Below are 57,671 nucleotides of genomic sequence, written 5' to 3'. Positions count from 1 at the left end.
AATTTCACAATCGGTCGCAAGTGGGAAATGAGATCGAACCATTTTGCCTAAACGCATGATCTGTTCAGCACTTAAATCAGTTGGTGTACCACCACCAACATATACCGCACGGAAAGGAGCTGCTTGAGTCCAAGGCATTGCTGCTTTAGTTTTAAGCTCAACCATTAAGGCTTCGAAATAATCTTCAATCAGCTTTTGGCTAGACGCGTATTGGAAAAAGTTGCAATACGTACAACGAACGCGGCAAAACGGAATATGAATATAAAGGCAACGACTTTTCGGGGCTTCAGGTATCTCCGACAAGGCATCTGTCGCTAATATCTGGCGCTGATCTTCAGCGACCATTGCACTCATTCCACCAGCATGTGCTGAGCGTTTGTTAGCAAATGCATAACGAAGCGGATCGGGAGTATGTTTACCAATCACATCTTCTGTCAGTATTTCAGGATTTATTGGTTGCTGTTCATTCATCTATAACTTTTGAGCTAGCCTGACTAGCTCCTCCTTAACAGGGCAATACCGATTTATTTTTTAGTGGGTATCGCAACTGCCAGTTTGTCTTCCACCAGGCTAAAAATCATTTGGCAACACGCCAATATACCCAAATCACTGGGTATTACCTGATGCCACGTTGAGCATACGTGCATGACTACTTTCTAATGGGCTTAGCCCTTGTTGTCGTGCTTCTTCAACCTCAGTTAAGAACTCCCGCCCATAAGAGAATGAGAAGCACTATTATTTGCGTTAAATCATAATCACCTGTAAATAATATTGCAAATGATAATTGATATTATTTCGATTACGTGGATAATGAGAACCATTCTTGATTACGGTTATTAATAACAAAGCACTTAATAACTATTAGTCATTCAATAACAAGAACGTGTAGCACTTTCGTGCATGATTAGGGGTTTCTCGTGAACACTAAGAGATATGTCATCGCTGGCGCAATTTCTGTCGCTTTACACAGTGTTTTGCTTTCTGCAATACCTAACCAAATGGTTATGGCTATGCCTATGGGTGTCGACTCCACCAAAGTGTCACTCAACTTAGTTTCAGCGCCTACTCCTCAGTCAGCACCAGCAGTAAGTGAGCCACCACCGATACCACAGTCGGCACCACAACCAGTAAAAGAAGAAACTGAAGTAAAAAAACTGGTGAAGAAAACACAGCCGGAGCAAAAGCCTGAACCGAAGAAAACTACCCAACCAATAACGAAGAAAATGCCACCTAAGCCTGTTGAAAAGGTGGAGAAGCAAATAGTTAAACAACCGATTGTCGAGAAAAAATCGCCAGCTTCAGAAAAAGAACCAGAAAAAAAGCAGCCTAAATCAGAAATAGCCTCAGGCGTAAACAACTCACCCAAGCTGGTGAGTAAACCGACTTTTGCGACAAGACCTAGCCCAGTTAAATACCCACGAATAGCTAAACGACGTGGGTTAGAAGGTCAGGTACTTGTCGAAGTTTGGATTGACGAGAAAGGTAAGCAAGTTAGACACAGCTTAGTCCATTCATCAGGCACAGTTGTATTAGACGAAGCAGCACTGAAAGCCATTCAAAGGTGGCGATTTTCATCACACGTAGTTGATGGTCAAGCCATTGCCCATCGCGTACAAATCCCTGTTCGATTTAAATTGGATTAAATATTAATTGGATTCTCTTATGGAAATGTTTCACTCCCTACAAAACCAATTTGGTTTAATGACAGTACCTTTACTACTGTGTTCAGCCCTAACCGTCATGATCCTTATTGAACGTTGTGTTCAAGTACTCCTCTGCACGGGTGTCGGTCGTAGTAAAATCAATGTGATTTTGACAACATATAACCGTAACGATGAAAGCAGTCTAGAAGCACTTGCTAGCGATCTTAAATCGAAGCGACCTTTACTATTTAAGGGCGTTTCAATGCTTATTTCTCACCGTCACTTTACCAAGGCACTTCGCGAAGATGCCGCTGGGATCTGGCTACAACAAAAGCGGACTCAATTACGTTCTGGCTTACGTCTATTGGGCTTAATTGGTGTGATCAGTCCATTACTTGGCTTACTTGGTACTGTTCTCGGCCTAATTGATATGTTTAAAGGCATTGCCATGAGCACAGGTGCTGTCACGCCTAACGACTTAGCTGACGGCCTTGGTCTTGCAATGCGGACAACCGCCGCTGGGCTATTAATTGCTTTACCAGCGATAACTGGCGCGCAATTGTTAGGTTTATGGGCCGATAACGTGACAGCCAAGCTCGAGCATAGCCTTAACCACTGTAACTTATGGCTAGAAGGCTTATCACTCGACCCTACCTGCGACCCAAAACAGCTAACGCCTCAGCAACATGCCATTAAGACTGAACAACCAGAGGTCGAGGTATGATCCGAACCCACCAAAGTGTTGCTGACAGCGATGAGTTAAAACCGGATTTAACTCCCTTGCTGGATATCATTTTCATCGTCATGGTATTTCTGCTTCTTACTGCAAGTGTGAAATTACAATCACTTGATGTCGAGTTACCGCAAACAGAAACTCAAGCATTACAAGAAACCGAATCTGATCCTATTACAGTCAACATTACCGCAGCCCCTCCTTATTGGGCACTTCAAGGCAATGAATTCGATAATTGGGATGCCTTTAATGCTGCTCTACTAAAAGAAGTTAAAGCTAGTCCTGACAAGCCTGTTGTCATTGGTGCAGACAAGGCTGGATCGGTAGAAAACATGCTCAAACTACTCGCTTTCTTGCAACAAAACGACATCAAAGCAACCCAGCTATTAATGGAAGAGGACAAATCATGAAGCGTTTCACTTTGGCAACTATATTGTTTTTTGCCGCTACATCTACCTTCGCAAGTGAGCGCATTATCAGTGCTGGTGCTGCGATTACAGAAATCATTAATGCCATGGATGCTCAAGAACAACTTGTTGCTGTCGACGTAACCAGTAAATCAATGGTCGATGACGATATGCCAGTTCTGGGCTACCACCGTCAGCTTTCTGCTGAAAGCCTTATCGCGCTCACCCCGACCCGCCTACTCGGTTCAAATGAAATGGGGCCGCAGACCACACTTGATTTGCTCAAGCAAGCGGGGATCATAGTAGATGTGCTTAACTCTGGTGAAACCGTTGAAGATTTAATGGTGCGTATAGATCAAGTCGGCGAACTAACAGATACCTCAAGCAAGGCAAAAGCATTAAAAAACGAGGTGAAGGGAAAAGTCACTGCCATTAATGCCAACCTAGCGACTCAAGATAACAAAAAGAAAGTACTTTTCCTGATGATCCACGAAGGTCGCCCAGCCAATGTTGCTGGCCGCAACACTACTGCAGACACCGTAATTCGCCTTGCAGGTGCAATCAACCCAGCAGCAGATGCCGTCGAGTCTTATAAGCCTATTTCACTGGAATCAATGGTGGAAATGCAGCCTGATATCATTCTCCTAAGTTCGCGTACCATGAGTAAAATCGGTTCAGCTGATGAGCTGCTTAAACAAATGCCTTTACTCGCCGCAACACCCGCAGGTCAAAACAAAGCCCTCGCCATGATCGATGGTACTGCCCTAATTGGCGGTTTGGGGCTGAAAAGTTTAAGCGAAGCTGAACGTTTAAACACCGTTTTCTATCCAAATTAATATAAGCATTTATTACTATGCAGTTATACCGTATTCCGACACGTATTATTTTTCCAACTGGCCTCGTACTGCTGTTGCTTGCCATTACATCATCAGTAGTCATCGGTCCGATGGCAATCACCTTCACTGATAGTTTCAAAGCCTTAATGCCTTGGCAATCGGATCTGCCCCAACATATACAAATTGTAATTAACCAAATTCGTTTACCGAGAACATTACTTGGAATGGCAATTGGTGCGATATTAGCGCTATGTGGTGCTGTTATGCAGGGGCTATTCCGTAACCCCCTCGCCGACCCAGGTATTATCGGCGTTTCAGGAGGAGCGAGCTTAGGCGCGGCATTAGCTATTGTGTTTTTTGCTCCGCTTGCCGCATCATTTCCTTTGTTGTTAACACTAGCCACCGTTCCCGTTTTTGCTTTTTTAGGCGGGGCTTTCAGTACCTTTTTTGTCTATTACTTAGGCACAGACAAAAACGGTACTTCTGTAACAGTGATGCTTCTGGCTGGTGTGGCTATCGGGGCACTATCAGGTGCTGCACTTGGCCTGATGAATTATTACGCTGACGACCAAGCCCTACGAGATTTATCACTGTGGAGCATGGGATCACTTGCAGGGGCAACTTGGCCTGGCATCACGCTTTCCTATATTACTCTTGGCGTACTGATGTTTATGTTTGATCGCAACGCCAATGCACTCAACGCCTTTTTGCTCGGAGAAGCAGAAGCAAAACATATGGGGGTTAATGTACAAACACTGAAAAGGTTACTGATTTTACTTTGCGCTGCAGGTGTTGGTATTGCTGTTTCACTCACCGGTGTGATTGGTTTTGTTGGCTTAATCGTCCCCCATCTTGGTCGAATGCTCGTAGGGCCTAATCATAAAGTGCTCTTACCATTATCTGCTCTGCTTGGCGCATTAATTCTTTTGGTTGCCGATATGCTTGCACGTATCGCAGTTGCACCGGCTGAACTGCCTGTTGGGATAATTACAGCCCTACTCGGCGCGCCCTTCTTTATCTTCCTGCTCGTAAAACAAAAAGGGAAAATGTCATGAACTTGATGACAAAAAATAGCGTTGAAACAGGATATGCTATTGATGCTTCAGGGCTTAACCTTAAATTGGGTGATAAAGTACTACTTGATGATTTAGCTATTCAGATCAAAAGTGGTGAACTTACCGCCTTGCTAGGTCCTAACGGTGCAGGTAAAAGCACCCTCTTGAAAGTATTATGTGGTGAACAAGAGTCTACAGGCCATGTTTCCTTTTTTGGTAAAAACCGTGCCGCTTGGCCACCAGCTGAACTCGCAAAACACCTTGGTGTGTTGCCTCAGCATAGTAACCTAACCTTCGCCTTTACCGCGCAAGAAGTTGTTGAGCTGGGTGGTCTCCCCTTAGCGCTGACCAATCGAGAAACGGTAAGTCTTGCTAAAGATAAAATGGCTCAAGTCGATGTCACAAATTTGAGTTGTCGCCTATACCCTACGCTCTCTGGAGGAGAAAAACAGCGCGTGCACTTTGCACGGGTACTGACTCAACTCAGTCGCGCTGGTGAGCAGTGTATTCTGATGCTTGATGAGCCAACATCAGCACTCGATTTAGCGCATCAACATAAAACCCTTCAAGTCGCAAAGTCGTTAGCGAAGTCTGGGGCTGCGGTGATCATAGTGATTCACGATTTAAATTTAGCAGCGCAATATGCAGACCGTTTAGTCATTCTTAATGAGGGAAGAATTCAAGCTGATGGTTGCCCGAAGGACGCTTTAACAGAGGAAACGATCGAACGCGTTTATGGTTGGCCTGTTTGCATTACACAGCACCCAATCGATAATTACCCTATTGTGCTCGCAACCTCCAGCCACGAAATTGAAGAGCCCAAATCAACATTAAAACTGGCTATTTAACGGCAAATTGTTGTTAAACAAACCAAAAATAGCTCTTTTTTCATTCTACTTCATTTGCCTTAAAGCCTTCTTAATCAAACTAAAAAGGCTTTATAAACTTACCGTTTCATCTTTAGCAGAACAATTCACCAGATTTATAACTGGTTATAAATAAACCAATTCGTTCTTATCCATAAATAATCCTGATTTATTAAGACAAGAAACATTGCACTCTTTGCTACACTGAGTAAAATGAGAGCGCAAGCGATTACACTATGCAACAATTGAAACCCTGTAATCGCGATAGAATATGAATACTATAAGAAACGAAGCCGCCCATTCGTGTCGCGGCCTTTTGTCGTTTCTGTTATCTGTACTCAACAGAACAGTGAACTGTTTTAGCAGTGCACTACTCTATTGAGTAAAGCTTAAAATTACCTAGGTCATTTGACCCTTATTATTAGAAGAATAAATATGGCAACGATTAAAGATGTTGCACGTATGGCTGGTGTCTCTACAACCACCGTCTCTCACGTGATTAACAAAACGCGATTTGTCGCAGAAGCAACGCAGAAAAAAGTACTGTCTGCAGTTGACGAGCTAAACTACGCTCCGAGTGCTGTGGCGCGTAGCTTAAAATGCAACACAACCCGTACTATTGGCATGTTGGTTACAAAATCGACCAACCCTTTCTTTGCTGAAGTCGTACACGGTGTTGAAGAGTACTGTTACGGTGCTGGTTACACGCTTATCTTATGCAACACAGAAGGTAACCTTGAGAAGCAACGTGATTATTTACGCATGCTGGCTGAAAAACGCGTTGATGGTTTGTTGGTCATGTGCTCAGACTTGGATGAAAACCTACTCGGTCTATTAGAGCGCCAAAAAGACTTGCCTATGGTTGTCATGGATTGGGGACCAGAAAGCCCTCATACAGATAAAATTCAAGATAATGCTGCGTTAGGCGGCTATGTTGCGACTAAGTTCTTCATTGAGCATGGGCATAAAGCTATCGGTTGCTTAACAGGTCACAGTGATAAAACAGCTTGTCGTGAACGCTTAAAAGGCTTTAAAAAAGCCATGTCAGAAGCCGAGCTGGAAGTCGAATCAGATTGGATTTTAGAAGGCGATTTTGAATGTGAATCTGCAGTTGAAGCCGCTAACAAGATCATTGCAATGGACAAACGTCCAACGGCGATCTTTTGCTTCAATGACATCATGGCGATGGGCATGATCAGTACATTTTCACAAGCTGGTATTCGTGTACCTGAAGATATTTCAATTATCGGCTACGATAATATTGATTTAGCACCGTACTTTTCTCCACCGCTAACCACTATTCACCAGCCTAAGCGCCGTCTTGGTAAAACAGCTATCGAAATTCTGTTGGAGCGAGTGAAAGATAAAGAGCATGAGCACCGTATATTTGAAATGATACCAGAGCTTGTGATTAGAAAGTCAGTGATAAACCGAAACACCAATTCGTAACAAGCCAATAATCACTCGAGATAGAAACGGAGGCTTTTCCTCCGTTTTTTTAGTCTTATCCCTATGCCTTATTAGAATAAACACTCAACTTTGGGTGTTTTTTATAATTAAATAAATACAAGATAAAATAATTTATGGGAGCAAGGTCACGCTATTAAAAGTGGGAGCAGGTTCAAATTTTGCTTCTGCGATATTCTTAAACAGTCACGAACAAGGCAAACCTTTCGAAAGATTGGGACGCAAAGCTTCCGGCCTAAGAGTCCATAGTTTTCAATAACTAGTTCGACTTAAGGTAGCGGGGTTGCCGATGGATATAGCAATAGTGATCAGGCGTCATATTTTACATGATTCTGACATTACTCTTTTGTTAATTTTGCTAATCTGAAATCCTCGCTCTGTTGTTAGGTGACCCTAGATTTTTTTCACCGAGAAGAAGCATGGACAAACCAGTACTTAAAAATTCATTACGACTGTTTAGTTGTTTCAACAACGTAAAATCACGCTCGATGTTTGGCGGATTTGGCATATTCGCAGGTGAAACAATGTTTGCACTCGTTGTTAACGACAAACTTCATCTTCGTGCCAATGCTGAAAACGAACAAGATTTTAAACAGGCAGGCTTAAAGCCATATATTTATAAGAAACGTGGATTTCCTGTTGTTACCAAGCATTTTGCAATTCCAGATGAATGGTGGGAAGACACAACTAAAATACTTAGCCAAGCTAAGCGCTCTCTTGAAGCGGCAAAAGAAGACAAAGAAACAAAAAGTAAGGCAGGACCTGAACGTATAAAGGATCTACCTAACTTACGGCTAGCAAACGAACGTATGCTTAAAAAAGCTGGGATTATCAGTGTCGACGCCCTATTTGAAGCCGGTTCTTTGAATGCTTTTAGAGCATTGCAAGATACCCATCAAGGTACGGTAAGCATTGATCTTTTATGGGCTTTAGAAGGTGCAATTAGTGGTAAGCATTGGTCAGTGATTCCACAAGACCGCCGCTCAGAACTTCTTTCAAAGCTTAGTTAACCCTGCTTAGTACCATTAACAAGAGGTGATGATACACCTCTTGTTAATGCATCGTTTGTGGTATTGCTGCTTTCTATTACTACTTCTCATTATTATAAACTCCATAGCATAGCTAGACGTTTAGATACGTTGACCGCACGTTCAGATTGCTTCGTACACCCCATGAATGACAATTAATTGTCAGTAAATCTGAAAGATTGAATTGCCTCACAAAGCTGTTTACAAAACACTCAACAAGCTTTCTTTACTTTATAAAGCTCGTAAAATAACAGCATCTATTTACGGAGGTTATTATGAACTGCACCAAGCCTTTTCCCGGACAAACGGATCAAATGTTCAAGGATAAGTTTGGTAAATGGCCTCGGCTAATGAAGCTATGCGTACTACTCAGTTTACTTCCCCCTGTCATTGTCCTCATTCTTATCCATAACAACATTGCCTCAATGCCAATGATGTACGATGTACTTGTTTACGTTTCAGGCTTTAACGCCCTTCTCCTTACATGGGGACTACTATTAAAAATACGTTCAAAAAAGTATTGGTATCGTAACTACCATATTGGTAAAACAATGCTACTTGCTGTTGTTCCGATTTTAGCCTGTGGCTATATTCTTTTTACGTCCCCACAACCCAATAAAATAGTCACCCAAGCTCAGCATGACCGTCCCGTTCAATTAATAATCAACTAAACGGCTAAATTCACTTTTTTCATCACTCAGTGAAATAATTCAGCTCTTAATTAGGTCTTTGTCTCATATCTATCTGATAATTTGAGTAATCATTGCTCATGGTCAGGTTATATACCCATTGTGGCATAAAAAGTATTCCTAATATTAAGAGGTGATCGTGCGCATTTCAGCCAAAAAAAACTATTCCATTACCATAAAGCCGCTACTTTGGCTTCAAAAGCGCCATTTCGGCAAAGTACTAAACCCAGCGCTCTTATGGGGGCGTAAGCCTACCCTTTTTTGGCTGGTTGCTAGTTTCTTTGGCTATCTTGATCGTCGCTCTTCTCCGTTATCACCCATCATGCGCTCATTAGTTTGCGTCAGGGTCTCTCAACTCAATGACTGCGCATTTTGTGTTGATGCTAATGGCATGAAGTTAGCTGAGCGTTGTGATTCAGAAGAAAAAATAAAAGCGCTCGCTAACTGGCAGCACAGTGAATTATTTGATGAGCAAGAACAAGCAGTATTACGCTACACAGAAACAATGACAATTACAGGTCAACGTGTCACAGCAGAGATACTCGAAACACTTAAACAGTGGTATGACGAAGACACCATTGTAGAGCTCACCGCCCTCATTTCTTTCCAGAACCTCTCCGCGAAGTTCAATACTGCGCTTGACGTGCCTGAGCAAGGATTTTGTTCGCTACCGATACAACCCGATACGGTAAAAGAGAAATCATCGTCGTTATCAAAGCAATAGATTAGGAGCGAATTACATGGATAGAAAAAAAATAGTTTTACTCGCTATCGTTGCGTCCCTACTCGGCGTATGGTTTGCCTTCGATTTAGGCCAGTACTTTACGTTAGAATACGCAAAAAACCAACAGCTAGCCCTACAAGATACGATAACCACCAGTCCGTTATTTTCGAGCTTGGTCTTTTTTAGCCTCTATGTATTGGTAACAGCGTTATCGCTTCCTGGCGCAGCCATCATGACGCTTCTTGGAGCCGCTTTATTTGGCTTTTGGTGGAGTTTACTGCTTATTTCATTCGCCAGTACTATCGGTGCGACACTGGCTTTTTTATTCAGCCGTTTTATTCTTCGAGATTGGGTCCAGAGTAAATTTGGTCACCGCTTGGCACCGATTAACGCAGGCATAAAAAAAGACGGACCGTTTTACCTCTTTACACTACGGTTAATCCCTATTTTTCCTTTCTTCTTAGTTAACTTGCTTATGGGTTTAACCCCTATCAGCACTAAGATGTTTTACCTTGTGAGTCAGGTTGGTATGTTAGCCGGAACGGCAGTCTATATTAATGCAGGTACCCAGCTCGGCCAGATAGACACACTAAGCGGTATTATCTCTGCCCCTGTTATTATCTCGCTCGCTTTACTGGGTGTTTTTCCGTTAATTGCCAAAGCCGTGATGAGTATTATTCAAAAACGCCGCGTTTACGCCCAATGGGAAAAGCCATCTTCATTTGACCAAAATATGGTTGTTATCGGCGCGGGAGCTGGCGGTCTTGTCAGCTCTTACATTGCTGCTGCTGTAAAGGCGGAAGTAACACTCATTGAGCGTCATAAAATGGGAGGAGACTGCTTAAATACGGGGTGTGTACCATCAAAAGCCATCATTCGTGCTGCGCATACTATGGCTGAAATCTCTCGATCTCATGAATTTGGCATTACCACCAGCGTGACTCAGGTTGACTTCAAACAAGTGATGGGACGAATTCATAATGTTATCGCTAAAATTGAACCTCACGACTCTGTTGAACGTTACTCTAAGCTTGGTGTGAATTGTATTAGCGGTGAAGCCACTATCTTGTCGCCTTGGGAGGTAGAGGTAAACGGTGAACGCATTACTACGCGTAATATTGTGATCGCCACAGGTGCGCGTCCATTAGTGCCAACAATTGAAGGGTTAGAATCAGTAAACTATCTGACTTCAGATACTATTTGGCAGCTGCAAGAGCAGCCTAAGCACATGGTAGTGCTTGGCGGCGGTCCAATTGGCTGTGAATTAGCGCAGAGCTTCCGTCGCCTTGGTAGTCAGGTCACACTCATTGAAATGGCGGAACAAGTCTTGATCCGAGAGGATTTCGATGCCGCCGAGCAAGTTAAGTTACAAATGGAGAAAGACGGTGTCACGATAATGACAGGCCACCGTGCATCTAGATTCGAAAAAGTAACAGACGAAAAAGGGATTGAAATTCAACGAGTCTACTTACAGGCAGCCAATGGTGATGAGCTGAGTGTTGAATTTGATGTCGTTCTGTTAGCACTGGGTCGCGTAGCCAATGTACAGGGCTTTGGCTTAGAAGAGCTCGGGATAACAACCTCAGAACGAGGTACTGTCGAAGTTAACGAATACCTACAAACCAAATACCCAAATATATTTGCCGTTGGCGATGTCTCTGGCCCATTCCAATTAACACATGCAGCAGCACATCAGGCATGGTATGCCGCAGTTAATGGCTTATTTGGCAATGTGAAAAAGTTCAAAGCTGATTACTCTGTCTTGCCTGCTGCAACTTATACCTCACCTGAAGTGGCACGAGTTGGAATTAATGAAAAAGAAGCCCAGCAGCAAGGTCTTCAGTTCGATGTGACAACTTACGGTATTGATGACTTAGATCGTGCCATTACTGATGGTGAAGATCATGGATTTATAAAAGTCATTACCCCCAAAGGTAAAGACAAAATTCTCGGCGTTACCATTGTTGGTCATAATGCTGGTGAAATGCTGGCTGAGTTTACTCTTGCGATGCGCCACGGTTTGGGGCTCAACAAAATATTAGGGACAATTCATCCTTACCCAACCATGAGTGAAGCAACAAAATATACAGCGGGAGTTTGGAAACAAGCCAATGCGCCCAAAGGCTTACTGGCTCTCGTTAAAAAGTACCATACTTGGATGCGAAACGAGAAACCAGCTATCCAAACTGATACCATGCAAACAAATGCAACAGTAAAACCAACCGAAGAAGCGCCGCTCAAGGATAAATAGGGACTATATGAAAAAAACTATTCTAGGGTTAGCGCTTGCGCTAACCACTAGCTTCTCAATTGCTGCCGATAAAACCACTGACGACACTCAATGGCAGCAGACATTGGCGGAAGCGGAAGGGCAAACGGTTTACTTTAATGCATGGGGCGGTAGCCAAGAGATTAATAACTATCTTCGCTGGGCAAGCCGTCAGCTAAAGACACAATATGGCATCAATTTAAAACACGTCAAAGTTGCAGATATTGCCGAAACGACTCAAAGACTGCTAGCTGAAAAAACCGCAGGTAAAAACCAAGCAGGTAGTGTTGACCTTGTATGGTTAAACGGTGAGAACTTCCGTTCGATGAAACATAATAACCTGCTACACGGACCATTTACGCAGCGTCTGCCCAATTGGCAGTTCGTTGATACCTCATTACCTATTGATGAAGACTTTACCGAGCCAACAAACGGCATGGAAGCACCGTGGGGGATTGGTCAGCTCGTCTTTATTCATGACAAACACACGCTGAATAACCCGCCTCAAAACTTTGCAGAGCTTCTGAGCCTTGCAAAAGCATTCCCTGGTAAGGTGAGTTACCCGCAGCCACCAGAATTTCATGGCAGTAGCTTTCTTAAAGCGGCACTGCTTGAGCTATCAAATAACAACTCAGCACTTTATGAGCCATTCGATAAAAGTAAATTCGTTGGCGTCACGGCACCATTGTGGTCGTACTTAGATCAGTTACACCCTGTTGCATGGCAACAAGGTCTGCGTTTCCCATCAGGTACGAGTGAAACAATTCAATTGCTTGATGACCAACAGCTATTACTAGCAATTACGTTTAACCCTAATGCCGCCAATGCTGCTATCGAAAATGGTAATCTTGTCGAAACAGCACAAACCTATGCCTTTCAGCAAGGTGCGTTATCGAATATCCATTTCTTAGCAATACCATGGAACGCTACGGCAAAAGCAGGATCACTTGTTACTATCAACTTCTTACTAAGCCCAGAAGCACAAGCTCGAAAAGCTGACGCCGCTATTTGGGGTGATCCATCAGTGTTAAAACCAAACGTCTTGAAAAAAAGTGGCGCTCAAGGATTTACCTTGTTTAAGTCTATCCCCGAGCCTCACCCAAGTTGGATAACCGCGATTGAGCTTGAGTGGCAAAAACGCTACGGCAGCTAAACATTGAAGAAAGCTGCTTAGGCAGCTTTCTAACTTAGGTTCAATATGATTCACGTTATCTTCGCCCTAACCTTAATCCTATTTATTACTCCGTTGCTACCCGGTGTATTAGGCCTCGTTTTACCTGCAGTATCTTGGCTGCCATCGTTAGGCTATGTAGAGCCTAACCTTTCAGCATTCATGACTGTGTCAAATTGGCCCGGTCTATGGCAGTCATTCATGCTAAGCCTGTTCACGGGAGTCTGCAGCACTCTACTTGCTTTATCAGCCTCTTTTTTTATATTACGTCGATACTGGAATACAACGCGTTGGCAAAAAATTGAACGCTTTCTCAGCCCAATGCTTGCCATGCCTCATGTTGCTTTTGCGATTGGTTTTGCTTTTTTACTTGCACCCTCTGGGTGGATATACCGTTTATTAGAAAGCACTGGTTTTAATACCGCCAACAGTTTCAACCTGATCCAAGACCGCTATGGACTAGGACTACTGTTGGGTTTAGCAATAAAAGAAATTCCATTTCTTTTATTGATGAGCATTTCAGTCTTACAGCAGTTACAAGTAAACAAACTACTCGCGGTTGCAAATGGGCTTGGATACTCTAATCGAGAGGCATGGCTTAAGGTTATCTTGCCGCAGTGGCTGCCAAAAATTAGGCTTCCACTATTTGCAGTAGCTGCTTATGGTATTTCTGTGGTTGATGTCGCGCTGATCATCGGCCCCAGCCGCCCTTCTACCCTATCCGTTATCGTGTGGCAGTGGTTTACGGACCCAGATCTCGCGATGTTGCCCAGAGCAGCAGTAGGCGCATGTCTACTCCTCTTTACGACAATGCTCGGGTTAGCACTCTTATCTGTTACTGAATGGCTATGCTTAAGAAAATACCGTCAATGGCAGTTCCATGGCGCCTCTCTATCATCAATACAAACCAAGGGGTTAAGCCTTACTCGGTTAATTGTGTGGCTTGTGCTCTTAATACCTCTTATCCTTACCCCATTACTCTTTACCTGGTCTATCGCTCAGCGCTGGCGTTTTCCTGATTTATCACCAAGCCGATACAGTCTCAGGTTTTGGGAACAAGAGTCTCAGGCGATCTTTGAGCTTGCATGTAATAGCATCATGTTGGCACTCATAAGCAGCGTTATCGCACTAATAATGACCGTTTGCTGCCTAGAATATCGAGATAAGTTCCAGAAAAGCATCCCAACTTGGTGTATTGCTATTCCATTAGTCACACCACAACTGTCACTGCTGTTTGGTATTCAAATCAGTACATACTGGATCGCGGGGCAACACTTTATTGTATGGGTGATATGGAGCCATATCTTCTTTGTTTTCCCATACATGTACCTTGCGCTTGATGGTCCTTGGCGTAGTTATGATAACCGCCTTGATCAATGCGCCAAGAGCTTGGGCCTAACCAGCTGGCAAACATGGTGGCGGGTTAAACGGCCGCTTATTATGCCCGCCATCTATATGGCAATGGCTGTAGGCATGAGTGTTAGCCTTGCCCAATACTTACCAACACAAATGTTGGGTGCTGGACGAATATCAACCGTGACCACTGAAGCGGTCGCACTCGCAAGTGGGCAGGATCGACGAGTCACCGCTATCTACGGATTACTTCAAGGCATCTTACCTTTGGTCTTCTTTACTATCGCATTATCAGCGAGCCATTTTTCTGGCCGTTTTTATCAACAAAAATCGCAACAACGGAGTAACAGCACGGATGACATTATCTGTGGAAAACCTCACTATAAGTAATCGCGAGCACGCGTTATTCTCACCAGTCAGTTTTACTATTAAGCCTGGTGAAGTCGTCGCTCTTATGGGGCCAAGTGGCTGCGGTAAATCAACACTGCTAAGTGTTATCGCTGGCCACCTCTCGAGTGTGTTTACATATAGCGGGCATGTTCAGCTGAATAAAACCAATGTATTAACCCTGAGTCCAGATAAACGAAAAATAGGCATCGTTTTCCAAGACGATCTACTTTTCCCACATTTAACCATTCGTGAAAATTTGATGTTTGGCATACCTGCAAACCTTCGTCACCCACAACGAGTGGCGCTTGCTGATAAGACGTTAATGACACTCGGCTTGGTTGCTCTAGCAGAAAAGATGCCAACAGAAATATCTGGCGGCCAACGGGCAAGGATCAGCTTAATGAGAATGCTGCTATCTGAGCCTCAGGCTGTTCTACTCGATGAACCATTTAGCAAGCTCGATAAAGCCCTAAGACAAGAGTTTCGTGATTTTGTCTTTGAACAAATAGCCATTCGACAAATACCCGCCTTGATGGTCACTCATGACGACGATGATATCCCTTACAACGGTCAAATTATTCAATGGCCTTGGGATGAAACAAATACAGAGGAAAGATCATGCTAGATCGTTATGCCATTAAAGTAATCAAGTGGCCACTAAACACCCTGTCTATACTGCCTGACAAAGCAGGCATTACCGCTAACCAAGTAACACTCTTTGGTTTTTTACTTGGTCTGCTCGCCCTACCAGCCTTGGCTTTTGAACAATATGGCTGGGCACTCGGGTTTATTATTATTAACCGTATTTTTGATGGGCTCGATGGTGCAATCGCACGCCGCCAAGGGATCACGGACTGCGGCGGTTTCCTCGATATTACACTCGATTTCCTTTTTTACTCTCTCATTCCGTTCGGGTTTGTTTTAGCTAACCCTGAAGCAAATGCGGTTGCTGGCGCCTTTCTGATCTTTTCATTCATTGGTACAGGCTCTAGTTTTCTTAGCTTTGCCATCATGGCGGGCAAGCGAAATATCAGCAGCCCGGTCTATAAACAGAAATCGTTGTATTACATCGGTGGGTTAACAGAGGGAACTGAGACCATTACCTGCTTTATCCTTTTCTGCCTATTTCCTCAGCATTTCGCACTCATTGCTTGGATTTTTGGTGCGCTATGCTGGGTAACGACAACAACCCGTATTTGGGCTGGCTACAACACGCTGAAAGCCGATCACACTGTATAAAAATATATAACCTCATCACGGCAAACGAATAAGTCTGCCGTGATTACTTCATTACTGATGCGTAATTGCAACCATCACCCTTTACGACAATTTACCACCATTGCGGCACTAACAAGTATCAAGCTAAGCACTGATACACCGAACCAACTGAAGTGATCAAATACTTTTACGCCGACCAATGATCCCACTGCACCTCCTAAATAATAGCCAAGCATGTAGATCCCATTAATCCGGCTTTGGGCTGATGGGTCAATCGAAAATACAGCGACTTGGTTAGAGACTTGGGCACTGAAAACGCCGAAATCAATCAGAATAATGCCAATAATCAGTCCCACTAAGCTATCACCGTAAAGTCCTGAAACTAAAAAGCCGATAGCAATTAAGCTCAACGCTATAGTGATCATCATACGTGAACCGACTTTTGACACCCACATGCCAGAGAATTTGGCACCGCTGACACCTGCCAACGCAACGATGCCAAACAGCCCCGCTTGCTGCGCATCAAAATTGAACGGGTCACCACTTACATGCAAAGCAAGTGTTGCCCACAACACATTGAATGCAGCAAACCATAAAGCGCCAGTAAGTGCCGACTTACGTAATAATCCATACTGCCTGATCAACCCGAACATGCTCAAAAGTAGTTGAGGATAAGGTATGCGATTTGTGGGCTGGTTAGTGGGTAAAAAGCGCATCAGTAGCGCAGCAAAAAGAATGGCGATACAAGCCGACATCATAAAGACCGCGCGCCAGCCAAAATGCTCGCCAATATAACCGCTGGCCGTCCTTGATAATAAGATACCAATTGTTAGGCCACTCATTAAGGTACCGATAACCCGTCCCTTCTGTTCTGGTGTACTTAATGATGCTGCAAAAGGGATCAACTGTTGGGTAATATTGGCGCTTAACCCAATGGTAAAACAAGCACCAATTAATACTAGAAAGTTATTGGCTGAAAATGCACAAATTGATGCCGTGATTAAAAAAAGTGAGAGGATACCAATAAGACGTTTACGCGCGATGCTATCGCCAAGTGGTGATATAAACAACAGTGCAGCTGCGTAACCAAATTGGCTGGCAGCTGGTATCGCACCTAATGCGTCCCCCCCAATACCCAGCTCTTTACCAATAAGCGGTAATATGGGTTGGTTGTAATACAAATTTGCAACTGTGGCGGACACAGCCGTAGCCATCAAAAACAGTAAACTATTGGTTATTTTGGGCTTCTCACTGAAGCTTACAGTGGCAATACTGGTCATCTCGTGTCTCTATTGTCATCTTTGGCTAGCTAACGTCTAACCGGGAGTTGCCATAGGTTACTGAACTCCTTGCTATGTAAAAAATGATATAATTTGATTGCAGCTATAGCAAAACCGTATAGCTAGCGCACTCTATGGGGCATCGGCGAAATGAACCAGTACGGTACTGTTCAACCAAGAGAGATGTAGGTAGGAAATGGAATTAAAAACGCTAAAGAGCTTTATTACTGTCGCAACATTAAAAAACTTTTCTGCTGCCGCTCGGGAATTGAATACGGTTCAACCAGCCATTAGCCGCCATATCACGGCACTAGAAGAGGAGTTAGGCGTGAAACTGTTCGTGAGGAACTCACGAGAAGTACATGTCACCGCCGCAGGGCAACAGCTACTGGTGGATGCAACAACATTGCTTAATCAAGCCCATTTGACTAAACAGCAGGCTCAGCGTACCGCAAGGGGCGAAATCGGTACATTGCGGATCGCTTACCTCGGCTCTGCGTGTTTGACGTTCATTGCGGATCTCGTGCGTAATTATAAATCCGAACACCCATATGTTGAAGTCAGCTTACTCGAAATGACGGCTTCTGAACAAATAAAGGCGTTTCAAGACAAACAAATAGATGTAGGCTTTTCTCGTCCCCTACCTTCTCCGATGAAAGAGCAATTTAACAGCATGCATGTTTACACTGACACTTGGGTCGTCATAGTGCCTAATTGCCATGCTTTAGCCAGTGGTCCATCTGTTAACCTAACAGAGCTGGAACATGAACCCATTGTATTATTTAACCGGAGTGAAGCCGTTGGCCTATTTGATGAAATTATCACACTTTGTCGCCAATCTGGGTTTTCACCCCAAATAGTAAACCAACCAACGCGTATGCAAACTGTTATTACGACTGTCGCAGCAGGGTTGGGGATCGCGATTGTGCCTAAATGCGTTACACAGCTACACAGTGTTGGCTGCCAAGTAATTCCAATAACCAACCTATCGCCCACAATTCAAACCTTACTCCATACGAATAAGCAGGAAGTCACACCGACTGCCCAGCATTTTAAAGACAAAGTGCAGGATCAACTTCCCTTCATCCAAAAGCTAATGGCTTGAAACTCGTCAGCACATGCTCAAGTGGACGATAAAAAACAGCTATCACAAGGGGGGAACAGTGATAGCTGCTTGACCTGCAATATTAAAAGCTATCTTTCGATAATAGGGATTCACAGCAAAGATAATCCACTACGATATAATACAATCCAAGCTATGAATTTAGTCCTTTTTCCTTCTCGGAACAAACCGCACCATAGCCTTTTATATATCCGAACTCCCAGCTTAAAGATATTCGGTCATTATAAAATCGATTGATATTATAGTTATCTGTATGTCTTCTTTCGTCAGTCATTGCAGACCAAAATTCATTAACATTTTGATCAAGATACACATCTAACCGTCCATACTCATCAAATAGCATTTGGTACTCTTCATCGGTTGCAAAATCACCATATAACTTACAAACATTATGTAGCTGTCCGCGCGATGGTGAATTGACGTTCAGTTGATCATTTGCATAGTAAAAGCGTGTTCCGTCTTCAGATGTATGAAACGGTTCAGCATAGGAAGACGGTACAGATACAGCAGCAATCCGCCTTTCATCCTCTGCTTTTAAGATCAACAGTGCATTGTTCTTCATCGTATTGCTTGTTCGAGACACAACAATAGGCTTATCGCTAGTAGAGGAAAGCGTGTATTGGTTACCTTGTTCTGGCGCTTTATTATTTACATCATGGTAATTAGTAATGCCTTCATCTTGCAAAAGCAACGTAGACATTTTCAGGTTATTCGCCTGCTTAGCATACAATTTAATTGATACGCCTTGCTCATCTTCGCTTGTCGCCACAGCTAGGAAACTACCATATTTCTCTGGTTGAAGCTCAAGCCTTTGAGTATGTTTTGCCGTCTGAAATACACCTGGCTTAGACTCATAAACAACATCTTCATACGGTACATCTGAGAAACGTTCCTTATAGTAGTCACTCATTACAGATGCATATTTATCTGACCAACCATAAGCCATGCCAGATGAATGGCTATAACCCATATTATGAAAAAGCTCATGCGAAAATACATTGCTTAACCAAGTACCGTTATCTCTTAAGGCATTTTCTTTAATTAATAAATCTTTACCATTTGCCATACCACCAGCACTTGATAGCTCTAGTAATATCATTGAAGTGGTAATCTCCTTTGTTGCTACTCTTTTCAAACGTTCAGAAAATAAGTTTAACCCTTCATTATATGAATCCCAATTTGGGCACGAGTTACTCGTATTGCACTGACTGAGGAAATATTGATATTTCCGCTCAAGAACATCAGATTGATTATATAAATGCTTCATAAAGCTCATTTGCGCTTCATAATTCAACCTTAACTGTTCAGGGGTACGATTACCGCAATTCTTTTGGCATGTCCGTTCACCTTCATCATAGTGAGCACCCCAATATGACAAATCAAAATCTACTAGTGGGCTTGGATCAATAAATTCTATGCTTCGAATCTGATTTGGGTTTACTTTAATTCCAGAAAGTGAAAATTCAGTTTTTGTATGCGCTTCAATTTTCTCGCCTAAATATGAAACTAAAACACTTCCATCAATGTTTTCTATTTTAAAAGCTAGCTCTTCAAACACGCGAGGCTGTTTGTTTACGATGGTTAACATGTCACCATTTAAGCTGACAGCCATCTTATCTATAGTTTGCCCTTCAACTTCCTTTTTTTCATCATTGCTTGTGGTCTCTTGGTTAGGATCAAACCGCTCAATAACCGTATCTTTACGGCTTACAGACTCCCAAAACAGTTCAAATTGATTCACCTCAACGGTCGAGGTATGCAAATAAGATTTAAGCATCTCACTGCTTTCACCCAGCAGCCAATCCCCTTCCTGCTCAACTAAATTGTGGGTTAGGCTCATATTATCAAGATGGGGGATGTAACCATCGAGTGATCTTAACTCAATGATATTACTCCCCTCATTTAGTATTACCTCAATGGGAGCGGTGTCTGTCCATTGGCCATAATTCTCGGTATTAGGAAATGAAACTTGGTGTTCAACCCCATTAACCAAAAGTATACTGCTTCGATCATTTTTCGTTGCGTATCTAAATTGTATATTATGGTCTAAATCGCTTTGTGACCTCACTTCCCATCTAACAACATCATCATTCCTTGTTGCAGGTTTTAAATATCCGTCGCCTGAATAACCATCCCATCGAGTTTCCATCGTTAGCCCCTGAATAAAGATAGCTTCATCTGGTTGTATAACTGTTTTGACACTCTGGACTGAGGTTTGCTGGCTGAGTGAGTTTCTCGTCCCTTTTACATTCTTTACTGGTTCTGAATATAAAAATGGAGATAGTGAAGAGTCTAAATCGTCATCATTACCAGAAAAGTAATCAGGTAAAGAATAAGCATTGGCCATGTTAGATGTCAGAGCACTGAATACTAACAATGCTGATAGTTTCATTTTCATAATACGTCCTTGTGATTTATTGGTTTATTGGTTTATTAAAATAGTTTTAGTTAGAAGCAGGCCATTCAAATGGCTCTGCCCCTAATTTAGTTGTATCGACTAATCAATATCCTCTAGCCATTGCCACTCTGTAGTACCATCAAGCGGTAAACTCCGGTAATACGGTTGAACTTCAAGATCATTCTCTGGTATATAAAACTTCAGATCCATCGGTGGGTTTTTATATGTTCCTACCTGCATGTCAGCTGTTTCAGAAACAGGAATCCCCCAGGCACTGAATAGATCTCTCCAGTCATAGCCAGTAAAATAAGATAAGCTAATTAACATAAAATCATTACCGTTTAAGCGAGGCCTTTCTTCATATAGACTTAACCCCAACCTATCTTTATTTTGAGACCAAGAGTCTATATTTCTTACTTCGCGAGCATGTAGATAGTTCAAAGTGTAAATATCAAAACCGCTCTCTAAATATCCGATATATTCAGAGGCATAGGCCATCTGCATATATAAAGCGAGCTGGTCTTTATCACTTTGAGTCCAAAGTTTATCCTTCACGTACTCCGTCGTATTATCGACATTTTGCCCTTCTTGCATCCAGCCATAGATTTTAGGCCAGCGATCTCTAACTCGAACATAGTCCTGATAATCAGGGTGGCTTCTATATACATACATTGGCACAAGGTTATTGGTTACTTCCCCTCCTTTACCATTAATATTCATCTCTGAGATTTGAATATTATGACCAATTTCGTGTAAAACTAACCAGCTTGTAGCACTAAATTTATATGCTGAATCATATGGATTACCTGAACAACCTACACCGCAGTGAGAACTAAAGTCATGATTAGCTCTTTGTGTGTGTGCGCGTTTATGCCAATCTTGATTATCACAATCTAACCCCTTTGATTCACAAATAGAAAGTACTTGTGCATTGAGTGAAATATCATTGCTAACAAAGCCACCAAATTCACTGACTTTATCCACTGTATAAGTATCAATTTCACTCAGTAACTGGTTATGATCCGAACTATAACGCTCATGTAAAGTCCCATACATATATTCAGTTTGAGAAAATAGCTGAAAACGCCGTAGATCTAAATAAGACCAACTGTACGGGGAAGCCTCCACCGCTTCAGCTAACCCATCTATTGTTTCTTCGGTAAATAATGGGTGTTGACCACTGTTCGTGATTTTCACACTAATATCATCATTTAGGCTGCCTTCAATGAATATAGGGCCACCATAAGGCGATGTTAAAGTCAGCGATTGCCCTGGGTATATTTTCACCAACGGTGATTTAAGGTATTTTGGTCTCTGGTATTTACCCCATTCTTTGGTTGAGCCTGTACGTTGGGTATTTATAAATACATCCATCGCAGTAGCAGCGTTACTGCTTAACGTTAATTCAAATGGTTGCCCGGGATGGGCATAAGCGCCGGTTGGGTGCCAACTCACACCTTCGCGAGCTTCAATATATATATCTTGCTCTTGCAGTAAATGTCTGTTTTCAATTTGCTCTGAAAAGTTACCTAAATCAGCCTGCCCGTAAGCAAAGTCTCGATTGTAATAAGTTGTATTGTCCGCAAACCAAGCATGAAGCCAAGGTGTTTCATCTTCACTTTTATGATCTAATGGGTAGTTGATCTTTTCTCGATACACATCGCCAAGTAAGACATATAGCTTGGATAAATGAAACAATTCATTATCAGAAAAAATAGGCTCTGCTAGTTTATCATTGGTATTTAGCTGCTTGCGTACAGTTGATAATGGTGTACTAAATGCAGCCTTAAATTCAGCTGTATTACCGTCACTTAAATCAAATGGGAACTCATCCGTCGCTAAATTTTCATTCAGGTTATAATGATTAATAATTTCTTTACTGAATGCCGTCTTATCAAAACTCGTTTCCAATTGTTCTACAGTATATGATGTAGAAACATCACTACTTGGTGAGCCATACCTAAAGCCAAGCATCGAAAGCAATTGCTGTTGCTTAATTACCCCTTGTTCAGAAAATTGATTTGCAAAATAAACAGGTAAGTCTGGATATACTCTTAACATATCCAATGCAAAATCGACTTCTTCTTCAGTAAGCCCCCGACCTTTAATATGAAGTATATCAGGACGAACACTCATGTCCTGAGGAATATAATTCAATTCGACCGTAGTTTCTGGAGTACCTACATTGAGATCTTCACTCCCAGAGTTTCCTACCTTCATGACACTGACAACTTCATTTTCTAGATACTCATCACTTCTCCCACTAAGCCATTTAATAAAACGGTAATAGCTTTCTTCTGTTAAAAATCGAGTATTCGGAATTACACTGGCTATCGCTTTTCTATCTTTATTAATACTCGCAGTCCAAATACTTGAATGATTATCACCAATTATAATTGGGAACCCTGGTTGTGATGAGTTCCATATATCCGCTTCGATTCGATCGATATAATCTTTTGGGGTGATACTGTGCAAGATATCACCAGCAAAAATATAGTTTGCTGTTTCTATAGCCAAACCTGAATTATAAGCCTCTTTCAAATCTTTACTTATCTGTTGATGGAGTTCGCCAATATCATCAATATGAGACACATCACCACTATTATATGCCGCTTCTATTGCAGCCGAGACAAATCGTCCTTCGCCAGCTACCCCATCATCTAGTGTGAGCTCTGCAAAATCCAAGTGCGGACCCAGTGATTGCTCTGTCTCCAGTTTAATAGCATTAACCCCTGACTTTAACTCCAGTTCAATCGGGTCGCTCACAACATAGTTTCGCCACTTTTCTGTACTCGGGAAATCCACTGTAACCGGTTCTTGGCCATTAATACTCAGCTGCATTGTTCTATCGTTTGCATTGGTATGGCGGAACGATAGTAAGTATTTGCCCTCTTCTTCTATATCAACAGTCCAAGTTGCACTATCGCCAGATCGAGTTGGAAACTCTAAGAATCCCTCGCCAGTATGACCGGTACCAGATGGTTTACTCTCTGCTGTTTGTAGTACAGTGCTCCCAGCCAGTACTGCATCTTCTGCCGTAAGGTGAAGACCATCAATAGGAAAGCTTGGATCGATTGGCTCTTCAATATCTTCCGGAACCCATTCGATATGCAAGTGATCGATATTTGGTATTTCATAACCATATTGAAGAATGCTGAAGCTATATTCTCCCTGCTCTAAATCAAGATAGACATCTGGACTATATTGCCAATCCGACTCAGTCAGCGTCTGGTTAAGTGGATAATAATTGTTTTCCTTTATTTCTTTATTACTCAACCGCTTAACCCGAATCATAACAGTTCTATCGTCAGGTGAAGAGTAACGTAACTTCAAACGATAGCGCCCATCTTTAGGCGCCTCCCAATCAAACACCATGTGCGAAGCCTTTGGATCCCAAACGCCAAATCGGTAACCATCACCTGTATAGCCTGCAATATCCGTTGCACTTACTGTCATTGACTTGAAGTCAGCGTGAGTTGCATCAAGCACTTCAGACAAGTCTTCTGCGCTTGCATAAGAAAAGCAGGATGCTAGGCCAGCTAATAACATAGCCCTAGTCAGTTTATTTATTTTCATTTAGGTATCCCTAGCCATATAACAATCAACTCAGTATAAAACTAAGTTATATTGATATGAGTTAACTTATATTATTTTTGCGGATAACAGTAATTCATACTTTACAAAGTAAATATGTAATACGACAAGCCACTTTTAAAGGATCTTAGTAAAAAAAAACCACAATCGTCAATGCAATTAATTGCATTAGATTATTTTTAGAATTAACATCAAACTTCAGATAAATAATCACAATAAAAAACAAGGCAAAAAATGAATAATAACTATGGCTATAATTAAAGATAACCCCTATTAAGGCTGGTGAAATATTGTAATAAATGATAATTTTCAGTCTGACTTTTTAATATACCATCATCTAAATACTAGTACCGCAAAACAAGGCAACACCCTCGCATCGAAAACAAAATAAACCTTTAAAATCAACAGCTAAACACAGTGATAAAATCATATAACACGCTCCTACCACTCATATAACTAGGTCTTTAACAAGGCTTTCATTACCTATTTAAGCGGCTGTTTATTTTAAATTTATCATAGGCCATTCTGAATACTTTTACTCTCCTCGCACGGTTTTTATTCATATTTAATACATAGCTAAATCGAGCGGTATAAATATATAACTATAAATAGAAAATTATGATAAGTAAGGTTATCTTGACATAAAATAAAATTGAGCATGCTAGTAGTTACCACTTAAGTAAGTGGATGTGGCCATTCATCTTACAAGCTATGTTTTTAAATTGAGCATTAGTTACTGTCTAATAATTAAATTTATTTAAAATAACAATAAGAAAACAATATTGTTATCATTTAACCTTAGTGACTAATAACTAAATATTTTGCTTGTTGACTATTCCTTTTGTGATTAAAAATTCTCCCAATACCAGTGAAAACACTGTAAATACCGTTTAATTAGTGATGAAAAGACCACAGCAACCAAGAGTTGTTCAACTTTACTTATGGAGCACCTGTAGAGCCCTATGCTCCTATTTATATACCGACGTTTGTTCACAGAATCTCTATAACGTATGTACTGCGGATTAAACTTGCCTTCAGCCATAGAGTCGTTACAATCGTCGCTCATTTTATTGAGCGACGAGTCTCCGCATGAACCGCAAGAAAAAAATTAACGAAGCGCTGAAGAAAAGGCAGAAGAAAACAAATTCTAAATTGCACCGTAGCAATAAGCCTCGCTATATCTCTAAAGCAGAGCGTGCAAAGATGGAAGCTGAAGAAGCTGCGCAGCAAACGACACTTGATGCGAACGAAGCGCCTGCCGAAATGACGACAGAAGCAAACAATGCAGAAGAAAGTCAGACTGACGATAATACGACTGCATAACCCTTGCAGTCAGACGATTTAGTGAGAAAGTGACTAACTTCAATATAAGTATGCTTTCTCGCTAAATGTTATATTCATTACTGCTTAATCCCACTAACGCATCCACTCTCTATGCAACTGCTCGCTATCACCAAGGTAGTTCAGTAACCACTTTATTGCAGGGTTCTCGCTTTCCTTATTCCACGCTAAACAGCATGGGCTCACTGCGGGTTTATGAATTAACGCTTTTTCAACTAATTCACCCGCCGCTATTCGTGGTAATGCCATATGCTCCGGCATTACAGTAATACCCAGCCCAGACTTTAAACATTGAAACGCACTGTGCCAGTTAGGCACCATGATACGCCGTTGGTTATCCATCAACCATGTCACCCTTTTAGGTAGTAGTCTCGAAGTATCCTCAAGGCAAATGGCTGGGTAATTCGCTAACTCTTCAGGCGGTATAGGGTAATCACAGCTAGCCAATGGATGATCAGGAGATACGACAAACTTCCACTCTAATACCCCCATGTCGCGGTAGTCAAAATGGCCGCTAACTGGTACCGCAGCCGTCGCACCAATAGCAATATCAGCACGGCCATCAGCTAATGCATCCCATACGCCATTAAATACTTCCATGGTTAAGTGCAATTCAATATCGGGGAAATGGCGATAGAAGTCTCGCACAAGGGTGTTAACTCGACTTTCTCGTACAACGGTATCTAATGCCACTGATACACTTTTCGACCAACCATTTGCGACGCGCTGAGTTTGCAAACGGAGTAGCTCCATCTGTTTAAGTAGCCCCCTTGCTTCCTCAACAAAATATTCTCCCGCCGGTGTTAATTGTACCTGACGATGCAATCGAACAAATAAATCGACAGCTAAACGCTCTTCCATCGCACGAACAGTGTAACTAATTGCACTTGGTACTTTGTGCAATTCTTCAGCAGCGGCGGAAAAGCTGCCACGGCGGGCAACCACATCAATAACTTGCAGATCGTTGTATGAAAACATATCAAATCAAATTTTTTGAAAGCAATGGTGAAATTTTACCGTTTCACACGTATTTAATCCATGTATAAACTTGCCGCAATAGTAAAATAGCAAAAAGATCCTTTTATGAATAACCAACCTTCAAAAATCACCATGTTATGGTTTGCATGCCTCAGTATGCTTGGCTTCCTCGCAACGGATATGTACCTACCCGCTTTTGAAGTAATCAGAACAGATTTTGATACTTCACAATCACTTATCGGTTTGACGCTTAGCATCTTCCTTTTAGGTATGGCTTTAGGTCAGCTGGTTTACGGACCGCTGTCAGACCGTATTGGCCGAAAGAAAGTACTACTGGGCGGTATGACATTATTTAGCGTTGCTTCTGTACTTTGTGCATTTGCTCCTAATGTTGAGCTAATGCTAGCTGCACGCTTTGCACAAGCACTCGGTGCATGTAGTGCGACGGTAATATGGCAAGCAGTTGTTATTGACCGCTATGAAGGTAAAGTATCAGAGCGTGTATTCGCAACCATCATGCCGCTTGTTGCGCTATCTCCGGCACTAGCACCAATGGCTGGTGCAATGTTAGAGCATCAATTCGGTTGGCGTAGTATCTTTATTGCGCTAGTGGCATTCGGTGCAATTTTAGCCGTTATGACACTGAAAGAAACTGAAAGCGCTAATTTGAATAAAAAACAAGACAAAATCAGTGTTCAATTACGTCGTGACTATAAACAAATTCTAAGTTCAAAAAAATTCATTGGTAACATGATTATCTTTGCAGCCTGCTCTGCTGCATTTTTTGCTTACTTAACAGGTTCACCTTTCGTAATGGCAGCCATGGGCTACTCAGGTGCTGATATCGGCCTAAGCTATGCGCCACAAACTGTTGCCTTTATTGTGGGTGGCTACGGTTGCCGCGCACTGCTAAATAAATACGATAGCCAGACGCTACTACCGTGGATCCTAAAACTGTTTTTTGCCAGCGTAACAGTGATGTTCCTTATTTCACTTAACACTGAGCCGAAAACAATTTGGCCAATCCTTATTCCATTCTGCTTCCTTGCAGTTGCAAATGGTGCGATCTACCCGCTGATCATCAGTAAAGCACTGGAAGACTTTAAGAGCTGTAGTGCAACAGCTGCTGGCTTACTTAACTTCCTACAAACCATGGTTTGTTTCGCAGCAAGTGGTCTGGTTTCAGCCTTCGCAGTTTATGGCCTAATCACGGTTACAACGGCTATGTTCGTTACTGGCTTCCTTGCTTTAATCGGCTATGCTTTCGTTGTTAAAGCACGTAATGAAGCAGACATTGTTGCTCAAACAGCATAAGCTCTTTATATAAACGAATAATTATTAGGCTACCATCTGGTAGCCTTTTTTATATCTGGCTTATTAGATGATTTAATTTTGACTAATTCGTCACCTCACCCTCGCGATTAAACCCCCTTCCTTTTCACATACTCCAACTCTTCCGCTTAAAATCAGTTAATTAAACGCTTTTACAACCAAAAAGCCGAACAAACATTAAACAAAAGTGCAACAAGAAGGATTTTTTATACATTTTTCTTGCATAAGATCTCACTGTGGGTAATATAGCCACTAAGCGATAATTAATGCAGTAAATAAGCATGAGTATTCAAGTAAAGCAAATAAACAAATTCTACGGTGAAACACAGGTACTTCACGATGTGAACTTTACTTGTAATGAAGGCGAGACCTTAGTGTTACTGGGCCCGAGTGGCGCAGGAAAAAGCTCTTTACTCAGAGTGCTTAATTTGCTGGAAACCGCAAATAGCGGTGAGCTACAGATAGCCAATGAAGACTTTAACTTTGCCGCAGCGATTAACGAAAAAGACGGGTTAAAGTTAAGACGTAAAGTTGGCATGGTCTTTCAGCAATATAATCTATGGCCGCATTTAACCGTATTAGAAAATCTGATTGAAGCGCCAATCAAAGTAGCAGGAATAAATAAAGAAGACGCCACACAAGACGCGTTGAAAATTCTTACTACACTTCAATTAGCAGATAAAGCTGATGCTTGGCCTTTACAGCTTTCTGGTGGTCAACAGCAACGAGTAGCGATTGCTAGAGCGCTCATGATGAAACCAGAAGTACTGCTGTTTGATGAGCCAACAGCAGCCTTAGATCCTGAAATCACCAATCAGGTTGTAAGTATTATCAAAGATTTAAGCGAAACGGGTATTACCCAAATAGTGGTAACTCACGAAGTTGAGTTCGCAAAGAAAATTGCCAGCCATGTTCTTTACCTCGAAAAAGGTCACATTGTTGAGCACGGAACACATGAAGCATTCACAAATCCAGCAACACCTGAATTTGCTGAGTACTTAACGCATTAATTGAAATAAATACTATATTTTCCAATCAGCATCGTTATTACTCAATGCGATGCTGCACATAACGACGCATGGAGTATCGCGATGAAAAAAATTCTACTAGCCTCTCTTATTGGTTTAGCTGCAACGCACGCTGTAGCACAAGAAGAAATTAAGTTTGCCATGGAAGCCACGTACGCACCGTTTGAGTACGTTGATGAAAATAATGAAATTCAAGGCTTTGATGTTGATCTAGCGAATGCATTGTGTGATGTCATCGACGCCAAATGTTCATTCCATAATCAACCTTTTGACAGCCTAATTCCTGCACTCAAATTCCGTCGTTATGATGCAGCTATTTCTGGTATCGATATTACAGAGCAACGTCTGCAGGCCGTAAACTTTACTGATGCCTACTATGATAACTCAGCCGCTTTCGTGTCACTTAAAGATAAAGTCGAAAGCCAAGAAGCACTGAAAGGAAAGCGCGTGGGTGTACAGAATGGCTCAACACACCAAAGCTACCTAACGGATGAAATGGTTGGCGTTACTGCGGTTCCTTACGCAAGCTACCAAGATGCATTCATCGATATGCAAAATGGTCGAATTGATTCTGTATTTGGTGACACTGCCGTCGTTGCTGAATGGTTCAAGAAAAATGACAACTTAGCTTATGTGGGTGATCAAGTAACAAATACCGAATACTTCGGTAATGGCTTTGGTATTGCAACAAACAAAGACAATCAAGAACTAGTCGATAAGCTGAATGCTGCACTAAAAACCGTAAAAGAAAACGGCCAGTACCAGCAGATTTTTGACAAATACTTCGGTGAGTAAAGAATGGCGTTATCAGGTTATGCACTGACGCTATTGGAAGCTGGATGGGTCACCATCCAGCTAAGCCTTGTTAGCGTTGTCGTCGGTTTAGTCTTGGCCATTGCCTTTGCCGGTGGTGAGATGTCTCGCTATCGCGTTATTTCATGGCCGACTACTGCCTTTGTGACTTTACTTCGTGGGCTACCAGAACTCTTAGTTGTTCTGTTTATTTTCTTTGGCTCCACACAGGTACTGTTTCTAATTACTGGCGACTATATTGAGGTAAGCCCATTCTTATCTGGGGTTATTGCACTATCACTTATTTTTGCATCCTATGCTTCACAGACTTTACGGGGGGCATTAAAAGCCGTACCGAATGGTCAGCGCGAAGCCGCAAGTGCACTTGGTATAAGTAAAGCATCTGCTTTTATCCGTATCGTTTTACCCCAAGCGGTTCGTCATGCCCTACCCGGCTTAACGAACCAATGGTTAGTATTATTGAAGGATACGGCTTTAGTTTCTCTGATTGGTGTTACCGACTTACTTAAGCAAGCACAGCTTACCGCCGCTGCTACCCATGAAAGTTTTACATGGTATGCATCTGCAGCTGCTGTTTACCTTGTGATCACGTTAATCACACAGCGCGTTGTGAAAGTGATAGAAAAGAAATATAGCGTACAAGGAGCGACAGCATGAATGAACAACATGTCTGGCAATTAATGGAAGGCCTTGTTACCAGTATTGAACTCACTGTGGTTTCTCTACTTGTTGGCTGCCTACTCGCCCTGCTAATGACGCTTACCTTGATTTTACGTACACCAATATTGCATTGGTTAAGCCGTGGGCTGATCACCCTTTTCACTGGTACACCATTGTTGGTTCAAATTTTTCTAATTTATTATGGCCCAGGTCAATTTGATTGGATTAGAGAAAGTGTGCTGTGGAATTGGCTTAGCCAACCTTGGTTCTGTGCGATGCTTGCACTGGCTTTAAATACCGCGGCATACAGTACTCAGCTGTTTAAAGGCGCCTTTAATGCTATTCCTTCAGGGCAGTGGCAAGCATGTAGAGCCCTTGGCATGGGCACAAAACCCACTCTTGGTGTTCTATTACCTTATGCAATCCGTCGGGCAATCCCGGCTTACTCCAATGAAGTAATCTTAGTGTTTAAAGGCACTTCCCTCGCAAGCACCATTACCATAATGGATATCATGGGTTATGCGCAGCGCATTAATGCCCAAACTTATGACACACTGATGGTGTTCAGTGTCGCGGGGGCATTCTATCTCGTGGTTAATGGGCTACTCACACTTGTTTTCCGTCAAGTTGAAAAAAGAGCTTTGGCGTTTGAAACTGCAAGATAAACCAATAAATATAAGAAGGCCTGCTCAACCGCAGGCCTTCTACGTTATCGAAACAGAGAAGGTAACATTAATCAGGATCTAAACGGCACTGTGTAAGATCATTATCAGCCGCGCGCTGACATTCAATATCAACCCATTGGCCATTAAACTGCGCCAATGAAGATGTCGAGGAGGTGTAACCCCAGAGAGTATTATTATCAACTGGCCCTTCAAGACTAATTTCATTGTCTTTACGTTCTGACTCAATTTCTTTCAAAACAAACTGACCGTTAAGCGCCTTGCCGTCTAATTCAACCCACTGCCCGTTTAAGTTACCCAGCGTTACCCCGTCATCAAATTCAGTACTGGCATCAATAACAAAGTTAATACCATTAATCGATAACTGACCATTGGTATAGTTGGCTTCACCTTCAACATTAAATTCGAGGTTACTAGGTACATCTATTTGATCTTCAAAGTCGATCCTCGTCGCGATCAAACCGCCTTCTGACTCCACCAAGTCTAGCTCGACAACCACACCGATGATTAAGCTATTAATCGAGCCATCATCAAACAGCGTATTTTGATTGATAAGAACGCGGATATGCCCAGCAACTTCAAATTCCGATTTATCTTCGCTGACCCAAGTAATAATGCCTTCTAACTCTGTACCGTTAAAGTCATCGTTATTTCTCGGATCGATAGATGAAGCGACAAACTGACTATCCACGAACTGGCCAAACACCTCAACCCATAAGCCATTCTGTAGTGACTGGTTATCGTCAATCACCGCATTACTGTAATCGATCGTCACTGTTGCCAGAATAAACTCACTATTGGCTTCGTCTAACGCAGAAATTTTACCCTCTATTTCAGCCAGTGTTCCGGCATCAGTTTTATTGATTGAACTGACTTTCCAGTTACCGTCAGGCTGCATTTGTGCAAATACCATGACCCAATCGCCGACGACAAGCCCATTCGCAGGGTAATTGTACTCGACGCCATTCACTGATATCGTCGTATCAGTAATCCCCGTTACCGGCCCAGCAGTCATTGGCTCTAAGCTAATTGATTGAGCACTACTCCCTAGCCTTGTCACTTCAACGATCATACCAGCCGTTACTTCGTTGAAATCTAATGCACTATCGTGATAACTAATTGATGCACTTGAGCCATCAAGCTGGTTATTGTTCACTGTTAGAGATTCGTCATCATAAGAAATATCATCGACTGTACCATTGATTCTCGCACTACCTTCTTGGCTTGGGTTACCACTATCTGCTGAACTATCGCCGTCACCACCACAACCAATGAGCAAACTGCATAACATCAGGTAAGGAAACTTATTCATAGCACCACCTTTAGGCTTAACTCCATGAAAAATTGTTCTTAAATAAAATACGATGTCGGAATACTAGCGATTTATGACCGTTATGTGCTACTCGACGGAGTTACTGATAGAATTGTAGGTATAGTTGGGCAATATGAGGGGTCGTAAAAGTAATAAAACCAGACATTTTCTGGCTTTATTATCGGGGGGCTTGTTTTGTTACTTCTCGCTAGCTTAAACGATTTTCACGCCAGCTGGCATCAAGCGCTCAGGTGTTAATAACACACTCTCTGACTCATCCTCCGTTTCTGCGCAAAGTAACATACACTCAGAAGTTTCACCTCGCATTTTAGCCTTAGCCAAATTACACAATACAACAACCGTCTTACCCATTAACTCTTCTTCAGTATAGTAAGGGACTAAACTAGTGACAGTTTGAAGTGTCTTCTCACCAACATCTATCTGAACAATATATAATTTATCTGCATTCTGGTGACGGGCAACTTCAATTACTTTACCTACGCGAATATCCAATTTCGCAAAATCGCCATAAGAAATAGTGTCCATGCTTTCCTCACTTCACATAAAAAAGTTAAAGTTTTACTAAAATTTACTGTTAACGATTACACTATCATCAAATCCGTGTTTTTTAAAGGGATCTAGCTCTCATTAACGGTGAATTACACTGAAGTTTATTGCGCTTATTACACCCTCATAGTTTAATAGCATCAATTGATAAAAACGGACGATAAAGGCTAATAGGACACCACTTATGGCTACCATTAAAGATGTTGCAAAGTTATCGGGGGTCTCTGTTGCCACGGTTTCTCGAGTAATAAATAAATCACCTAAAGCAAGCAAAGCATCTGTCGAATCTGTAACCAAAGCCATGCGTGAATTAGGTTATCGACCTAATGCCAATGCCCGAGCCCTTGTTAGTCAGTCAACCAATACGGTAGGCGTAGTGGTGGGTGATGTATCCGATCCCTTTTTTGGCGTTATGCTCAAAGCTATCGACAACGTTGCACGCCAAAATGGAAAGCATGTACTGATTGGTAACGGTTATCACGATGCTAAAACTGAACGTGAAGCCATTGAGCTACTGATCAATAGCCGTTGTGAATCATTAATTATTCATAGTAAAGGGTTAAGCAATCAAGAGTTAATTGATTTTGCTCATGAAGTCCCAGGGCTAGTCATCATAAATCGCTATATCCCAGAAATTGCAACTCGATGTATCGCACTCGACAACCATAAAGGGGCATATTTAGCGACCGAGTACTTAATTAAACATGGCCATAAACGAATTGGCTATATTAGCTCGACTTACGATATTGAAGATACCCAGCAACGACGAGCTGGGTATACTGACGCCCTTCAAGCCAACAATATAAAAGTCGATGAAAACTTTATAGAATATGGCCATCCCGATGAAGAAGGTGGCGAGACAGCGATGACAAATTTACTCTCTAAGAACCTTGGATTAACGGCCGTCGCAACTTATAACGATTATATGGCCGCTGGGTGTTTATCTGTTATGGATGAGAACGGTATAAGCTCGCCACAAGATGTCTCAATTATTGGCTTTGATGACGGTATTATCGCAAAATACCTGAACCCGAAGCTGACAACAGTACGCTACCCGATTAATATCATGGCAGAGCAAGCTGCTCAGCTTTCACTACAGTTAGCAAAAGCTGAAAACAAGAACGAATACCCAAGAATGTTCGTGCCAACGCTGGTACGAAGACGATCTGTCATTCAAAATTAAACCACTGATTTTCAAGGATGTAGTAACCCAATGATCAATTTGAACAAACAGCTTAATTTCATTCTAGAGCTCGACCGCCTGAAAGCTGTTTATCGTAAAACGACGGTTAAGTCAGACGAAAACCGTCAAGAAAACAGTGCAGAGCATAGTTGGCACATCGCACTAATGGCACAAGTGCTGAAAGATTATGTTGAAGAAAATGTCGATACAAATCGCGCTGTGAGTATGTTGCTAATCCACGATATTGTTGAAATTGATGCCGGTGATATGTTCGCTTTTGCCGAACAAACCGATCATGAAGCTCAAGAAGAAAAAGAGCTAACAGCAGCAAATCGCCTCTTCGGTTTATTGCCCGAGCAACAATTTGAATCAATGAAAACACTATGGATTGAATTTGAACAAGCTCAGACGCCTGATGCTCGCTTTGCCAAAGGAATGGATCGTATCCTACCGTTGATCCAAAACATGGCAAATGATGGTGGTAGCTGGGTTAAGTATGGTGTATCAAAACAACAAGTGCTTAAACGTAACGAGTACCTTGAAAAAGTAACACCAAAGTTATGGGATTATGCAAAACAGCAAATTGATTTAGCCGTAGAAAATGGCTGGTTGAAAGACGATTAAACGCGACTTTTACGTACGCTGTAACACTTCAAAGTGGCACTGAGTTGACAAGAATAATACGCTCAACTCAATGCCCTTTCGTATCACGGAACGAGTACAAGAATACATTTCACCTTTAGATTTAATTAGTTAAGACGTATTTCTTTAAGTGTATTAACCTGATTGTTTTAAACACTGTACCCTTATGCCGGTAAGTAAAACAGAAATGATACTGCAAGATATTGAATTTGTTTAATTATAAAAAAGGCATGAGAGAAGTGTCTCATGCTTTTAGCCATGTACCAGCAACTATTCTTTTCAAAACGATCCCGCTAATTAATACGGTTAAGAACAAGAACCACAACAGAAGCCTGGCTCACCGTGTTTACCTTTCTTCTGCTCAGTATTCATTGTTTTTGCTTGTTTATCTGAATCTGAAGCCACTGCAGATACTTGTTCTACCGCACTATTTTCACTTTTCCCATCGTCTTTTTTAAAGATTTTCTTAAACGATAAAGCCATTGGAACACCTCTTACATACATTAAGTTGTATTTTTAATGCATGTTATAATCCCCAACTAAATTAGTCAACTACTGCACTTTGTTCCATGTTTAATTTAACGTTCAGACTATGTTTTTTCACAAAAAAGCCAGCAATATAATTGCTGGCTTCACGATACTTAAACGAGCTAATGTCTAGGGCTTAAGCTGCTTTTACTCGAATTTTACTCTTAGCAACAGCAGTAAGGTTCAAACTAGAGATTGCTGCTTTCGCTTCGTCTTCGTTTGGCATTTCAACAAACGCGAATCCTTTTGATTGACCTGTTTCTTGGTCTAAAACAAGGTTACATTCAGCGACAACGCCATGGGTAGTAAATAAAACACGAATTTCATGTTCAGTTGTTGTGCGCGCAAGGTTGCGAACTAGAAGTTTCATATTGAACCATTTGATATAAAAATTACGCTGTGATTGTCTCAGGTAACTTAATACAAACCAAGCGATTAATAGTGTTATTTTCTTGACGCACGTTAAATGATTCATTAATTCGGCCGCTTACTCAACGCCATTTACCCTATACAGAACAGCTAACTAGATTTAAACTTAACGTTAAGTTTATATAAATAAAAATTGAAGAATAATGGTAGCGAAGAAGTTTTTTACGATTGGTGAAGCCGCTGAACGCTGTGGTGTTGCAACCTCTGCCTTACGATTTTACGAACAACGTGGGCTTATTCACTCGATTCGTACAAGTGGTAATCAACGCCGTTATCAAGCGGCAACATTACGGATCATATCAATTATTAAGGCTGCGCAGCAGCTTGGCATCACTCTTGATGAAATTCAAGAGGCTATTTCATCGCTACCAGATAACCGTGCTCCAACCAAAAGAGACTGGGAACGGTTATCTAAAAAATGGGCCAGTAGCCTTGACCAAAAGATTCTTGAACTACAGCGGTTACGCGATAACCTTGGGAAGTGCATTGGCTGCGGTTGCTTATCATTGAAAGGCTGCCTGCTATTTAACCCAGAAGATAAGGTCTCATCACATGGCAGCGGGCCAAGGTATTTGATTGAAGGGCCTCCTGATGGTGAAAAAAGTCAAAAATAGCTGTACACACAATCTAACCATACGCAGCATTAATTGCAAAATCATCGTAACCACTGAATTAGAAGCCTAATTCAGTGGTTACTTAATGGAAGGCAATATCGCTTACATTCACTATTTATTTTTGTTGATGTGGTAGACCGAATACACCACCAGCCCCATACCTAAACCATGAAACACTGTAAACACTTCCCCTAACACGATTACCGCTGCCAAAGCCGTTATAACAGGGCCAATATTAACCGTTAGGCTAAACTGCGTTGGCGACAACTCAGCCATGGCAGCTGCCATTAAATAAGATGGAATTACGGTACAAAAAATCCCAAGAGTAATACCCAATATAATGAGTGGATAACTCCACTCCGTAACCTGAGACTCCGACAACAGTAAGTGACATATAATGGCGATACCCGCACTTCCCATCCCGATGCTGGTAAAAAGTTGGCTCCCCATTTTGGCGATAATACCTTTACTAAGTATTAAATAAATCGCGAAGACAAGTGCAGAAGCTATCGCTAAAGCACTACCAAACCACACTTGCTGCCCAAGTGAAGCAACATCATGAGCCACAATAAGCGCAATACCGCTATAACCTATACAAACGGCAATTATCGTTGAGCGTGTCGGCTTTTGACCGAACCACAACCAAAATATAGCGACAACGAGGCTAGGAAATAAAAAGATAAGTAGACGCTCTAATTGTGCAGAAATAAAGCTTAAGGCAACAATATCTAAATAGCTCGCTAAGTAATAGCCTAAAATACCGACCAGCGCTGCTTGCCAGCCATGTAACCGAACCTTTTGTCTCACCTCATTACTTCGGCAAAGCAGAAATAGAACAACGAGGTAAACGGGTAATGAGCTCAGCGCCCTTAAGGTCATAATAGAGGTCGCATCCCCCCCATTTAGATAAGCGATTTTGATTAATACGGGCTTAATCGAAAACAGCAAAGCGCCAAGTAGCGCAAGACACATACCGCGTAAATATCGTTTTGAGTCGATCGGATCTTCTATTCGCTCTTGTGAGGTGTTCATTTTCACATATCCCTATTTGATTTTTGGGCTACGAGAAAAAGGAAGTGAGGCATACTGACTACGTTTTACTCGTAGCCAGACAGAGTATTACCTACCGGACTACAGGCATATAAAGTAAGAGCCAGAGGTAAGTAACAGAATAAAGCATTTAATTTCCCTTAAGTGTATAAATCTAAACTATATAACTTTATCGCAACAAGCAAGAACAAGCAGCTTGCTGCAAGCAAATAACTTCTCTACTATCAAAAATTAGCCTTAATCAGAAAAGGATTTCTCGATGAATTTTGACACTTGGCTTGCTTTTGTCGCGGCATCACTTGTACTCACTGCAACACCAGGACCTAGTATCTTTTTAGGTATGGTTCACTCTATTAACTTTGGTGTAAAAAGAGTCATTTTCACAGGCCTTGGTGATATCAGTGCTAACTTCATTCAAATGATTGTCGTTTCAGCCGGCCTAGGGGTCGYGATAGCGAACTCAGAGTTAGCCTTTAATATCATCAAATGGACTGGTGCATTGACTCTGCTTTATATGGGGATAAAAATGTTATTCTCCTCAAATAAACAAGTCGGTAACCATCAAAGTCTTCCACCAGTATCTAACGCTAAACTGTTTATGTCGGGGTTTCTGGTTGCGGCAGGAAATCCAAAAGCAATTGTGTTCTTTACAGCATTTTTTCCACAATTTATCGATACCTCGAAACCACTTCTACTGCAAATGGCAATCATGTGTCCAACTATGGCTTTACTCGATTTTACATTAGTCATGGTTTACGCTTTTTCAGCAGGTAAAATCGTCAAATCCGGCAGCGAAAAGCTAAGTATTGTCAATAAAATCAGTGGCGGCTTACTGGTTGGCGCATCTGGAGCCCTAGCGTTAAGTAACAAATAGTCACATACCCGCATAACTAAAAATCATAGTTCAAGCTAATAGTACTATATACCTCATCGTTGCTTTGGTCTGAAGCAACGGTCGAGTTATAGATGTACTCAAGATCAAGTAGTAGTGACACGTCCTCCATGAGCTGGTTTTTAACGTACGCTTTGACGTTCGTTGAAGTATTGGCCTCACCGTAATCGGTACTCAGTTTGCCACCAAACTCAAACCTGTCGTTAACTTTGGCTTCACCTTCTATGAAGGCATTGGCAATTACTTCATCTTCTTTTTTATTGGGGAAGTCTGGATCAAAATCTTGCCGTTGTGAAAAACGATAACCTGGGCCCGCACCAATGGATAATTTTCGCCTTTCGTTATCAATTAATGTTGCACCAAAACCTGTTGCAAGGGTTAACTGATCACGATAAGTCGCATATTGGTCGTGCTCATACTTGTTATTGCCATAGACAAACCACTCATCGCTAATCAGGTGCTGTACCCCATAGCTAAGATTATACTTATTGGTACCATCCTCACCTTCGGCAGCGTTGGTATAATAGGTATAAAACTCCCCTCTCTGCTTCCAGTTTTGCTTGTCATACACCAAGCTTGCCCCCGTATTTACAGTGAGAGAACGTGATGTCGTTTTAGAAAAGATGAAACCCAACTTGGTATTACCTTTCCATGGACTCTCTATTTCATCCTCATTAGCTAACGCCACCAACGGCGTCAGCAATAAGAATGCGGGAATAGCGGCAACCAATAATATTGGCTTCGATTTCAAGATTGTTTTCATCAATGTACGACTCTGTAGCTATCAGGAAATATTCACGGTTAAGCAATATTGTAAGAAGCACAAAAATGCGATTGTCAGTATATTGTAAACAAGTGACTGATTATTCACGAGTAAGCTTGCTACCGATAGAACATGACAAAATTGTCATGTTCTCGTCCGGCTCAAGTCACGCTCTAAATCGTATTATTTCTCACATAAAGTTAAACAACGTGAGGAAGTCACTATGAAATCAGTCAAATCATTACTTGTTGCAACGTCACTGGTTATGTTCACTCTCCCTGCAATGGCTACGCCGCTTAATGCAGGAGGGAACTACAGTATAGAAACCAATCAACGGACATTGGTAACCCAAGCAGTGGAGAGCAAAGAAGCAGCCTATGCAGAAAGCCTGCAATTATTGAATGTGGCCAAGCAAAGCAGCCCGTCGGAACTACGCACCTTGCTAAAAGTCTCTGCTTTTCACCCTAAAGAACTAAGATCGTTGTCACTCATGGACGGCAGCTATATCACCGTACAAGAAATTATGAATGAGCAGGGACATATTGAATATCAAGGTGCAGTCAAAGTTCAATACCAACACTTAAGCTACGATGGTAGATAGTTAACATACTGCAAGAGAGGGAGAAGGATACTCCCTCGGCTTGTTGAGCCTTGGAGCAGAGAACGACTCAATGAAGTTATTATTGATTGAAGATGAACCAAAAACAGGCGAATACCTAAGAAAAGGGCTAACTGAAGCTGGCTATGTTGTAGACCTATCTTGTGATGGGGTCGATGGGCTCTACCAGGCAACCAGCCATAACTATGATCTTATCATTCTGGATGTGATGCTTCCCCAACTCAATGGTTGGCAAGTACTAACCACGCTTAGAGCCAGCAAAATAGAAACCCCAGTGATAATGCTTACAGCCCGAGATCAAATCGAAGATCGGGTAAAAGGCCTCGAACTCGGGGCAGATGACTATATCGTAAAACCGTTTGCTTTCGTTGAACTGATAGCAAGGATCAGGAACACGCTAAAGCGCCAGCAACATGCCGTCCCCCAAGCGCATTCACTCAACATTGTCGACCTACACCTCGATCTTCTTAAACGCAGAGTTATTCGCGCGGACGATACCATTACACTCACAGCCAAAGAGTTCTCATTACTTGAACTACTTATGCGTCGGCGTGGTGAAGTTTTGTCGCGCGCAGAAATCGCTTCTATCGTCTGGGATATGAACTTCGATAGCGACACCAATATCATTGATGTTGCGATTCGGCGCCTTAGAGCAAAGGTTGATAAAAACTATGAACCCAAGTTAATCCATACCATCAGAGGGATGGGATATATGCTCGATGAAATCAAATAATGGAGTGTGAATGTTTAAATCTATTTCCTCAAAGCTGATAATTTCATTTTTCACCGCCTCTATTTTGGTACTTTTCGCGCTAAGTACCGTTACCCTATATTCGCTAAAGCATCATTTTTTTCAGCAAGATAAATACAATTCTGAACAGAAATTTAAAACGATTAACCTCTTACAACTACAAGATGACTTTATTGCAAAGTACGGCGCCTACTTTGAATTAGGCGAAACAAAATTTTGGTTAATCAAAGATGATAGGGTTACATATCAAACCCAAGAAACGCCTCTTCCTCAGCCATTTCTCATAAACAAACACCTTACGACACTTGATTGGACGGATGAGGCTAATACTTTCCGAGCCTTCCGGTTTTCGGTAAAGAAAGAAGCCGAAACCTATGTCGTTCTGGGGATTAATATTAACCACCAGCTGAATTTTTTAAACAGCTTTACTGCGGTTTTATTTTGGACAACGCTTTTAGCCAGTATCGTCAGCGGGTTTCTTGGGTGGCTAATTGTAAAGAAAGGAATGCTTCCCGTTAAACAGCTAGAAGGACACCTACAAAAGATTTCGACCAACAGGTTAGATTTAAGGTTAGACCCCAAGCTTTTCCCTAATGAATTACAGCAATTGGTGACTGTGAGTAATGATATGTTATCTCGTCTGGAGCATGAGTTTGAGCGACTATCAGAATTCTCTTCCGATATTGCCCATGAACTCCGTACTCCGATCAGTAATATGATGACGCAGACCCAAGTCACGCTAGCCAAGCCTAGAAATACTGAAGAGTATCAAGAGAGCTTAATTTCAACGGTGGAAGAACTAAGCCGATTAGCCAAAATCATCACAGATATGCTTTACCTTGCTAAGTCTGAACACAACTTACTGCAAATCGCTAACGTTGATATTTCTCTGCACGATTTACTTGAAGGGATCGTGGAGTACTATGAGCTTGCTGGTGAAGAGAAGGAGTTAACATTAACTCTAAGTGGAGATGCAGCAGTAAACGGTGATAGAGAAATGCTAAAACGTGCTGTTGGCAATCTCGTCTCTAATGCGGTTCGCCATAGCGACCCGAATGAAACCATTTCGATATCAATTAACAGCTTAGAGACAGAAGTTGAAGTTGCAGTACGTAATGTAGGTGAAACCATTTCCCACACTCACCTCCCCTATTTGTTTGAGCGTTTTTATCGTGTGGATAAAGCACGAATGCATCGGGCTACTGCGGGTGCAGGGCTTGGGCTAGCCATTGCTCGATCTATTGCGCGCTGTCACCATGGTGATATCACCGTAACATCTTCCAATCATGTGACGGTGTTTTCACTTCGGCTACCAAGCTTGAACCGCTAACGAAAAAAGCCCGCTTATTAGCGGGCCTTGCATCAATAGTTACAATGTAACCTCAATGTTTAAAATACAAATTGATATGTCGTTGTATGGTTATATTGTTCACCTGGGTGAAGAATGCTGCTACCCGGCCACTCTGAGTGGTTAGGTGCATCTGGCAACCATTCAGTTTCGAGGCAGAAACCTTGATGGATAATATGTTTACCGTTACGTGCTGGCTCGCCCGCTAAAAAGTTCCCCGTATACAGCTGTACTGCTGGTTTGGTGGTTTTTACTTCAAGCGTAACTAACTCATCGGGTGAAACCGCACGAACTGCAATAGTAGCTCCATCAGTTACCGGCTCTGACAATAAGAAAGCATGATCATAGCCATTTGCCAGCTTCTGTTCTTCGTCAATAAGGAAATCTTGCTTTAGGGTTTTAAGTTCACGAAAATCAAAGCCAGTACCTTCAACAGATTTGAGCTCACCAGTCGGAATACCCTCAGCGTTGGTTGGGACGAACTTATCAGCACTAATACTCAGGCTGTGTGCTAAGCAGTCTTCATCCGTACTATCACCCATCAAGTTGAAGTAAGCATGATTAGTAAAGTTTACCGGACATGCTTTATCACACTCGGCAACGTACTGAATCTCCAGCGCATTGCTCTCTGTTAGCTCAAACCGCACCGTCGCTGCTAGTTCACCAGGAAAACCCTGATCACCATCAACAGAAACCAGACTAAACACTAAAACCGTGTCAGTATGCTCTTTCAACGTCCAGCGGCGCTTATCAAACCCATTAGGCCCACCATGTAACGTATGCCCGCCTTGATTTGTATCGACCTGATACTCGGTACCATCAATAGTAAAATGGCCATTGGCAATCCGGTTGGCATATCGGCCAACGGTGGCACCAAAGTACGCAGTTTGCACGCTATGCTGCGCTATTGTTGCGTAGCTGAGTAAAACTTCACGCTCCGTGTTTTCTAGAGGTAGTGTACAACTTAACCATGTTGCACCAATATCCATAAACGTTGCCGTCATTCCCGAGGTATTGCGCAGCGTAAATAGTTGGGCTGGGCGACCATCAGCGGCCGCCTGTTGGGTCATGGTTTCGTACAACGAATCAATGTGTTTTGGCATCGTCATCGAATTAATCCTTATTACTATCTTTTATGCCAAAACCAGTTCACCAGAGCCTGGCATTGCTTTACAGACGTAAATCGTTTCTTTCAACCCCATTTCTGCTTCGTACTTCTCATTAAGTACTGCTTTCACATCATCGACAAGCGCAGGAGGCATGATTGAGACAATACAGCCACCAAAACCACCGCCAGTCATGCGTACACCGCCTTGATCGCCGATGACTTTTTTCACCGTTTCAACAATGAAGTCGATTTCAGGTACTGTGATTTCAAAATCATCACGCATAGAAGCATGCGATTCAGCCATCAGCTCACCCATACGTTTCATGTCACCGTTGCTTAGTGCAACTGCCGCTTCTTCAGTACGGTCGTTTTCAGTAATCACGTGGCGAGCACGCTTCGCAACCATTTCGTCTAGATCAAAAACGCGTGCATTGAACTGCTCGATAGTGACATCACGCAACGCTTTTACATCGAAGATGCGCGCGGCTTCTTCACACTGCTCACGGCGTGTGTTGTATTCACTGTCTACTAAGCCACGTTTCTTATTCGAGTTAATGATGACTACTGCCATATCTTCAGGCATAGAGACCGCTTTCGTTTCTAACGAGCGGCAATCAATGAGTAACGCGTGATTAGCTTGGCCTTCAGCAGAAATCAGTTGATCCATGATGCCGCAATTACAGCCCACAAATTCGTTTTCAGCTTGCTGACCATTTAGAGCAACTTCCTGCTGTGAGATAGGCAAGTTATACAATGTTTTAAAAGTTTGGCCGATAACCACTTCAAGTGCAGCAGAAGAACTAAGGCCTGCACCTTGTGGCACGTTACCGCTAACAGAAATATCAGCGCCACCAAACTCATAACCTCGACCGCGCAGACATTTCACTACACCCTTGATGTAGTTGATCCACATACAATCGTTGTCGAAAGTAATGTCTTCCGTCAGGTCGAATTCTTTGGTTTCATTACCATAGTCAACAGAGACAACACGAACGATGTTGTCATCACGGCAAGATGCAGCAACGATTGTCTGATAGTCAATCGCGCATGGTAATACGAAACCGTCGTTATAATCAGTGTGCTCTCCGATTAGGTTTACACGACCCGGCGCTTGAATAATGTGTGTCGCTTTGTAGCCTAATACCGCTTCAAATGATGTGGTTACAGCATCGATCAATAGTTGTGATTTTTGGTTAGTCATTTTTATATCCCTGCTAATTACTGCTTATTGCTCACGATAATGGACGTCACTTAGTGCGCGTAGTTTGTCTGCCGCTTGCTCAGCAGTCAGGTCACGCTGGCTTTCGGCCAACATCTCATAACCCACCATAAATTTTCGCACCGTGGCAGAACGTAGTAGCGGCGGATAGAACAGTGCGTGTAGCTGCCAATGATCAGTTGATGCGTCACCTTCTTTGAAGAACGGCGCATAGTGCCAACCCATTGAGTACGGGAATGAGCACTTGAATAGGTTATCGTAGCGGCTCGTTAATTTCTTCATCGCAAGCGCCAGATCATCACGCTGCTCATCAGTTAAATCATTCATGCGACGAATATGCGTTTTCGGCATTAGCATGGTTTCAAAAGGCCAGGCGGCCCAATAAGGCACAACCGCAATCCAGTGCTCAGTTTCAACCACGGTACGTGAACCATCTGCCATCTCTGATTTTGCGTAATCGACCAACAAGTTGGTACCATTTTCTTGGTAGTACTTGCGCAAGTTTTCATCTTTGCGCGAAATTTCGTTCGGCAGGAAGCTGTTCGCCCAAATCTGGCCGTGCGGGTGAGGCTGTGAACAACCCATCGTCGAGCCTTTGTTTTCGAAAGCCTGAACCCAGACGTAATCTTGACCTAGTTCTTCAATTTGATCGTTCCACGTATCAATAACATTGCGGATAGCAGGTACTGGCAGCTCTGGCAGCGTTTTACTGTGATCTGGCGAGAAACAGATCACACGGCTTAAGCCACGCGCACTTTCACAACGAAATAGCGGATTATCTGATTTTGGTGCATCTGGGGTATCAACGGTTAACGCAGCATGATCATTATTGAATACGTATGTACCTTGATAATCTGGGTTTACATCGCCAGAGACGCGTGTATTGGTCGGACAAAGGAAACAACCGCTATCGTACTTAGTATCATCTGCTTCTTCAGGCGTTTCATCAGCCCCTTGCCAAGGACGCTTTGCACGGTGTGGAGAAACAAGGACGTACTGGCCCGTTAGCGGATTATAACGACGGTGTGGGTGGTCAACCGGATTGAATGTGTTATCAGACATAAAGCTCTCGATTTTTTGCTCAACAATGAGCCGTATTATTTGGGTTAAACCGGGAAAGAAAGCGGGATGAGCCTTACTTTCCTAGTTTAAAATTCGTGTTATAGCAATCTGAAATGGGTATTAATAACCGTTCGGGTTATTTGACTGCCAACGCCAAGTATCTGCAGCCATGGCTTTTACATCGAACTTCGCTTCCCAGCTTAATTCTTGTGCTGCTTTTGATGTATCAGCCCAACATTCAGCGATGTCACCAGGGCGACGTGGACATAGTTTATAAGCAATATCATGGCCACAGGCTTCGCTAAATGCATCTACCATCTCGATAACACTACTGCCCTTCCCTGTGCCTAGATTGAAAATGTGTAAACCATCCTTCTTACCAACGGCATTGAGTGCAGCAATGTGGCCATCGGCCAAATCCATAACATGAATATAGTCACGTACGCCGGTACCATCGGGGGTTGGATAGTCATCACCAAATACCGATAAGAATTCACGACGACCAACGGCAACCTGTGCGATAAATGGCATTAGATTATTGGGAATACCTTGCGGATCTTCCCCCATAATGCCTGACGGATGTGCACCTACAGGGTTAAAGTAGCGAAGCAGCGTGATGCTCATTTCTGGAGCGGCGTATTGGATATCACGCAGACACTCTTCAACCATGTACTTACTGCGGCCATAAGGGTTGGTTACGTTACCTGTTGGCGTATTTTCGTTGATTGGTACTTCAGTCGGATCGCCATACACTGTCGCTGAAGAACTGAAAACCAAGCTATTAACGCCAGCGCTCTTCATTGCATCCACCAACATTAGGGTGCCGTGTACATTGTTGTCGTAGTATTCAAGCGGTTTTTCTACCGACTCACCCACCGCTTTCAAACCTGCAAAGTGAATAACCGAGTCAATTTTCTGTTCGCTAAAAATCTGGTCTAGGATTTCGCGGTCGCGAATATCACCCTGATAGAAAACAGGAGTAGTGCCCGTAAGATCATTAATACGAGTTAAAACTGCGTCTTTACTGTTGCATAGATTATCGAGAATAACTGGCTCTAAACCTGCTTCAATCATTTGCACACAGGTATGACTACCGATATACCCCATACCACCTGTCACTAATACTTTCATCTATCTCTCCAGAATGTCCGACCAACAAACCCAGCCCCGTTTCTTCTTGTGAATTACGCAGTAGCATGAAGGTAATGTCTTAAACTGGCGAGAAGTTTACCAATGGAAGCCGGTTGATTTCTGTGATCGAACACGCAGAGTGTAAACGTTACCACTAATAACGCATTGTTAATCCATATCAAAAGAGCAAAATGAGATAATTAAAATACACATAACCTCATAAGCAAGTAGACTATAAGCAATTGAATTTAAAGTAACTAACCATTAAGATCCATTTGCATCGCAATGTTAATCGCCTCCAATGCATGAAAGTGAAACCAAGTGTAAACGATTTACCTATCGTGCAGCATTGCCATAATCACAAACAAATAACACTATGCGAAGGGGGAAAACCAACAAAATTCCACCTCATTGCTTCAACGCTATCGATAATTTTACTAAAACATCATAAAATGCAGATAATCTTAATAATTATTTGTTTAACTTGCTCTGTATCACGGTTCATTTATGGAGCAAATGGATTACACGTTACTTTGCAATTGTTTATTCAGCTTTTCCTCACTGTAACGTTTTATTTGGAGGCGCAATGGCCACATTAAAAGAAATCGCTGCCGAGGCCAGTGTATCGCTAGCAACGGTTTCACGGGTACTTAACGACGATCCGAGCTTGAGTGTAAAAGAAGAAACTAAGCGACGTATTTTTGAAATCGCTGAAAAACTAGAATATAAAAGCAGCCACGTTCGAAAAGCCTCGCAGAAACAAAAGCTACATTTCATGGCTATCTATAACTATCGCCAAGATACGGAAGTCAACGATCCCTACTACCTCTCTATCCGACATGGTATAGAAACTCAATGTGAGCGCTTAGGCATCCAGTTAACCAATAGTTATGAAGGAAAAGTCAGTAACAAAGTTAAACAGGTTGACGGTGTTTTATTAGTCGGAGGAATGACTGATGAGCAGATAGAAACCGTAAAACCGGTTAGCTCTAATATTGTTTATGTTGACTACACCGACTACAACCGCTCCTTTGACTGTGTCGATATTGACCTCACTAAAATCAGCAAAGAAGTGATCAATTTCTTTACCGAACAAGGCGTTGACCGAATAGGCTTTATTGGTGGACAGGATGATATCAACAAGCCAGATATACGAGAACAAGCCTTCTATGAATACGGCATGCTCAAGGGGGTTGTTAATAATAAAGACATTTATCGTGGAGACTTTACAAGCTCCTCTGGCTATAAATTAGCCACAGAGATGCTTAAAGGCGACTATCCTAGCGCATTGTTTATTGCTTCAGATTCAATCGCTATCGGCGTTTTGCGTGCCATCCATGAAAAAGGGTTATCGATACCTGATGACATCGCACTTATCAGCGTTAACGATATTCCAACCGCAAAATTCACCTTCCCATCCTTATCGACTTTCCGTATACACTCTGAGCTAATGGGCTCTCAAGGTGTCAACTTACTTCAAGAGCGGAGCCGTGATGGTAGAACAATTCCTATTCGTGTGTATGTTCCAAGCAAATTAAAGCTAAGAGATACCACAAAATAACCTACTCAATTGGTTGATTTATAAACGGCGTCCTGACGCCGTTTTTTTTAGCGCATTTCTCCTCCTTGATTAAAATCACAGTTTTTTCCTCTTGGCTTTTATTTTGTGTTACCCCATTCACAAAATTGTTTACTCAACACGATCGAGTTAAAAGTAAATCATTTTCCCTCTTTGTTTTACTAAATATTTAACTAATATGCCTTTTGATAATCGCTTCCATGCTCAAAGAGATTTTTAGACTCAATGGAAGCATCCTCGTTTTACAAGAGGTTATTAGCACAAAGCATCGATTTTTAATCCGCTGCTTTTATAAAAATAAAAAATTTCACTAAAACCAAATTCAATAACGAATAAGAGATGACTGGACTCAACCTAACAAGTCCTTCTTTCCTAAAATGAAACGCGATACATCGGAGAAACCTATGTCTGGATCTGCTCGTGGTACGATAGGTAAATTTGCTTTACTGTCGATGACCTTTGCTGCTGTTTACAGTTTCAACAATATTATTAACAACAATATTGAGATTGGACTATCGTCTGCCCCTATGTTTTTTCTTGCAACGATTTTCTACTTCATTCCATTCTGCCTGATTGTTGCAGAATTTGTATCACTCAACAAAGACTCTGAAGCTGGCGTCTATGCATGGGTTAAAAGTTCATTAGGTGGACGATGGGCATTTATTTCAGCTTATACATATTGGTTTGTTAACCTCTTTTTCTTTACATCTCTTTTACCTCGAATCATTGCCTACGCTTCATATGCATTCTTGGGGTATGAGTACATCTTTACACCGATGACTACGGCAGTGCTAAGTACCCTCCTCTTTGCTGTCGCTACGTATGTATCAAACAACGGTGCAAAACTACTTGGTCCAATCACATCCATTACTTCATCATTAATGCTACTGCTTACGCTCTCTTACATTGCTCTATCCGGTGCTGCGGTACTTGGTGGAATCCAACCCGCAGACCCAATAACCATTGAGGCGATGACGCCAACATTTAACTGGGCATTTTTAGGTGTGATCACTTGGATTTTCATGGCTGCTGGCGGCGCCGAATCTGTTGCGGTTTATGTCAATGATATAAAAGGCGGACAAAAATCTTTTGTTAAGGTCATTATCATTGCAGGTATCTTTATTGGTGCACTGTACTCCGTTGGGTCTATTTTGGCGAACGTCTTTGTTAGCCGTGAAGCCTTAAAGTTTACCGGTGGCTCAGTACAAGTATTTGAAGGTATGGCAATACACTTTGGCTTACCTGAGATCCTCATGAACCGCTTTGTTGGTATCGTGTCATTTACCGCCATGCTCGGATCACTATTAATGTGGACGGCAACGCCAGTAAAAATCTTTTTCTCAGAGATCCCAAAAGGTATTTTTGGTGAAAAAACCGTTGCACTAAACAAGCAAGGAGTGCCAGAACGCGCTGCATGGATTCAATTCTTGATAGTTATCCCGCTAATGTTTATCCCGACATTGGCTTCAGATACGGTGCAAGACTTAATGAGCACCATTATTAATATGACAGCGGCCGCTTCCATGCTCCCTCCCCTGTTTATTATGATTGCGTACCTAAACCTAAGATTAAAACTTGATCACCTTCCTCGTGATTTCAAGATGGGATCACGTGCAGTAGGTATCTCAACGGTATCTGTACTCATCGTGATCTTCACTATCGGCTTCTTTGCATCAACTTTTCCAACGGGCGGAGATATTATGACGATCATATTCTATAACGTCGGCGGTATTGTCATCTTTCTCGGCTACGCATGGTGGAAGTACAACCAATATGAAAAGACACTAGCCCCAGAAAATCAGCCTCTAGAAACTGTAACTGACTAACCTGTTATTTTCACCAATCAACACTCCACCAATACTGTACTATTGGCGGAGTGTTTTTGTTTAGAGACAAAATAAAAACCCATAAATCATGATGATACATAGCAATTTCTACAACAATGAAGGTTAATGTGTGACTTTATAGACTAAACATGAAAGTTAATATGCAATATGTGGCATTACGTGGCTATACTTAACCCTGTTAAGGTATATCTCACGGAAGAAGTATGAAAATAGCGCTGCTCAGATTCTTAGCCTTGTTAATTCCCCTGCTTTCTATTACTACAGCAGCAACGTTCTATATTTATAACGAGGACATACAGCAGCTCAAGCAACGTATTCAAGAACGTGAGCGCAGTACTCACCAAGCCTCGCTTCATATTACGCGTTTGCACTTTTCGCCCATTATTGATGATTTACGTTATTTAACGGTCAAAGCCAAAGAAGTTGCCGAAACTGGCGTGCCTTTAGAGGCGCAAAAAGACACTCTCACGACTACGTTCAAAAGGCTTTCCAGCACACGACGCTATTATGACCAAGTACGCTTAATTAATGAAGATGGCATGGAGGTTATCCGAGTGAATCAGCTTGGCGATCAAGCTGTTAGCATTGCCAATGATCAACTTCAAGATAAGAGCCATCGTGCGTATGTTAAAAAAGCGCTAGAAATTTCCCCAGGTAGTTTCTACACCTCACAATTTGATCTTAATATTGAGAATGGTCAGCTAGAACTACCACAAAAGCCCATGCTCAGATTTGTAAGCCACTTTAAAGCTAACGGGAAAAGCTGGTTAATTGCGCTTAATTACCTTGGGAAGGACTACCTCAGTGAGCTTAACCGCCAATACCACTGGAACGAAGCACAGAGCTGGCTAATAAATAGTAATGGTCAATGGTTACTTGGCCCTGAGAAAGATAGCGAGTGGCAATTTATGCCCTTCCACTCCGAATCCAACCAATCTGACTTTTATCAACAGCACCCCGAGTTATGGAGCAAGATCCTTGAGACACAAAGTGGGCAAGCTGTTTATGGCGATTTCCTCTATACCTATACTCGGTTCTTTTCAGGTAAGAAATTTTCCGGTGAAGAACAGTTTACCCTTCCTTTTTCTGGTACTGACTTACCTTGGACAATCATTTCACGCGTAAATATGACCAATGCTGTTGTCGAGCTGGCTTTTACCCAACAGCGGATCTTCAAATTCGTTATATTTAGTATCATGATTATGACACTGGTATCTGGTTGCATTGTCTTATCTTGGCACTTACTACAAATGCTCCATGCCCAGCGCAAACTTAATCTCGAGGTAAAGGATGTTGCTCTAAAATATTCCACTGTCCTCAAACATGTTCCCGATGGCTTGCTGACCATCGACGAGGACATGAATCTCATTACAATTAATCATGCCGCTCGTCACATCTTAAACCTTCCAGATAAAGACTTAACAGGGCGTAACCTGCTTAAATTAGTCAGCGGTTTCCAAGCTCGTAAGCAAATAGAGCAGCTTGTTAACGCTATCCATGAACAACAGATGAAAAGTGATCGCTCAATAAAGTCACGAATCCAGCTTAAGAACATAAAAACTAAACATATCGAAATCATTGCCACCGAGACATCATACAGCTCCAGCAGCGAGATATTGCTTAATCTACGCGATGTTACCTACTGGATTGAGCGAGAAGAAAAACTAAAAAGTATGTCTCGCGCCTTGGAACAAAGTACTGATGCCATCTTGATAACTAACAATCGAGGGATCATTGAATATGTAAACCAGTCTTTTGAAAAGCATAACGGTGTTACTTCCCATGGTATTGTGGGCACGCAATCAAACGTGCTACTGCGGCAAAGCCTAACAAGCGACAGAGAAGTCATAGATGTGCAGACCCAACTCAAAGAAGGGAAAACAATTCAGAGAATGATTGCTCATCGTAAGCATAACGATGATATCGTCTATGAAGAGAAGACAATCTCTCCAATAAGGAACAGCCGCGGAAAGATAAGTCACTATATCTCGACAGGAAAAGATGTCACCGATAGAGTTCTATTTGAAAGCCGCCTGCATAAGCTCGCCCACTACGACTTGCTGACAGAGCTACCTAATAAAACATTATTGCAGCAAAAAATTGACGCCCTCGCCTTGAGTGATAACTCAGCGCCTTGCATTGCATTAATGTCTTTAGACATCGATCATTTTAAACAAGTTAATGACTCACTCGGTCATGATACTGGTGACAATGTCATTAAAACTGTCGCCAGTCGGCTCCAGCATGCAATTAGAGAGCATGATTTTCTAGCCAGACTAGCTGGTGACAAATTTGGTATATTAATATCTAAGACAGTTGACCCGACGATTATTGCTAACTTAGCGACGAGAATAAACCGCCAGCTTAATTATCCCATCATGATTGATGGCAATGAGCTTTTTCTCACCGTGAGCATTGGGATAAGCTTATTACCTGATGATACAACCCAATCAGAGAACCTCAGTAAATACGCAGATATTGCACTGTATCGCGCCAAAGACACAGGCCGGAATCGTTTTTGCTTTTACACCCCTGAAATGGGTAAAGAAAGTATCAAACAGCTACAACTTGAATCTGAACTGCGAAAAACAGTTGGTAGCGATCGATATGAATTATATTACCAACCGAAAGTGTTCTCTATCACCCATGATATTTGTGGTGTAGAGGCTTTGCTGCGTTGGAAGAATGATGAAGGTGAGGTACAGCCTCCAATGGCCGTTATCCCGATTCTGGAACGTTCTGGATTAATCATAGAAGTGGGTGAGCAACTCATTTTGCAAGCCTGCAACCAATTAAGGGCTTGGCAAGATCAGGGCGTTTTTCTTAATTTCGCCTTAAATATTTCAGCACGCCAACTGCTTAACTCTAATCTAGTGGAAACAACACAGAAAGCCATTATTGAAACGGGGTGTGATCCCAAGCACCTTGAGTTTGAAATAACGGAAACCGTTATTATGTCGGATGTAGAAACAGCTTTAGACCGACTTGTTAAATTAGAAGCTCTCGGTGTACAAATTGCTGTTGATGATTTTGGCACCGGTTATTCTTCTCTTGCCTACCTTAGCCGTTTCCCGATCCACATTCTTAAAGTGGATAGAGAGTTCGTTAAAGACCTACCCTGGAATAAAGACAACATTACAATAACCCGTTCTATTGTTGAGTTAGCACACAACCTTAATATGAGGGTTGTAGCTGAAGGGGTGGAATCAGATTCGCAAGAAGCGTTTCTTGCAAGTCTAGGGGTCGAGGAATTTCAAGGTTTCTACTTTAGCAAGCCTTTACCAGTAGGTGATTTTGAAAGGCAGTACATTTATGCCTCTGATGAAGAGATACTGACTGATAATATTTAGCAGAAAAATACCGAGAGTGCACTAATACTATACTTTCGGTAAGCTAAGGCCGATCTTTCAGATTGCTTTTCTTAGCTAGCCACTATAACTTTAACGCAGTACAAGCATCACACAGGTAAGACTATGAGCTTCAGTGACCATTTAGATAATTTCATCAAACAACGTGACAAGCAGTCGCAAGGTCAAAGTCCAACATTTCGACGCAAGCACGTTGTACAAGACCCAACAAACCAAAGCTTAGCTAGAGAAGCAATGGCAAAAGCACAAGAAGAGGCGTCTGAACAAGCAACGCTTGAAACAAAACAAACACATTATCGTTTGAATGGCCGCTGTGTCACAGAAATTGAAGCGCACGCCCAGCAACAACTTGAATCTGAAAGTGCACCTGCAAATCCAGAGCGAATCGATTACATTAATCAGCTGCGTAAATCACTAAAACTTAAAAAGCGCAATAATTAACCATCGATAGAGCGGCCTGCAAGTCGAAAGCAGGTCGTTATCATATTAAACACCACAAGCAAATATCAGCAATAACCTACTTTTTTAAACCCTGTCTCATTTTAACACCATGGATTTGTTCGTTTTTTGAGCTAATCACACTAGAACTTACCATATTGAATCAGCTTAAAAATATTTGTGTAAAAAATTAAAAAAAATATCGAATGATACACGCACAAAACGTGCAATAAGCAACCACCCGCTATTTATAGAGCATTCTTCAAGCAAGCGATATACCACTGCAACATATCAGTCACATGTCATGACTATGTCATAATGCTCTTAAATTTGCTTTGACATCTAGATTAAGACAGTTAGCCTGCTGATATATATGGCAAGAGGCTATCGATACTTATCACGCCTAGGCTTTACTCGTTGCTTTTACCTTGATTTCGCCCACCTTACATTAAGACACGACAACGCAACAAATAAAGCAAATGTGCGACAAATCAAGAAACAAGACACCATTAAGACTTACAAGCATCACAAAACCGCAACGACAGGTCTACACTATTGTGAATCAGTTGGCAATATAGGCAGCCGTCTTTTTAGGGAGTAAAATTACCTTCTAAAAAAACAATGAAAAGACATAATCATGAACACACTAATTCAAGTAAACGAACTAGAATCGTTTCTCATTGCGATTATTGTGCTTTTTCTTGGCTACTTCATTAATAGCAAAGTTAAGGTATTACGAAAGTACAACATTCCCGAGCCAATTGTTGGTGGGTTAATTGTCGCGGCACTTATTGCTGTCCTGCATAAACAAGGTTTCGATATTGCATTCAAGTTAAGCCTTAAAGACACATTAATGCAGATGTTTTTTGCTACCGTCGGTCTTGCTGCAAGTTTTAAACTGTTAGCAAAAGGTGGATCTCGTGTATTCCTCTTTCTTGCAATCGCGACACTCTATATCATTATTCAAAATGCCGTCGGTGTCAGTCTAAGCACAATGTTAGGCCTAGACCCTCTACTTGGCTTGATGGTCGGCTCTATAACCCTCTCAGGCGGCCATGGTACCGGTGCTGCGTGGTCACAAACCTTTGCTGACTTATATGGGCTACAAACGCTTGAGCTTTCATTGGCGGCGGCGACTTTTGGCCTTGTAATGGGTGGTATTATTGGCGGTCCTGTCGCTCAGCGCTTGATCAACAAATTCAACCTGAAATCAGAATTCGGCTCGGGTGAAAAACATCACATCGAACACCCAGACCTAATTACCTACAGTGATCACGAAGAAGATCGGATCACATCGAAAAACAGTATTGAAGTCCTTTTCATTTTGCTGATATGCGTAGCAGGTGCCGCTCACGTCAAAGAAGTTGTCGATGGCTTTGGAATTAATTGGCTTCGCATTCCTGACTTTGTGTATGCACTTTTCATCGGTGTGTTTATCACCAATATCTGTGAAACAAGTAAAGTTTACAAAATCAACAAAGAAACCGTTGATGCATTAGGCACTATTTCACTGTCACTCTTCTTAGCCATGGCACTTATGAGCTTGAAGCTTTGGGAGTTATTAGAGCTTGCACTGCCGATGATTATTATTCTCTCGGTGCAAACGGTGACTCTTGCTGCCTTTGCTTATTTTATTACGTTCCGCCTTATGGGTAAAACCTATGACGCCGCCATTATTGCCGGCGGTCACTGTGGGTTTGGTATGGGCGCCACACCAACTGCCGTAATGAACATGGGGTCTCTTGTATCACGTAACGGCCCATCACCGCAGGCATTTATGGTCGTGCCCATTGTTGGTGCCTTCTTTATAGATATTGCAAACCTCATCGTGCTGCAAACCTATATCAGTTTCATTCAATAGCACTTCTTCAAATATCAAAGGCTAGGTTACCCTAGCCTTTTCAGTTTCTGCCATCCCTAGCTATTATTAATATACTCAGTTTTATATCTCACCCACCGTAAGTAATCAGATATACGGAGTATTAATATGTTAGGTGAAAATCACGCACTCTTTATTGAGTACCCAGAAATGCATGGCAAAATCAAAGAGCTTAAAATGTCTGATGAAAATTTTAAGCACATGTCAGATAGATACCACCACCTCGACCATAAAATAAGAGGTCTAGAAGGCAATAGCATCCCCACAAATGATCAACATTTCATGCAACTGAAACTTGAGCGCCTCCAACTGAAAGACAAACTATTCAGCATTCTTACGAATTAAGATCACATCTCAAGCCTTATTTACTCACAAACTCCACTGCAAAAATGCAGTGGAGTGCATATCGATTTACAAATTCTGACCAAAGCCTCATCAGTACCACCAACCAATATAAACCTCTGAATAAATAGAATTAATTGGTCAATATCATTATTAATAGAATAAGAACCCGCAGAAACATTTGTAACAGAATGTTTCTCACTATTTCCTATTAAAAAAATGTTGTTAGAATCCGCGCACCTTTAGCAGCAATGCAAATTTTGTTGATAAAGACAAAAATTTTTTAACGTAGCAGCCAGCGTCTTCGAATAGCTGCTCATGTCGTGGTGACTGAGAGTAAAATGAATAAATTAGAGAAAGCCAAACAGATCCTGCTTGCCGGTTTCTGTATCAACTTGTGCATGGGTATTTTGTACGCTTGGAGTGTATTCAAGCAAGCGCTAGTTCTCGATATGGGTTGGACTGATGCTGACGCCTCAATGCCTTACTCAGTTGCCGTAATTACTTTTGCTCTATCACTATTGGTAGCTGGTGTGCTTCAGGACCGTATGGGTCCACGTAAAATCCTTATCCTTGGTACAACGATGGTTGGCCTAGGTATGATTATTTCTAGCTTTGCGACATCGCCAGTGCTACTAATTCTTACTTTTGGCGTTATGACTGGTGCTGGTATCGGTTTTGCTTACGCTTGCCTTGCACCTTCTGCAATGAAGTGGTTCCACCCTTCGAAGAAAGGCCTAGTAAACGGTTTAATTGCAGCTGGTTTTGGTTTAGCGGCAGTATACCTTGCCCCACTTACATCGCTTCTACTTGATTCTTTTGGTATCAGCACTAGCTTCCTTATTCTAGGTGTTGCAATCCTGCTTATTGCTGTTCCTCTTGCAAGCACGATTACCAACCCACCAGAAGGTTACCAACCACAAGCCCCTGCTAACTACAAAGCAAAAGCAACTAAGCCTGTAGACATTCAGTGGCGTGCAATGCTGAAAACACCGCAGTTCTACTCTCTATGGGTAATGTTTGCACTTGCTTCATCTGCTGGCCTAATGGTAATTGGTAACATCACTTTGATCGCAGCTCAACAGGCGAACATCAAAGAAGCCGCTTTCCTAGTTGTGGTTCTGTCTATCTTTAACTCTGGCGGTCGTGTGGCTGCTGGTATGCTAGCTGACAAAATTGGTGGTCTTCGTACTCTGACTATCGCTTTCATCATGCAGGGCATCAACATGGCACTATTTGCAAGCTTTGACTCTAGCTTCACGCTAATGGTTGGCGCTGCACTTGCTGGTGTAGGTTACGGTACGCTACTGGCGGTATTCCCAACACTAACTGCCGAGTTCTACGGCCTGAAAAACTATGGTGCAAACTTCGGCGTGCTATACACGGCTTGGGGTGTAAGTGGTTTCATTGGCTCATTCATTACCGCTATTGCTATGGGCGCATCGGGTAACTATACCCTAGCGTACACCATCTGTGCTGTAATGATGGCAGTTAACGTATTGCTTTCTTTCATCACTAAACCTGTTGATGCAGAAGCACTAGAGAAAAAATTAGCCCACGCCTAATTACTGAAGTTAACAAACATCTAAAAAGCCTGACATTGTCAGGCTTTTTTTGTCACTTAATTAGACACTTTTTACCTACTTCCCCACCGCTAGCAGGTTATTACAACTATTTCGCTTCTCTGCATCCAGCCAAAACAAAAAAGTTAAAACTAATTAGTGTTATCATTTTTATAAAGTTTCTCAAAAAATGAACAGCTGCATTATATAGACAAAAAAGTGCTTTTGACTCATGAAGTATATTCCATTTTTATTTCAGAACCTTACGTGTTTAATTTTGATTATCACATGTGATAATTTTATCATTAACAATAATAATCAGATCAGTTAATTCTTTGTCTTAAATTAAAGTCTAATTT

The 57,671-nt window shown here is 42.0% G+C and carries 51 protein-coding genes and 1 riboswitch (1 of these 52 running past the window's edge); of the genes, 36 read left to right on the top strand and 15 right to left on the bottom strand.

Going from position 1 to position 57,671, the window contains the following annotated elements; translation table 11 throughout:
• Nucleotides 1-471 carry the beginning of a heme anaerobic degradation radical SAM methyltransferase ChuW/HutW gene (gene hutW, locus L4D09_RS18850; protein WP_428459071.1) on the bottom strand. 900 nt of this gene lie to the left of the window's left edge, so only the first 471 of its 1,371 coding nucleotides appear in the window; the start codon lies at nt 469-471; the stop codon falls past the left edge of the window.
• 446 nt (nt 472-917) lie between these two features.
• On the opposite strand from hutW, the gene L4D09_RS18845 reads away from it, so the two are divergent.
• From L4D09_RS18845 to L4D09_RS18775, 15 genes are all read left to right on the top strand, one after another.
• Nucleotides 918-1,643: an energy transducer TonB gene (locus L4D09_RS18845; RefSeq protein WP_428459070.1), complete on the top strand. Its 726-nt coding sequence runs from the start codon at nt 918-920 to the stop codon at nt 1,641-1,643.
• Between the two features lie 19 nt (nt 1,644-1,662).
• Nucleotides 1,663-2,367 carry a MotA/TolQ/ExbB proton channel family protein gene (locus L4D09_RS18840; protein WP_428459069.1) on the top strand — a complete coding sequence of 235 codons (705 nt, stop codon included), beginning with the start codon at nt 1,663-1,665 and terminating at the stop codon, nt 2,365-2,367.
• A complete protein-coding gene (locus L4D09_RS18835; protein WP_428459068.1) occupies nt 2,364-2,786 on the top strand; it encodes an ExbD/TolR family protein in 423 nt (140 codons plus the stop codon). Before L4D09_RS18840 ends, L4D09_RS18835 begins: the two co-directional genes overlap by 4 nt.
• Nucleotides 2,783-3,619, top strand: coding sequence for a heme/hemin ABC transporter substrate-binding protein (locus L4D09_RS18830; protein ID WP_428459067.1), 837 nt, complete (start codon nt 2,783-2,785; stop codon nt 3,617-3,619). Before L4D09_RS18835 ends, L4D09_RS18830 begins: the two co-directional genes overlap by 4 nt.
• 17 nt (nt 3,620-3,636) lie before the next feature.
• Nucleotides 3,637-4,674: a FecCD family ABC transporter permease gene (locus L4D09_RS18825; RefSeq protein ID WP_428459066.1), complete on the top strand. Its 1,038-nt coding sequence runs from the start codon at nt 3,637-3,639 to the stop codon at nt 4,672-4,674.
• Nucleotides 4,671-5,522 carry a heme ABC transporter ATP-binding protein gene (locus L4D09_RS18820; protein WP_428459065.1) on the top strand — a complete coding sequence of 284 codons (852 nt, stop codon included), beginning with the start codon at nt 4,671-4,673 and terminating at the stop codon, nt 5,520-5,522. The genes L4D09_RS18825 and L4D09_RS18820 overlap by 4 nt, the downstream gene beginning before the upstream one ends.
• 453 nt (nt 5,523-5,975) lie before the next feature.
• Entirely contained in the window at nt 5,976-6,989 is a 1,014-nt protein-coding gene (purR, locus tag L4D09_RS18815) for an HTH-type transcriptional repressor PurR (protein WP_428459064.1), read from the top strand.
• A gap of 204 nt (nt 6,990-7,193) precedes the next feature.
• Nucleotides 7,194-7,298, top strand: a riboswitch (cyclic di-GMP riboswitch).
• A gap of 128 nt (nt 7,299-7,426) precedes the next feature.
• Entirely contained in the window at nt 7,427-8,017 is a 591-nt protein-coding gene (locus L4D09_RS18810) for a TfoX/Sxy family DNA transformation protein (protein ID WP_428459063.1), read from the top strand.
• A 293-nt stretch (nt 8,018-8,310) separates the two neighbouring features.
• The gene (locus L4D09_RS18805) at nt 8,311-8,706 is read left to right on the top strand and encodes a hypothetical protein (protein WP_428459062.1); all 396 of its coding nucleotides are present in this window, start codon (nt 8,311-8,313) and stop codon (nt 8,704-8,706) included.
• 157 nt (nt 8,707-8,863) lie between these two features.
• Nucleotides 8,864-9,448 (top strand): carboxymuconolactone decarboxylase family protein, encoded by a 585-nt coding sequence (locus L4D09_RS18800; protein WP_428459061.1) that lies wholly within the window; start codon nt 8,864-8,866, stop codon nt 9,446-9,448.
• A 16-nt stretch (nt 9,449-9,464) separates the two neighbouring features.
• Entirely contained in the window at nt 9,465-11,699 is a 2,235-nt protein-coding gene (locus L4D09_RS18795) for a dihydrolipoyl dehydrogenase family protein (RefSeq protein ID WP_428459060.1), read from the top strand.
• 7 nt (nt 11,700-11,706) lie between these two features.
• Nucleotides 11,707-12,870, top strand: a complete 1,164-nt coding sequence (locus L4D09_RS18790; protein ID WP_428459059.1) for an ABC transporter substrate-binding protein — start codon at nt 11,707-11,709, stop codon at nt 12,868-12,870.
• 45 nt (nt 12,871-12,915) lie between these two features.
• Nucleotides 12,916-14,631: an ABC transporter permease gene (locus tag L4D09_RS18785; protein WP_428459058.1), complete on the top strand. Its 1,716-nt coding sequence runs from the start codon at nt 12,916-12,918 to the stop codon at nt 14,629-14,631.
• Nucleotides 14,597-15,256, top strand: a complete 660-nt coding sequence (locus L4D09_RS18780; protein ID WP_428459057.1) for an ATP-binding cassette domain-containing protein — start codon at nt 14,597-14,599, stop codon at nt 15,254-15,256. Before L4D09_RS18785 ends, L4D09_RS18780 begins: the two co-directional genes overlap by 35 nt.
• Nucleotides 15,250-15,870: a CDP-alcohol phosphatidyltransferase family protein gene (locus L4D09_RS18775; RefSeq protein ID WP_428459056.1), complete on the top strand. Its 621-nt coding sequence runs from the start codon at nt 15,250-15,252 to the stop codon at nt 15,868-15,870. The genes L4D09_RS18780 and L4D09_RS18775 overlap by 7 nt, the downstream gene beginning before the upstream one ends.
• A gap of 74 nt (nt 15,871-15,944) precedes the next feature.
• Here L4D09_RS18775 and L4D09_RS18770 read toward each other — a convergent pair whose 3' ends face one another.
• Nucleotides 15,945-17,129 (bottom strand): MFS transporter, encoded by a 1,185-nt coding sequence (locus L4D09_RS18770; protein WP_428459055.1) that lies wholly within the window; start codon nt 17,127-17,129, stop codon nt 15,945-15,947.
• 196 nt (nt 17,130-17,325) lie between these two features.
• Here L4D09_RS18770 and L4D09_RS18765 point away from each other — a divergent pair, with 196 nt between their 5' ends.
• The gene (locus L4D09_RS18765) at nt 17,326-18,234 is read left to right on the top strand and encodes a LysR family transcriptional regulator (RefSeq protein WP_428459054.1); all 909 of its coding nucleotides are present in this window, start codon (nt 17,326-17,328) and stop codon (nt 18,232-18,234) included.
• A gap of 151 nt (nt 18,235-18,385) precedes the next feature.
• Here L4D09_RS18765 and L4D09_RS18760 read toward each other — a convergent pair whose 3' ends face one another.
• Together L4D09_RS18760 and L4D09_RS18755 are read right to left on the bottom strand one after the other, a co-directional pair.
• Nucleotides 18,386-20,650 (bottom strand): carbohydrate-binding protein, encoded by a 2,265-nt coding sequence (locus L4D09_RS18760; protein WP_428459053.1) that lies wholly within the window; start codon nt 20,648-20,650, stop codon nt 18,386-18,388.
• Between the two features lie 99 nt (nt 20,651-20,749).
• Nucleotides 20,750-24,139 (bottom strand): ImpA family metalloprotease, encoded by a 3,390-nt coding sequence (locus L4D09_RS18755; RefSeq protein WP_428459052.1) that lies wholly within the window; start codon nt 24,137-24,139, stop codon nt 20,750-20,752.
• A 1,194-nt stretch (nt 24,140-25,333) separates the two neighbouring features.
• On the opposite strand from L4D09_RS18755, the gene L4D09_RS18750 reads away from it, so the two are divergent.
• Entirely contained in the window at nt 25,334-25,567 is a 234-nt protein-coding gene (locus L4D09_RS18750; protein ID WP_428459051.1) for a DUF2986 domain-containing protein, read from the top strand.
• Nucleotides 25,568-25,660: 93 nt separating this feature from the next.
• Here the strand turns inward: L4D09_RS18750 and punR are convergent, their stop codons facing one another.
• A complete protein-coding gene (gene punR / locus L4D09_RS18745) occupies nt 25,661-26,563 on the bottom strand; it encodes a DNA-binding transcriptional activator PunR (RefSeq protein ID WP_428459050.1) in 903 nt (300 codons plus the stop codon).
• Nucleotides 26,564-26,668: 105 nt separating this feature from the next.
• Between punR and punC the strand changes: the two genes are divergently transcribed.
• The 5 genes from punC (at nt 26,669) to artM (ending at nt 31,061) form a co-directional block, all read left to right on the top strand.
• Entirely contained in the window at nt 26,669-27,877 is a 1,209-nt protein-coding gene (gene punC, locus L4D09_RS18740) for a purine nucleoside transporter PunC (RefSeq protein WP_428459049.1), read from the top strand.
• 299 nt (nt 27,878-28,176) lie between these two features.
• A complete protein-coding gene (artP, locus tag L4D09_RS18735) occupies nt 28,177-28,905 on the top strand; it encodes an arginine ABC transporter ATP-binding protein ArtP (protein WP_428459048.1) in 729 nt (242 codons plus the stop codon).
• 81 nt (nt 28,906-28,986) lie between these two features.
• Entirely contained in the window at nt 28,987-29,718 is a 732-nt protein-coding gene (locus L4D09_RS18730; protein WP_428459047.1) for an arginine ABC transporter substrate-binding protein, read from the top strand.
• A 3-nt stretch (nt 29,719-29,721) separates the two neighbouring features.
• Nucleotides 29,722-30,393, top strand: coding sequence for an arginine ABC transporter permease ArtQ (artQ, locus tag L4D09_RS18725; RefSeq protein WP_428459046.1), 672 nt, complete (start codon nt 29,722-29,724; stop codon nt 30,391-30,393).
• Entirely contained in the window at nt 30,390-31,061 is a 672-nt protein-coding gene (artM, locus tag L4D09_RS18720) for an arginine ABC transporter permease ArtM (protein ID WP_428459045.1), read from the top strand. Before artQ ends, artM begins: the two co-directional genes overlap by 4 nt.
• Nucleotides 31,062-31,128: 67 nt before the next feature.
• Here the strand turns inward: artM and L4D09_RS18715 are convergent, their stop codons facing one another.
• Both L4D09_RS18715 and L4D09_RS18710 read right to left on the bottom strand, forming a co-directional pair.
• Nucleotides 31,129-32,391 (bottom strand): DUF5666 domain-containing protein, encoded by a 1,263-nt coding sequence (locus L4D09_RS18715; RefSeq protein ID WP_428459044.1) that lies wholly within the window; start codon nt 32,389-32,391, stop codon nt 31,129-31,131.
• A gap of 213 nt (nt 32,392-32,604) precedes the next feature.
• The gene (locus tag L4D09_RS18710) at nt 32,605-32,937 is read right to left on the bottom strand and encodes a tRNA-binding protein (RefSeq protein WP_428459043.1); all 333 of its coding nucleotides are present in this window, start codon (nt 32,935-32,937) and stop codon (nt 32,605-32,607) included.
• Nucleotides 32,938-33,142: 205 nt separating this feature from the next.
• Here L4D09_RS18710 and L4D09_RS18705 point away from each other — a divergent pair, with 205 nt between their 5' ends.
• Both L4D09_RS18705 and L4D09_RS18700 read left to right on the top strand, forming a co-directional pair.
• Nucleotides 33,143-34,141, top strand: a complete 999-nt coding sequence (locus L4D09_RS18705; RefSeq protein ID WP_428459042.1) for a substrate-binding domain-containing protein — start codon at nt 33,143-33,145, stop codon at nt 34,139-34,141.
• Nucleotides 34,142-34,171: 30 nt separating this feature from the next.
• On the top strand, nt 34,172-34,765 hold the full coding sequence (locus tag L4D09_RS18700) for an HD domain-containing protein (protein WP_428459041.1): 594 nt from the start codon (nt 34,172-34,174) through the stop codon (nt 34,763-34,765).
• A gap of 324 nt (nt 34,766-35,089) precedes the next feature.
• Here the strand turns inward: L4D09_RS18700 and L4D09_RS18695 are convergent, their stop codons facing one another.
• Together L4D09_RS18695 and L4D09_RS18690 are read right to left on the bottom strand one after the other, a co-directional pair.
• The gene (locus L4D09_RS18695; protein ID WP_428459040.1) at nt 35,090-35,266 is read right to left on the bottom strand and encodes a CCGSCS motif protein; all 177 of its coding nucleotides are present in this window, start codon (nt 35,264-35,266) and stop codon (nt 35,090-35,092) included.
• A gap of 181 nt (nt 35,267-35,447) precedes the next feature.
• Entirely contained in the window at nt 35,448-35,681 is a 234-nt protein-coding gene (locus L4D09_RS18690; protein WP_428459039.1) for an RNA recognition motif domain-containing protein, read from the bottom strand.
• 202 nt (nt 35,682-35,883) lie between these two features.
• On the opposite strand from L4D09_RS18690, the gene soxR reads away from it, so the two are divergent.
• Nucleotides 35,884-36,354 carry a redox-sensitive transcriptional activator SoxR gene (gene soxR, locus L4D09_RS18685; protein ID WP_428459038.1) on the top strand — a complete coding sequence of 157 codons (471 nt, stop codon included), beginning with the start codon at nt 35,884-35,886 and terminating at the stop codon, nt 36,352-36,354.
• A gap of 111 nt (nt 36,355-36,465) precedes the next feature.
• Here the strand turns inward: soxR and L4D09_RS18680 are convergent, their stop codons facing one another.
• A complete protein-coding gene (locus L4D09_RS18680; protein WP_428459037.1) occupies nt 36,466-37,386 on the bottom strand; it encodes a DMT family transporter in 921 nt (306 codons plus the stop codon).
• A gap of 277 nt (nt 37,387-37,663) precedes the next feature.
• Here L4D09_RS18680 and L4D09_RS18675 point away from each other — a divergent pair, with 277 nt between their 5' ends.
• Nucleotides 37,664-38,278 (top strand): LysE family translocator, encoded by a 615-nt coding sequence (locus L4D09_RS18675; protein ID WP_428459036.1) that lies wholly within the window; start codon nt 37,664-37,666, stop codon nt 38,276-38,278.
• 16 nt (nt 38,279-38,294) lie between these two features.
• Here the strand turns inward: L4D09_RS18675 and L4D09_RS18670 are convergent, their stop codons facing one another.
• On the bottom strand, nt 38,295-39,059 hold the full coding sequence (locus L4D09_RS18670) for a DUF481 domain-containing protein (protein ID WP_428459035.1): 765 nt from the start codon (nt 39,057-39,059) through the stop codon (nt 38,295-38,297).
• A 223-nt stretch (nt 39,060-39,282) separates the two neighbouring features.
• Between L4D09_RS18670 and L4D09_RS18665 the strand changes: the two genes are divergently transcribed.
• The 3 genes from L4D09_RS18665 to L4D09_RS18655 all read left to right on the top strand — a co-directional run bounded on the left by L4D09_RS18665 (nt 39,283) and on the right by L4D09_RS18655 (nt 41,759).
• The gene (locus tag L4D09_RS18665; RefSeq protein ID WP_428459034.1) at nt 39,283-39,660 is read left to right on the top strand and encodes a DUF3316 domain-containing protein; all 378 of its coding nucleotides are present in this window, start codon (nt 39,283-39,285) and stop codon (nt 39,658-39,660) included.
• Between the two features lie 70 nt (nt 39,661-39,730).
• On the top strand, nt 39,731-40,411 hold the full coding sequence (locus tag L4D09_RS18660) for a heavy metal response regulator transcription factor (RefSeq protein ID WP_428459033.1): 681 nt from the start codon (nt 39,731-39,733) through the stop codon (nt 40,409-40,411).
• Between the two features lie 10 nt (nt 40,412-40,421).
• Nucleotides 40,422-41,759: a heavy metal sensor histidine kinase gene (locus L4D09_RS18655; protein ID WP_428459032.1), complete on the top strand. Its 1,338-nt coding sequence runs from the start codon at nt 40,422-40,424 to the stop codon at nt 41,757-41,759.
• A 59-nt stretch (nt 41,760-41,818) separates the two neighbouring features.
• Here the strand turns inward: L4D09_RS18655 and galM are convergent, their stop codons facing one another.
• The 4 genes from galM to galE form a co-directional block, all read right to left on the bottom strand.
• Complete coding sequence (galM, locus tag L4D09_RS18650) at nt 41,819-42,886, bottom strand: galactose-1-epimerase (RefSeq protein ID WP_428459031.1); 1,068 nt, start codon at nt 42,884-42,886, stop codon at nt 41,819-41,821.
• Between the two features lie 24 nt (nt 42,887-42,910).
• Nucleotides 42,911-44,086, bottom strand: coding sequence for a galactokinase (gene galK / locus L4D09_RS18645; RefSeq protein ID WP_428459030.1), 1,176 nt, complete (start codon nt 44,084-44,086; stop codon nt 42,911-42,913).
• A 24-nt stretch (nt 44,087-44,110) separates the two neighbouring features.
• Nucleotides 44,111-45,166, bottom strand: coding sequence for a UDP-glucose--hexose-1-phosphate uridylyltransferase (locus tag L4D09_RS18640; RefSeq protein ID WP_428459029.1), 1,056 nt, complete (start codon nt 45,164-45,166; stop codon nt 44,111-44,113).
• Between the two features lie 120 nt (nt 45,167-45,286).
• Nucleotides 45,287-46,297 (bottom strand): UDP-glucose 4-epimerase GalE, encoded by a 1,011-nt coding sequence (gene galE, locus L4D09_RS18635; RefSeq protein ID WP_428459028.1) that lies wholly within the window; start codon nt 46,295-46,297, stop codon nt 45,287-45,289.
• 586 nt (nt 46,298-46,883) lie between these two features.
• On the opposite strand from galE, the gene ebgR reads away from it, so the two are divergent.
• The 7 genes from ebgR to L4D09_RS18600 all read left to right on the top strand — a co-directional run bounded on the left by ebgR (nt 46,884) and on the right by L4D09_RS18600 (nt 57,315).
• Nucleotides 46,884-47,858, top strand: a complete 975-nt coding sequence (ebgR, locus tag L4D09_RS18630; protein ID WP_428459027.1) for a transcriptional regulator EbgR — start codon at nt 46,884-46,886, stop codon at nt 47,856-47,858.
• Between the two features lie 422 nt (nt 47,859-48,280).
• On the top strand, nt 48,281-49,702 hold the full coding sequence (locus L4D09_RS18625; protein ID WP_428459026.1) for an amino acid permease: 1,422 nt from the start codon (nt 48,281-48,283) through the stop codon (nt 49,700-49,702).
• Nucleotides 49,703-49,926: 224 nt separating this feature from the next.
• Nucleotides 49,927-53,073 (top strand): putative bifunctional diguanylate cyclase/phosphodiesterase, encoded by a 3,147-nt coding sequence (locus tag L4D09_RS18620; RefSeq protein ID WP_428459025.1) that lies wholly within the window; start codon nt 49,927-49,929, stop codon nt 53,071-53,073.
• A 123-nt stretch (nt 53,074-53,196) separates the two neighbouring features.
• Entirely contained in the window at nt 53,197-53,532 is a 336-nt protein-coding gene (locus tag L4D09_RS18615) for a hypothetical protein (RefSeq protein ID WP_428459024.1), read from the top strand.
• 634 nt (nt 53,533-54,166) lie between these two features.
• On the top strand, nt 54,167-55,390 hold the full coding sequence (gltS, locus tag L4D09_RS18610; protein ID WP_428459023.1) for a sodium/glutamate symporter: 1,224 nt from the start codon (nt 54,167-54,169) through the stop codon (nt 55,388-55,390).
• Between the two features lie 126 nt (nt 55,391-55,516).
• On the top strand, nt 55,517-55,753 hold the full coding sequence (locus tag L4D09_RS18605; protein WP_428459022.1) for an HP1242/YdcH family protein: 237 nt from the start codon (nt 55,517-55,519) through the stop codon (nt 55,751-55,753).
• A 338-nt stretch (nt 55,754-56,091) separates the two neighbouring features.
• Entirely contained in the window at nt 56,092-57,315 is a 1,224-nt protein-coding gene (locus tag L4D09_RS18600) for an L-lactate MFS transporter (protein ID WP_428459021.1), read from the top strand.
• Nucleotides 57,316-57,671 lie beyond the last annotated feature (356 nt).

Source organism: Photobacterium makurazakiensis, assembly GCF_050336715.1.
Lineage (GTDB): Bacteria > Pseudomonadota > Gammaproteobacteria > Enterobacterales > Vibrionaceae > Photobacterium > Photobacterium makurazakiensis.
The sequence above is the reverse complement of the archived record's forward strand: the minus strand, read 5'-3'. Positions and strand labels throughout refer to the sequence as shown.

Bases quoted from the DNA above. Each gene is read 5' to 3' on its own strand.
- L4D09_RS18840 (WP_428459069.1), top strand. From the start codon at position 1,663: ATGGAAATGTTTCACTCCCTACAAAACCAATTTGGTTTAATGACAGTA.
- L4D09_RS18835 (WP_428459068.1), top strand. From the start codon at position 2,364: ATGATCCGAACCCACCAAAGTGTTGCTGACAGCGATGAGTTAAAACCG.
- L4D09_RS18830 (WP_428459067.1), top strand. From the start codon at position 2,783: ATGAAGCGTTTCACTTTGGCAACTATATTGTTTTTTGCCGCTACATCT.
- L4D09_RS18825 (WP_428459066.1), top strand. From the start codon at position 3,637: ATGCAGTTATACCGTATTCCGACACGTATTATTTTTCCAACTGGCCTC.
- L4D09_RS18820 (WP_428459065.1), top strand. From the start codon at position 4,671: ATGAACTTGATGACAAAAAATAGCGTTGAAACAGGATATGCTATTGAT.
- purR (WP_428459064.1), top strand. From the start codon at position 5,976: ATGGCAACGATTAAAGATGTTGCACGTATGGCTGGTGTCTCTACAACC.
- L4D09_RS18810 (WP_428459063.1), top strand. From the start codon at position 7,427: ATGGACAAACCAGTACTTAAAAATTCATTACGACTGTTTAGTTGTTTC.
- L4D09_RS18805 (WP_428459062.1), top strand. From the start codon at position 8,311: ATGAACTGCACCAAGCCTTTTCCCGGACAAACGGATCAAATGTTCAAG.
- L4D09_RS18795 (WP_428459060.1), top strand. From the start codon at position 9,465: ATGGATAGAAAAAAAATAGTTTTACTCGCTATCGTTGCGTCCCTACTC.
- L4D09_RS18790 (WP_428459059.1), top strand. From the start codon at position 11,707: ATGAAAAAAACTATTCTAGGGTTAGCGCTTGCGCTAACCACTAGCTTC.
- L4D09_RS18785 (WP_428459058.1), top strand. From the start codon at position 12,916: ATGATTCACGTTATCTTCGCCCTAACCTTAATCCTATTTATTACTCCG.
- L4D09_RS18780 (WP_428459057.1), top strand. From the start codon at position 14,597: ATGACATTATCTGTGGAAAACCTCACTATAAGTAATCGCGAGCACGCG.
- L4D09_RS18775 (WP_428459056.1), top strand. From the start codon at position 15,250: ATGCTAGATCGTTATGCCATTAAAGTAATCAAGTGGCCACTAAACACC.
- L4D09_RS18770 (WP_428459055.1), bottom strand. From the start codon at position 17,129: ATGACCAGTATTGCCACTGTAAGCTTCAGTGAGAAGCCCAAAATAACC.
- L4D09_RS18765 (WP_428459054.1), top strand. From the start codon at position 17,326: ATGGAATTAAAAACGCTAAAGAGCTTTATTACTGTCGCAACATTAAAA.
- L4D09_RS18760 (WP_428459053.1), bottom strand. From the start codon at position 20,650: ATGAAAATGAAACTATCAGCATTGTTAGTATTCAGTGCTCTGACATCT.
- L4D09_RS18750 (WP_428459051.1), top strand. From the start codon at position 25,334: ATGAACCGCAAGAAAAAAATTAACGAAGCGCTGAAGAAAAGGCAGAAG.
- punR (WP_428459050.1), bottom strand. From the start codon at position 26,563: ATGTTTTCATACAACGATCTGCAAGTTATTGATGTGGTTGCCCGCCGT.
- punC (WP_428459049.1), top strand. From the start codon at position 26,669: ATGAATAACCAACCTTCAAAAATCACCATGTTATGGTTTGCATGCCTC.
- artP (WP_428459048.1), top strand. From the start codon at position 28,177: ATGAGTATTCAAGTAAAGCAAATAAACAAATTCTACGGTGAAACACAG.
- L4D09_RS18730 (WP_428459047.1), top strand. From the start codon at position 28,987: ATGAAAAAAATTCTACTAGCCTCTCTTATTGGTTTAGCTGCAACGCAC.
- artQ (WP_428459046.1), top strand. From the start codon at position 29,722: ATGGCGTTATCAGGTTATGCACTGACGCTATTGGAAGCTGGATGGGTC.
- artM (WP_428459045.1), top strand. From the start codon at position 30,390: ATGAATGAACAACATGTCTGGCAATTAATGGAAGGCCTTGTTACCAGT.
- L4D09_RS18715 (WP_428459044.1), bottom strand. From the start codon at position 32,391: ATGAATAAGTTTCCTTACCTGATGTTATGCAGTTTGCTCATTGGTTGT.
- L4D09_RS18710 (WP_428459043.1), bottom strand. From the start codon at position 32,937: ATGGACACTATTTCTTATGGCGATTTTGCGAAATTGGATATTCGCGTA.
- L4D09_RS18705 (WP_428459042.1), top strand. From the start codon at position 33,143: ATGGCTACCATTAAAGATGTTGCAAAGTTATCGGGGGTCTCTGTTGCC.
- L4D09_RS18700 (WP_428459041.1), top strand. From the start codon at position 34,172: ATGATCAATTTGAACAAACAGCTTAATTTCATTCTAGAGCTCGACCGC.
- L4D09_RS18695 (WP_428459040.1), bottom strand. From the start codon at position 35,266: ATGGCTTTATCGTTTAAGAAAATCTTTAAAAAAGACGATGGGAAAAGT.
- L4D09_RS18690 (WP_428459039.1), bottom strand. From the start codon at position 35,681: ATGAAACTTCTAGTTCGCAACCTTGCGCGCACAACAACTGAACATGAA.
- soxR (WP_428459038.1), top strand. From the start codon at position 35,884: ATGGTAGCGAAGAAGTTTTTTACGATTGGTGAAGCCGCTGAACGCTGT.
- L4D09_RS18680 (WP_428459037.1), bottom strand. From the start codon at position 37,386: ATGAACACCTCACAAGAGCGAATAGAAGATCCGATCGACTCAAAACGA.
- L4D09_RS18670 (WP_428459035.1), bottom strand. From the start codon at position 39,059: ATGAAAACAATCTTGAAATCGAAGCCAATATTATTGGTTGCCGCTATT.
- L4D09_RS18665 (WP_428459034.1), top strand. From the start codon at position 39,283: ATGAAATCAGTCAAATCATTACTTGTTGCAACGTCACTGGTTATGTTC.
- L4D09_RS18660 (WP_428459033.1), top strand. From the start codon at position 39,731: ATGAAGTTATTATTGATTGAAGATGAACCAAAAACAGGCGAATACCTA.
- L4D09_RS18655 (WP_428459032.1), top strand. From the start codon at position 40,422: ATGTTTAAATCTATTTCCTCAAAGCTGATAATTTCATTTTTCACCGCC.
- galM (WP_428459031.1), bottom strand. From the start codon at position 42,886: ATGACGATGCCAAAACACATTGATTCGTTGTACGAAACCATGACCCAA.
- galK (WP_428459030.1), bottom strand. From the start codon at position 44,086: ATGACTAACCAAAAATCACAACTATTGATCGATGCTGTAACCACATCA.
- L4D09_RS18640 (WP_428459029.1), bottom strand. From the start codon at position 45,166: ATGTCTGATAACACATTCAATCCGGTTGACCACCCACACCGTCGTTAT.
- galE (WP_428459028.1), bottom strand. From the start codon at position 46,297: ATGAAAGTATTAGTGACAGGTGGTATGGGGTATATCGGTAGTCATACC.
- ebgR (WP_428459027.1), top strand. From the start codon at position 46,884: ATGGCCACATTAAAAGAAATCGCTGCCGAGGCCAGTGTATCGCTAGCA.
- L4D09_RS18625 (WP_428459026.1), top strand. From the start codon at position 48,281: ATGTCTGGATCTGCTCGTGGTACGATAGGTAAATTTGCTTTACTGTCG.
- L4D09_RS18620 (WP_428459025.1), top strand. From the start codon at position 49,927: ATGAAAATAGCGCTGCTCAGATTCTTAGCCTTGTTAATTCCCCTGCTT.
- L4D09_RS18615 (WP_428459024.1), top strand. From the start codon at position 53,197: ATGAGCTTCAGTGACCATTTAGATAATTTCATCAAACAACGTGACAAG.
- gltS (WP_428459023.1), top strand. From the start codon at position 54,167: ATGAACACACTAATTCAAGTAAACGAACTAGAATCGTTTCTCATTGCG.
- L4D09_RS18605 (WP_428459022.1), top strand. From the start codon at position 55,517: ATGTTAGGTGAAAATCACGCACTCTTTATTGAGTACCCAGAAATGCAT.
- L4D09_RS18600 (WP_428459021.1), top strand. From the start codon at position 56,092: ATGAATAAATTAGAGAAAGCCAAACAGATCCTGCTTGCCGGTTTCTGT.